We start from the raw sequence: 56418 nt of genomic DNA, 5'->3' as shown, positions 1-56418 counted from the left end.
TGGTCATTCGGTCATCCTTCAAATTCAAATGTCATTCGACGTGGCGACGGGGGACGCTCGAGTTCTTCCGGCTCTTCTACCTGAGCAACTGAAACCGGCTGTGGCACGGGATCAGGGTCAACCGGCACGACCTCTGGTTCAGAGAGCGTATCAGCCTCGATTTCGTTTTCTTCCGTTTCTTGGGGGTCGGCGGCCAGTGCTTCGACATGCGCCAGCATGCCTTTTCCAACCTGATAGGCGGTTTGGATGTTTTCGATCACGCAGGCCGCATCGGTGTAGTCCTCGCCGTAATCAACCAGCCCGTCGACATTGGCCAGAACAGGGTTCAACCGCCACAACCGCCGCAGGGCGCGGCGCCGCAGGCGATCAGGCACTGCCTTGGACATAAAGCCGGAAACATCATCGCCGGGTCCGAGGGTATCGGGATTGGGAAGGTTGAATTCGGCCAAAATCTCGGCGTCACTCTTTTCTTCAAGTTCGGCGTGATGGGCTGCGATCACCTGTTCTTCAAGGGCCAGCGCCTCGGCTTCAACTTCGGCCTGAACGGCTGCCTTTCGGCGCGACCAGAAATCACGCCGCTCTGTCATTGCAGCACCCGTCTTGGTGCGCGAAATACATCCGATGCCTGACGGATGCGCGCGTCGCCCTTACCATCCTCCACCAAATCGGTTTGCTTTCTGTCGCGGTGGCGTTTGATAAACACTTCGTGCTGATGATGTTTCAGGGTAAAATCCCGCACCCAGGCGATCAGCCCTTCCGTCATTGGGATTTTCTCGACAATTTCTTCGCCGGTATCTGCGTAATCCTGCCCCTGGAACGGAGAAGCGGTGATCAGAACTGCATTTAGCGGCGTGTCGCACTTCAGCTCATTCCGCAGTACAAGATAGATCGAAGGCTGCCCATCCGACAGGTTGACCATGTAGGCTTCGGTCTCGTCCGCCCAGAGAGTCAGGGGGAGGGTGGCAGCGTGGTATTCTACCGCCTCGCCTTCGCGGCGCAGTTCCTGCCAGTCCGCAGGTCCGGCACCGGGCAACACGGCGACCGCGCGCCAGTTCCAGCGGGCCCAACGTGTGACCCCGGGTGTTTTGCGCACAATGACGCCAACCGGCATGTCGATCTGGCTTGCGGCCTTGGCCACTGGATCCTCCCCGAAAGGCTCTCCCCTGCCTTTCCATGTTCACTATGGTACACAAAATAGCCGCGTGCCAAGCCTGCGCGTTAATACTTTGGTCGTATTCCCAGTAGCGTCTTCGTGATCAAAGTCTGAGAAGGCTTTTGTTTTAGGGGATTTTGCCGCGAAATTCTGACCGGCGAATTGCATGCTGTGCAGGGTTGAAGTTGCCTCATCGGGAATGCACCCTAAAGTGCAAAGGATCAGGATTGCTTCCCGAGGGAGGGGACATGGGCACGAAACTTTTGCTCTGCGATTGCGCGGGAACTCAGGCGCTGGATCCGGACAGAATCGAAAGCGCCTGCGGAATTACCTGTTCAAAGGTGCATACCGCGCTTTGTACAAAAGAACTGCAATCCGCTGCGGCCTTGATGCAAGAGGGCGATACCGTCATTGGCTGTCTGCAAGAACAAGAGGTGTTCCGGTCTCTTGCCGAAGATATGAATATCGAAATCCCCGGCTTTGTCGACCTGCGGGATCGTGCTGGGTGGTCCGATCAGGGCGCGGATGCGACAGCCAAAATGGCTGCCTTAGCCGCCGAAGCGTTCCTGCCGCAACCCGTGACGCCCAGCGTTGATGTCATCAGCGAAGGCACGTGTTTCATCATTGGTCCGGGCAACGTTGCCTTTGGACTGGCGGAAAGGTTGGCCCGAACACTGGCGGTAACCGTTCTGGTCACGGATCAGGCTGAGCCGGACTCTCGGGCCTTCGACGTCATTCGGGGGCAATTGCGGTCTGTTTCGGGTGCTCTGGGTGGGTTTTCCTTGCGTCTGGACAATGTGCAGCAAGTGGCTCCTGCAGGCAGGGGTGCTTTCAATTGGACGGAACCTAGAGATGGGGCGCAATCGGCCTGCGATCTCATTGTTGATCTGACGGGGGGCACGCCCTTTGTGCAGGCTCCGGCCAAGCGCGAGGGTTATTTGCGGGCTGATCCCAAGGATGCGGTTTCTGTAGAACGCATGGCTTTTGACGCCGCCCAATTGGTCGGAACATTCGAAAAACCCCTGTACGTGCGACTGGAGGAAACACTTTGCGCCCATTCGCGGGCGGAACAGGTCGGGTGCTCAAACTGTCTGGATATCTGCCCAACCGGTGCAATTACGCCCTCGGGCGAGCATGTGGCGATTGATCCGATGGTCTGCGCCGGGTGCGGCGAATGCGCGGCGGTCTGCCCGTCAACAGCGATAACCTATGAAGATCCACCTGTTTCAGCCTTGTTGTCACGGATGCATATTCTGGCGCGCACGTACCGAAGGGCAGGCGGTATCGCACCCCGGCTGCTTGTGCACGACGCCCACGGGGCCGAAATGATAAGGCTTGCAGCAAGGTTTGGCCGGGGATTACCTTCGGATGTTATCCCATTGGAATTGAAAGTGATGTCCGGGTTTGGTCATTCGGAAATGCTGGCCGCGCTGGCGCATGGATTTGCGCGTGTGGATGTGCTGCTGGCACCGACAACGGAGCGGGATGCGCTGGATCGCGAAATTGAACTGGCACGTGCCATAACCAGTTCGGATGGAATCGGGTTCATTGAAGAGGTGGATCCTGATGCGATGGCAGACTTGCTGTATGCGCAAAAGGTACCCCAACCATTGGCAGATCCGGCCTTGCCACTTGGCAACCGTCGACAAATCGCGCGGCTGGCAGCACAGGCCCTTAACCCGCAGGCTGGTGCCCCGTTGCCATTGCCTGAAGGTTCACCTTACGGTGCAGTTGCAGTGAATACAGACAGTTGCACACTCTGTCTTAGTTGTGTGTCGCTGTGCCCGTCCGGGGCTTTGATGGATAACCCTGACAAGCCCCAGCTTAACTTTCAGCAGGATGCGTGCCTGCAATGCGGATTGTGCAAGACGATCTGCCCCGAAGACGCGATCACCTTGGTGCCGCAACTGGACCTGAGCGATGCCGCTCTGTCTCAGCGGGTGTTGAACGAGGAAGAGCCGTTTGCCTGCATCGAATGCGGGGCTTTGTTTGGGGTTAAATCAACCGTTGAACGGATCATGGAAAAGCTTTCGGGCACGCACCCGATGTTTGCCACTACGGATCAGGCACGAATGATCCAGATGTGTGACAATTGTCGGGTGAATGCTCATTTCCAGCAGCAGGACAATCCGTTCCAGTCAAAACCCAAGCCTCGGGTCGTTACCACCGAGGATTACTATTCGGACAGAAAGGATCACTGAAGCTTTAGCGGCGCGCCCAGATCTGCGGCGTCAATGCGCGAAACAAATGCCAGGATGGCTTCAAGATCGTCCAATGTCATCTTGACCGGGTAAATTGGGGATGGACGTTCGGGATCAAAGGGGGGTGTCAACCCGTCGATCTGCGTGAATGCGGGGTGAGGGTTAAGGGCAAAGAACGCCTCGAACCGTTCCGACCAATCAGGCATCGCGCGCAGAACCGCGAAAGAGGGGGTTGATCCAAGCCCGCTCATCCGGTTGCGGGGGCCAATCACGTGACATCGACCACAATGGGTCATCGATAGTTCTTCACCCAACACGGTGTTGCCGTCCAGGGTATCGTCCGACTGGGTGATCTTGGGATCAAAACTGGCGCTGAACGGTTCACCCACCGCAGGAAGAAAACCTTCGACAGTGCGCTTGCCGATATCTGATTGCAGCCATTCAAGAAAACGGCCCTGGCGGTCGTTGTCTTCGATCCGCAGGTGATAGATCACGTCGTCGCGGGCAAAGACAGGATCGCCGGGCGGTGCGGTTTCCAGCACCATGACACCGGCATCATCTGCGACAACGCGTATCCCGGTCTTGAGAGAGAAGCGAGGAAGGATATGTTGCAACAGACCGGAGTCGTTAACCTCTGCCGGGGCCGCAAGGCCGATTGCCTCCTGCGACAAGGAGGGGGTGGCGGTGAGCGTCAGGCTCAGGCACAACAAGACAAGGCGCATGGTTTAGCCTAACTATGAAGGCCATTACGCGTCAAATGAACAGAAAGAGACGGAGACACATGCAATGAGCGGCGACCAATACATGTCGGCACGCACGCCCCTGTCGGCGGGACAGATAAAGGAGAGAACAGCATGAGTGTTCGTGACGCGGTTCTGGCGAACCTGAAAAAGATCACTGATCCGGTTTCAGGTCAGGACATTGTCAGTGCAGGCATCGTGCGTGCGCTGAACGTCGAGGGCGATACGGTTCGCTTTGTCCTTGAGATCGATCCCAAGCATGCCGAAAAGATGGAACCTGTGCGCGCAACAGCCGAAAAGGCTGCGCAGATGGTTGAGGGCGTTGCAAATGTATCGGCCCTGATGACTGCGCATTCCGATAAGGCGCCGCCGGATCTGAAGCCGAAACCCAAGCCCTCGCAAACTGGACCGCAGGCCGTTCCCGGAGTTGACCGGATCATCGCGGTTGCTTCTGGCAAGGGGGGTGTGGGCAAATCCACCGTGTCGGCCAATCTGGCCTGTGCACTGGCCGCAGAAGGGCGGCGCGTGGGTCTGCTGGACGCGGATGTTTATGGGCCGTCGCAGCCTCGGATGTTAGGCGTCTCGGGCCGTCCGGCCAGCCCCGATGGCAAGACGATCCTGCCGCTGCGCAACCACGGTGTCACCATGATGTCGATGGGTCTGATGACCAACGAAGGGCAGGCGGTTGTCTGGCGGGGTCCGATGCTGATGGGCGCGTTGCAACAGATGATGAGCCAGGTGCAATGGGGTGCCCTGGACGTGCTGATCGTCGACCTGCCGCCCGGCACCGGTGACGTCCAACTGACGCTGAGCCAGAAGTTCCAAGTGGACGGCGCTATTGTCGTCTCGACGCCGCAGGATGTGGCGCTGATTGATGCCCGCAAAGGGATCGACATGTTCAATCAGCTCAAGACACCTATCGTTGGGATGATCGAAAACATGTCCACGCATATCTGCTCGAACTGTGGGCATGAAGAACACGTCTTTGGTCACGGTGGTGTCAAGTCCGAGGCCGAGGCGATGGGCGTGCCGCTGCTGGGTGAAATCCCGTTGCATCTGGACATTCGTGTCGCCGCAGACGGGGGCGCGCCTATTGTGGTCAGCAAACCGGACAGCCCTCAGGCCGAGGCTTTCCGCAAGATCGCCCGCGACATGATCGCCAAAGGCACCGCATGAGCCAACCGGTCTTTCCCCCTTTGTTGACGGGCCATCCGGTTCAGGGTGGGGAAGACCCGTTTGAACGCGCCCAGGCTATGGCGGCTTTGGGCTGCGATGCGGGGGCGGTTGTTCATAATATTCATGCTGATTACCTGCGCGTTGCGATCGTATTTGCGCCCGAGGTGCCGCTTCGGGACGCGATGGCGATGCTGCCGCTTTGTGCTGTTGGGTTTCAGAATGCGCTGGGCGCTCTGGCCCCACCCGAAGTGGCGGTGCATTTGGGGTGGGACGGTCTGATCTGTGTGAATGGCGCGAAATGCGGTGTGTTCCGTGTTTCGGCCTCCGGTGAAAACGCGGAAGAAGAACCGGATTGGTTGATTGTCGGCTGGGAGCTCGCATTGATGCAAACCAGCACCGCGCCCGGCGAAACGCCGGATGTCACAGCCCTTTATGATGAAGGCTGTGCCGAGGTTTCGGCCACGCAACTGGTCGAAAGCTGGTCACGCCATATGCTGACCTGGCTCAACCGCTGGCAGGAGGATGGCAACGCGCCCCTGCATGCCGAATGGATGGGCCTGCTGCGTGGCGTAGGTGAGCCACTGGTCGATGGCGGTGTATTCCTTGGTACGGATGAGCGGTTTGGAATGCTGATCCGCGACGGGGTCAACACCCGTCTGCGCCCGCTGACGGAACTATTGGAGAACGGACGATGAAACTGGCCCGCGCGATCCATTTCGATGAAAGCGACATGAACGTGTTCCATTCTCCGGCACGTACCGGCGAATGGTGCGTTTCGGGCGGATTCGAGTTTTCGAACTGGAGCGGCGCAGATCTGGAAGGCAAGGCGCGTCAGGCTTTTGCGAATGGCTGGCTGGGGCTGGAAACCTTTGGCCGAGTGACGTTTGTGGCGGTAACCCAGATCGAAGTCGCTGAAAGGGATCAGATCATCCGCAATCTGGCAGATCATTTCGTGCAGTATTACGGAGCGCCCTCAATCGAAGCGGCATTGGGCGTGGCACAGAACGAAATCGATCACATGTCAGAGCTCTGTGAAGACCATGCCGCCAACACGCTGCTGACCGTCGCCAGAGAATTGTCTGAGACAGGCGTGCACGAAGCCTTTCGTTTGATCACTCCGCAAGACGCACAGTTAGAGGTGCTGGCGGTGCATGGGTCGCTGGACGACTAAAAAGGGTCTACGAACCCGCCGAACTGACCACGCTTGAAGATCAGACCCTTGCCGGTGCGGTACATGACCTGATCCACATGACCGACAATGATCAGATGATCTCCGGCTTCGTGCCGGGCATGCAACCGGCAGTCAAACCGTGCCAGACAATTGGCCAGCTGTGGGCGATCAGCCTCGTCCGCCGTCCACTCGGCATGGGTGAAATCCACACCGTCGCGGGCAAATCTAAGCGCCTGGTCCTGTTGATCCTGAGCCATCACGTGGATCGAGTAATGCGTGCAGGTGCTGAACGTATCGAAGCGGTTTGACTCTCTGGCCAGACACCACAGCACCAGCGGCGGGTCCAGGGACACCGACGCGAACGAGTTTACGGTGATTGCACGCGGTCCGTCTTCGGTTTGCGCAGTTATCACGGTGACTCCCGTTCCGAAACATCCCAGCGCCTCACGAAAGGCGTGGCTTTGATCCGGGGTCGGTGTGAAAATTTTTTCCGTCATATCGCGCGCGTGTTCCTTGGCCGCGCATCAGGTGCCATGCGTGGCCCGGATTGTCCACGAAAAGCTGAACGGCGTTTGCAAATTTCAGCGTTAATTCAGGTCTTCCAGAAGACGCCCGTGTTTGCGGGTCTGGACGATGACTTCGCCAAAGGTGTTCAGCCCGCGGGCCTGCAGGATGGGCAGCATCTTGACCAGTGCCTCGGCTGTTGCCACTGCGTCGCCCAATGCCGTATGGCGCAGCGCCTCGGGGATAGTGATGTCCAGCCGTTCACAAAGTGCGTCCAGTGTATGTGTATCGCTCGCGCCGAACAAAACAGCCGACAACAGAACAGTGTCGAGTATCGGGTGATCCCATTCGACTTCCATACGCATGGCATGGCGGCGCAGGAACGCCATGTCGAACGGGGCGTTATGGGCCACGATCACCGCATCGCGCGAGAATTGGTGAAACACACGCCCGGCTTTGACGATATCCGGCGCGCCCTGAACCATGCGATCACTGATCTTGTGCACGCGTGTCGAGGCGGCAGGGATCGGAATGCCCGGATCAACAAGCATGTCCAGATGCTCGCCCGCGACGATCTTGCCTTTCACAACGCGGACCGCGCCGATTTGAACGATCTCATCCTTGTGTGGCAACAAGCCGGTTGTTTCCGTGTCGAAGACCACAAAACACAGATCCAGCAAAGAGCGGTTTTCGAACGCGCCGTCACCCGGCGTGTCCAGCAACTCGAAATCATAGACCAGCGGGCGGGCCTCATCTGGCGACATACGGGCAACGCTGTCTTCGAACACCAGCATGTAACCGGGTGCGTCCCCCAGTGGCTTCATGCGGGCCGAATAGGTTTGTCGGCCGTCCACGCTGGTCAGGGTGCAGAAGACATCCTTACCAGATTTGCACAACTTCCCATACGCGTCCGTCAACCCGGTCGATTCGATGTATTCGAAGAGCGAGGCGTTCAGGCGGGGATGCGCGATCTGGGCCAGCACCTCGGCCGCCTGTCCGTCATACAAAACGATCTGGTGTTTCGGACTGGCCAGCAACATGGCGACCGGGATTTCGGTCAGAAGGGCGGTGAGGCGCTGTTTTTCTGCCGCCAGATGAGCGGTTTCGGCTGCCACCGCCTCGGCCGTGTGCATGGCATTTGTGGCAAGTTGCTCGGCAAGGCCGGCCGCTGCCGGGGCCAGATCGCCCAAGTATCGCGCGGCCTGCATATCCAGATCGGTGCTGACACCGGCATGAGCGCGGGCCCGCAATTGCGCTGAAAGCCGTTCGATCGGCTTGGCGACATTGTCGTCAAACAACAGCCAGACACCTGCGATCAAAGCCAGCAATCCAAACCCGATCAGAACTTCGGCAAAGATGAAGTCATCAAACAGGTCAGGTTGTGCGGCCCGGGCATAGGTGATCCACAGGGCGGCGGAACTGATTGATATCCCGCCGAGCGCAAGCAGACAGAAAAACAAAAATATCCGGAGCCTGAGGCTTAACCCTGTGAGCATGGTCAAACCCCGCAGGTGGCGTCGATGATGGGGTCGGCAGGCCCGGCAGATATCCAGTCTGCATTCAGAAGACGTCCGTCATCGGAAAACTCAGCACCGTCCGCAAGGTTGGCGCGACGATTCTCGGTACAGTTTACGGCCACGGGCAGTTTTGAAACCGGGGCCCAGCGGCCGAAGAAGTAAAGATCGACAAGCCGTTGATCTGGCACGTTTTCGTTTGTTCGCACCGACACGGTATCGATGGCGGCAAAGCGGTCGACGAAGGGCATGGCGTAGGTCCACGGGCGGTAGAGGGCGCGGCTTTCAACCTCTTGCACGATTGCCATCTCCTTGGGAAGCTGTTCGCGCGTACGCTCATACCAGGAATACTCGCTGGAGATGGTCACAGCGATCATCCCCAAACCCGCCGCGACCGGAGTAACCCATTTCGGCAACTGCCCTCCGGTCAACTTGTTCAGCACAAGAACGATACCCGCAAAAGCGAAGCCCGCAAAAACAGTGCCGATCAATTCCAGAAACATCGTGTCACTCCGTTCTTCAGATGCATGTCAGCCCAGTAGTCCCTTGCCGTGGCCGACCGCCGATTGCATCGTTTTTACCACAACGAAGGCATCACGAAGATGACTTCGCTCAAAGTCCGAAAGATCGGAAGGTGGCAAATAATTGTCTGGTTTCTTGCCCGATTTGACCAGTTGGACCTGATGTTCAAGCCGGGTTTCGGCGATCAGATCATAGGCGTCCAGTAAGTCGTGTGCGCCCGACGCGCTGAGAACGCCATTGGCCTCAGCCGCTTTAAGGCGGGCGCGGGTATTGGCCTCGGGCAGTTCGCCTTGCAAGGCGTAGATCCGCGCCAGATCCACGACCGGAACAACACCATTGTGTTTCAGATCCAGCGTATTGCGATGTTCGCCCGACCGGATGGTCGCAAAACCACGCAGCAGCCCTAGCGGTGGCGTGTGTTTCAACGAGTTCGAGATCATATGTGCGACGAAGATCGAATTGGCCCGAGCTGCGGCCAATGTGTCGGCCTGCAGGTCGGCGAACAGGTCGAACGCGCCGCCAATCGGGCGCAAGTCAAACATGACCGAGGCCAGCATCTGCGCTTCGGGGTTCGGTTTGGCGATCCATCCCTTGAAATAGTCGCGCCAGACACGCACCGGCTGACACCAGCGCGGATTGGTCGCCATCATGTCGCCGGGACAATAGAAATAGCCACAGGTATCCAGCCCGTCCGACACGAACCTGGCCAGCTTTGTAAAGTATTCCATATCCGCATCGGTCACGCTGTCGTCCAGCATCATGCAGTTGTCCTGATCCGACACGCCTGTCTGCTCTTGCCGCCCTTGCGAGCCGCAGGCCAGCCATAGATACGGCACCGGGGGCGGGCCCAGTTTCTGTTCAGCAAGGGCCAGAAGGCGCCGGGTAACCGTGTCGGCAATGTCGGTGATCAGGCGCGTGACGATTTCGTGACGGTTCCCGCCTGCAACCAGTTGCACCAGCAGCTGTGGGATTTCCGCCGTTACCCGCGCCATATCTTCGGCGGTATGTGCCTGTGCGATGCGTCGCACCAGTTCGGCCGAGTTCACGGCCTGATAATATGTCAGATCGGTTTGTGTGACGATACCGACCAGCCGACCGCCCTCGGAAATCGGGACGTGGCCGATGCCGCGTTCCATCATGATGTGCAGAACGTCGGAACCGATGTCGCCGGGTGACAGGGTGACGGGGTTCGCGGTCATGATCTCGGAAATTGGTGTGGACGGAGGTAGTCCGTCCGCAACGTATTTGCCCGAGATATCCCGCAGCGTTGCGATGCCCTGCAACGTGTCGCCGTCCGTGATGCACAGCGACGAGATGCGCTTGTCGCGCATGATCTGGGCCGCTTTCTGAACAGGCGTATCCGCGGGGCAGGTGGCCGGGTTAGGTGCCATAAGAATATCAATGGAGCTGGTCGCAAGGCTTTGCGGGCTGCTGCGGTCGCCGCGTGTCCGGTCGAAGAATTTGGCGACCACATCGTGACCATCGATCAACTCGCGCACCAGATCCGGTGGCAATACTATCAGAACCGACGGAGTATGCGCACGCGCCTTGGTGGCTGCCTTGCCGTCTTTCAGCAGCCCACGCTCTCCAAAAGAATTGCGCAAGCCCAGTTGAGAGACAACGGCACCATTTTCATCGGTGATTTCAACCTGTCCTTCATAGATCACGAATACACCGGGAAGCGCATGGCCCAGTTCATAGACCGAGGTGTCTTCCTCGACTTCCCAGACCTCGATCTGTTTTACGATCTGATCCAGTGCATCAGCCGGTAACGCGTCATAGGGATGAACGGATTTCAGAAACCGGGCGATTTCATCGTGGGACAGGGGCATCTGATGTCTCCGATGTTCTGGTGAAAAAATCCCGCCCAGTGGTATGCCGGGCGGGAGTAGTGGATCGAAAGACGCGGTCGAAGGCAAGAGCCAACGACCGCATCATGCTCACTTGTTCTGAGCTGCACCCGCACCACGGGGAATGCGAACGCTTTCGACCAGTTCCTTGATCTCCTGCGGAGTTTCCTTGGTCATGCCAGCCACAACATAGGCGACAGCGAAGTTGACCATGGCACCGACAGCGCCGAACGAGGTCGACTGGATCGGACCCAGCAACGGATCGGCATCGGTGAACGAGTTGGTGCCCGGAATGAACAGCCATCCCTTGTGCAGGAAGATGTAGACCAGGGTAACGACCAGACCTGCCATCATACCTGCAACAGCACCGGTGTTGTTGATGCGGGTCGAGAAGATCCCCATCATCAGTGCCGGGAAGATAGAGGCTGCCGCCAGACCAAAGGCCAGAGCAACAGTCTGTGCCGCAAAGCCCGGAGGATTCAGACCCAGCCAGGTCGCTACAGCAATCGCCACAGCCATCGCAATCCGTGCCGACAGAAGCTCGCCTTTTTCCGAGATCTGCGGGTTGATTGCGCCCTTGATCAGGTCGTGAGACACGGCTGACGAAATCGCCAGCAGCAGGCCGGCAGCAGTCGACAGAGCAGCCGCAAGACCACCAGCAGCGACCAGACCGATCACCCAACCGGGCAGGTTGGCAATCTCGGGGTTGGCCAGAACCAGGATGTCGCGGTTGAACTTGGTCAGCTCATTTCCGACCCAGCCTTTTTGTTCCGCAATCGCCTGCATCGATTCAGACTTGTCATTGTAGTACTGAATCTTGCCGTCGCCGTTCTTGTCTTCCCAATCCAGCAGACCGGTTTTCTGCCATGTGGCCATCCAGTCGTACCGAGCATCATTGTCGATCTGTTCGACTGTAACGGCACCACCTTCGATGCCACCATTGGGCCACATCATGTCGGTGATGTTCAGACGGGCCATTGCGCCAACAGCCGGAGCGGTCAGATACAGCAGCGCGATGAAGACCAACGCCCAGCCAGCCGACCAACGTGCGTCAGACACTTTGGGAACGGTGAAGAAGCGCATGATAACGTGCGGCAGACCGGCGGTACCGATCATCAGCGACAGGGTGAACAGCACCATGTTCAGCGTGTTCGAGTGATGGGCCGTGTATTCGTTGAAGCCCAGCTCTGTCACGATGCCGTCCAGCTTGGTCAGCAGCGGTACACCGCTTGCAGTGTCGCCAAACAGACCCAGCGCCGGAATCGGAGTGCCGGTCAGCTGTAGCGAGATAAAGATGGCAGGGATGGTGTAGGCGGTGATCAGCACGCAGTACTGAGCGACCTGTGTATAGGTCACGCCCTTCATCCCTCCGAACACCGCGTAGGCAAACACAACGCCTGCACCGATCAACAGCCCGGTGGTGTTCGACACTTCCAAGAAGCGGCCAAAGGCAACCCCAACACCGGTCATCTGACCGATAACGTAGGTCACCGATGCAACAATCAGACAGATCACCGCAACGATGCGTGCTGTCTGGCTGTAGAAGCGGTCGCCGATGAACTCCGACACGGTGAACTTGCCGAACTTCCGCAGGTAAGGCGCAAGCAGCAGGGCCAACAGCACGTAGCCACCCGTCCACCCCATCAGGAAGGTCGAGTTGTCATAGCCGGTAAAGGCAATCAGGCCCGCCATCGAGATGAACGAGGCCGCAGACATCCAGTCTGCCGCTGTCGCCATACCGTTGGTGACCGGGTGTACGCCGCGACCGGCGGCGTAGAACTCTGATGTGGAACCCGCGCGGGCCCAGATCGCGATGCCGATGTACAGCGCAAAGGATGCGCCGACAAACAGCAGGTTGATGGTAAACTGATCCATTATCCCCGCTCTCCCTTACTCTTCATCCACGCCGTGTTCGGCGTCCAGCTTGTTCATGCGCCAGGCGTAGTTGAAGATCAGCACCAGAAAGACCAGGATCGATCCTTGCTGAGCGAACCAAAAGCCCAGATCAGTACCACCGACGGCGATGCCCGACAGCAGCGGACGCAGCAGGATGCCGAATCCAAATGACACCAGCGCCCAGATCACGAGGCTGATGTAGATGAGGCGCAGGTTGGCCTGCCAATAGCCCTTGTCGGCTTCGGCTGCCTGCGCGGAGTTTGTAGATTGATCCGCCATTGCGGGTTCCTCCTTCGCTTCCTCGTTTGGCGGCCCGGTGCCCAACTCCTCCAGTGCGTCGGTCCGCTTCTCGACAATGCCCAACACCGTGTGGTGACAGGCAAAACTCCACCAGTCCGCCAAGGCGGTCTTTTGAAGTATTCTTTTTAGGATCAAAGCCTTGTGGCTTTTCTCCTCCCCTTAACTCATTACGTCGCCGACGATCCCTTCGAGATCGCCTGCGATATCTTCGATCCTGCCCATAGCATTGATGCGTTTCAGAACACCGTGACTGTCGTAGTAGGTGATCAACGGCGCGGTCTGTGCGTGATAAGCCGCCAGGCGCGAAGCCACGGTTTCAGCGTTGTCATCCGCGCGGCGCTTGAATTCGGTGCTGCCGCACTTGTCGCACTTACCGTCTTCGGCAGGCTTCTTAAACTGGTCGTGGTACCCTTCACCGCAGCCCGCGCAGGTATAGCGGCCCGAGATGCGGATCACCATTTCTGCATCTTCCACTTCCAGGCTGATTGCTGCGTTGATCTTTTGGTCATTGGACGCCAGCAGACCATCCAGCGCCTCGGCCTGAACCGTTGTGCGGGGGAACCCATCCAGAATGACACCCTTGGCGCAATCTGGTTGCGCCATACGATCGCGCAGGATCGCAATGACGATCTCGTCACTGACCAGATCACCGGCTTCCATCACGGCTTTGGCGGCTTTGCCTGCTTCGGTACCTGCGGCAACGGCTTCGCGCAACAGGTCACCCGTGCTGAGTTGAACAAGTCCGAATTTTTCTTCCAGCATCCGGGCCTGCGTGCCCTTCCCGGCGCCCGGAGGGCCGAGAAGGATAAGAACAGCGGGTGTGGTGATTGTGGCAGCTTCCATCACATCCTCACTTGTTCGCGCGGTTTTCGATCAGGTCTTCGACCACCGACGGGTCGGCCAGCGTCGAAGTGTCACCCAGCGAACCGAAATCGTTTTCGGCGATCTTGCGCAGGATGCGACGCATGATCTTGCCCGAACGTGTTTTGGGCAGGCCCGGGGCCCACTGGATCACATCGGGGCTGGCGATCGGTCCGATCTCGGTCCGGACCCAGGTGCGCAACTCCTTGCGGAGCTCTTCGCTTGGTTCACGGTCGTTCATCAAAGTGACATAGCAATAGATGCCTTGCCCCTTGATTTCATGAGGATATCCGACAACAGCGGCTTCTGCGACGGCGGCGTGTGCTACCAGTGCGCTTTCCACCTCGGCCGTTCCCATGCGGTGGCCGGACACGTTGATCACATCGTCCACGCGGCCGGTGATCCAGTAGTCGCCATCTTCATCGCGGCGGCAGCCATCACCAGTGAAGTAGTAGCCTTTGTAATCCGAGAAATAGGTCTTTTCGAACCGCTCATGATCGCCCCAGACGGTGCGCATCTGGCCCGGCCAGCTGTCTTTGATGCAGAGCACACCCTCGACACCATTGCCTTCGATCTCGACGCCGGACTGCGGGTCCAACACCACCGGTTCGATGCCAAAGAACGGCTTCATTGCCGATCCGGGCTTCATTGCATGGGCACCGGGCAGGGGGGTCATCAGGTGACCGCCGGTTTCCGTTTGCCACCATGTATCCACGATGGGACATTTGCCCTTTCCGACGACATCGTTGTACCAGTTCCAGGCTTCGGGGTTGATCGGCTCACCCACGGTTCCCAAAGTGCGCAGATCGCTGAGGTCGCATTTCTCGACAAACTCTTTGCCCTGACCCATCAGGGCGCGGATCGCTGTAGGCGCGGTGTAGAATTGGTTCACCTTGTGCTTTTCGCAGACCTGCCAGAAACGCGAGGCGTCCGGGAAGGTTGGTACACCTTCAAACATCAGCGTGGTCGCACCGTTGGCCAGCGGGCCATAGACGATATAGCTGTGGCCGGTGACCCAGCCCACATCCGCAGTACACCAATACACGTCGCCTTCATGATAATCGAAGGTGATCTCATGCGTCATTGCGGCGTAAACCAGATAGCCGCCGGTTGTGTGAACAACGCCTTTTGGCTGACCGGTCGAGCCAGAGGTGTATAGGATGAACAGCGGATCTTCAGCGCTCATTTCGGCTGGTGCGCAGTAGTCGTCCGCCTCAAGGGCCATTTCGTTGTAATCAAAGTCACGACCGTCGATCCAGGTGGTCTGACCACCGGTGCGTTTTACGACAAGGCACTTGACGGTATCCTTGCAGTGCAGCAGCGCCGCGTCGGCATTGGATTTCAGGGGCGTTTTACGACCACCGCGCGGAGCCTCGTCCGCAGTTATGACGACCTTGGCGTCACAGCCATTGATCCGGGCCGCCAACGCGTCCGGCGAGAAGCCTGCAAAAACGATAGAGTGAATTGCGCCGATCCGCGCACAGGCCAGCATGGCATATGCAGCCTCGGGGATCATCGGCAGATAAATGACAACGCGGTCGCCTTTGCGCACACCCAAAGATTCAAGGACATTCGCCATGCGGCAAGTGCGGCGGTGCAACTCCGCGTAAGAGATATGCTGAGCCGGATCATTTGGATCGTCCGGCTCCCAGATGATTGCCGTTTGATCACCGCGGGTTTTCAGGTGGCGATCCAGACAGTTGGCCGAAACATTCAAGGTGCCATCGGCATACCAGTTTATCTTAACCGAACCGAAATCGTAGTTAACGTCTTTGACCTGGGTGAAGGGTTTGATCCAGTCAACGCGCTTGCCTTGCTCGCCCCAGAATGCGTCGGGGTCACTGATCGAAGCGGCGTACATGTCGGAATATTTTTCGGCATCAACATGCGCACGTGCGACGGTTTCTGCGGATGGCGGATAGGTCTTGGCATCTGCCTGGGCAGCGGTGGTCATTTTTGAGGCTCCTCCCTCTGGACTGGATTTCGTTGGGATATTTTTTGCCACTTGGTCCGGCAATGTCGATCCCGTTCCTCCCCGAGGTCGAATATTACCGAGTTCTGAAAATAAATAAATAAATTGCCGGAATCCCTGAATTTATTTGTAAAGAAATTTCTAACTATGGTCGCACGTAGTAAAGAAAGTTCGAAAATTCCGTAAAAACGCATTTAAAATAAATGGATATGTGTAACACATTTCCTGCCTGCGATGCTTGGCATATGCGGGTGTCGGTCCGTGAACATCTGGTTTTTCTTCGTGCGCAATCCAAGCGGGAACTCCTTCTGAGACCGGCGGAATACCAGCGCAGGGTTGGCACATTAGAATGTTGGCGCTAGCTTGATCCTCAAGCGCCTCGGGAGGAGGCGCATCAATGGGAGATCAAATGATGAAAAACATGTTGAGCGGCGCCGCCGTCGCCGCCCTGAGCTTTGCCTTTGTCGGCGAAGCTTTTGCTACTGAATGGAACGCATCGGTCTGGGGCAAGCGTCGAGCCTTCACCGAACATGTTGAAAAACTGGCCGAACTCGTCAGTGAAAAAACCGGTGGCGAATTCACCATCAATGTCAGCTATGGCGGGTTGTCCAAGCCGCGTGAAAATCTGGACGGAATTGAAATCGGCGCATTCGAGATGGCTCAGTTCTGTGCGGGTTACCACCGCGACAAAAACCGCGCGATTACCGTTCTGGAGTTGCCTTTTCTCGGCGTGAACAACTTGCAGGAGGAGGTGGCGGTAAGCCATGCGGTATATGACCATCCCGCAGTCAAGGATGAGATGGCCCAATGGAACGCCCGCATCATCATGACCTCACCTATGCCACAGTATAATCTGGTCGGCACCGGCGAGCCGCGCGATGAACTGGCTGATTTTGAAGGAATGCGGGTCCGGGCCACTGGTGGTTTGGGGCAAGCCTTCGAGGCGGTCGGAGGTGTTCCGACATCAGTTCCCGCAACCGAAGCGTTCAATGCAATGGAATCCGGTGTGGTCGATACCGTGGCCTTTGCCCAGCACGCACATCTGTCTTTCGGGACGATCAACGAAGCCGACTGGTGGACGGCTAACCTGAACCCGGGAACGGTAAACTGCCCGGTCGTGGTCAACATTGACGCTTACGAGGCTCTGCCGGCCGCGCATCGCGAGGCACTGGACAGCTCGATTGATGAGGCCATTGCGCACTACCTCGCGAATTATGGCGGACTGCTCGAGCAATGGGACAGTGTTCTGCAAGAAAAGGGTGTCCAGAAAGTCATGATTGATGATGCCGTGATTGCAGAATTCCGCACCAAAGCAGCCGACCCGATCCGTGAAAAGTGGATCGCGGAAATGACGGAACAGGGGCTGCCAGCGCAGGATCTTTTTGATCTCGTGCAGATGACGCTGACGCAACAGCGCGGCGGCAACTGATCCTGAACCCGGGTGCCTGCTAGGCACCCGGTACACCAATATTGGGGAAAACTGGAATGGCAGGACAGGCCACAGTGCTGGTGGACGGAAGTCGTCTGAGCCAGCTGGATCAGCAGTTGTTGAAACTGGAGCGTTTTCTAGCGCTCATCAGCGGTTTGGCAGTATTTGGCCTGATGGTCCTGGCCGTTATCTCGGTCAGTGGGCGCAATGCCCTGAATGCCCCATTGCCAGGATATGTTGACTGGATCGAACAGGCGATGCCATTGATCGCATTTCTTGGCATTTCTTATGTTCAACGCGACGGTGGCCACATCCGCATGGACATCGTTCTGTCGCGCCTTCACGGCAGAGGGCTGTGGTTGTTCGAACTGATCTCGGTGGTTTTGATCCTACTTCTGATGCTTGCGTTGGTTTGGGGCAGCTGGTCTCACTTCGACCGCTCCTTTGATTTCGGCGCACCATTGTGGAGTCGGGACAGTTCCATTGATATCGGAATTCCGCTGTGGCCCGCCAAACTACTGGCCCCTATCGCGTTTTCTGTTCTGTGCCTGCGGCTTGCCTTGCAGATCTTGGGGTATGGTCGGGCTTTTTTGCTGGGACTGGAAACTCCGGTGGCCGTTCCGTTGATTCAGGACGCGGCAGCACAAGCAGCGGCTGAGGCCGAACAGTTCGAAGGGCAGGACTGATTTATGGACACGATTGAAATTGGCCTTTGGGTCACGGGCGGGCTTCTGGTCTTTGTCGTGGTCGGCATGCGCGTGGCTTTTGCTGCGGGTTTGGCCGGGTTAATTGGGCTGATTTGGATTTTTTGGGCCAAGTTTGGGTATGATCCGGCGCGGTTTGGAAAAGCGCTGACTGTTGCGGTCAAAACCGCCGGGCAAGTGCCGCATTCCAAAGTTGCCTCTCATACTCTTAGCCTGATCCCGACCTTTATCCTGATCGGGTATCTGGCTTACTACGCAGGTCTCACGCGGGCATTGTTCGAGGCTGCAAAACGCTGGGTCGCATGGGTTCCCGGAGGGTTGGCGGTTTCAACCGTATTCGCCACTGCTGGTTTCGCCGCGGTGTCGGGTGCCTCGGTTGCCACCTCTGCCGTCTTCGCCCGCATCGCGATCCCGGAAATGCTGAAGGTAGGCTACAACAAACGCTTTGCTGCTGGTGTGGTGGCCGCCGGAGGAACGCTGGCATCACTGATTCCACCATCGGCTATTCTGGTGATCTACGCGATCATCGTCGAGCAGGATGTTGGGAAGCTGCTGTTGGCGGGGTTCATTCCGGGCGCGTTTTCAGCGATCATCTATGCCGTGCTGATTGTCGGGATCGCTGTGATCTTTAAATCTGTCGGTCCTCCAGTCACAGGCTTTACATGGAAACAGCGCTTTTCGGCCCTTCCCGGAGCCATTCCTATTGTTGCCGTCATCCTGATTATCATCTGCTTTGTCTATAACCCGTTTGGTGAAAAAGCGTGGGGCACACCGACGGAAGGCGGCGCAATCGGCGCCTTCATTGTCTTCTGCTTCGCCTTGTTCCACGGGATGCGATGGAGTGAGTTCAAATCCGCGTTGCTAGAGACGGCCAAGCTTACTGCGATGATCTTTTCGATCATCTGGGGCGTTCTGATCTATGTGCGGTTTCTAGGGTTCGCAGACCTTCCCGGCGCCTTTTCTGACTGGATAACTGGGCTCGAGATGTCGCCCATGTTGATCCTGATCTGTATTCTTCTTGCCTACGCCGTGTTGGGCATGTTCATGGATGCGATTGGAATGCTGCTCTTGACCTTACCTGTTGTTTATCCGGCGGTCATGGCGCTGAATGGTGGTGAATCTGTCAGTGCCGCAGACAGTGCGTTTGGCATGTCCGGCCCTATGTGCGCGATCTGGTTCGGAATTCTGGTAGTCAAGATGGCCGAATTCTGCCTGATCACACCGCCCATCGGACTCAACTGCTTTGTCGTCGCCGGGGTGCGACCGGATTTGAGTGTTCAGGATGTTTTCAGGGGTGTGACACCCTTTTTCGTTGCCGACGCTCTGACCATAGCAATGCTCGTGGCTTTCCCTGGTATTGTACTCTACCTGCCATCGCTTGCGGGGTAGGTAGGATGTGAGGCTCTGCCTCGCGCTCCGGGATATTTAAAGCCAGATGAAGAAGGGATCCCCTGCTTCATCTGGCCAACAAATATCCCGGGGGAGGCGCCCGGCACGGGCGGCGGGGGCAGAGCCCCCTTAGGCGCGCCTAACCGGCCCGCATCAGCATTCCGAACAGGTCGCGCGGATCGTCCGGGTCGGCCAACATGTCCAGAGGCTCAAAGAACGCAGTGCCTTCGATCACCTGCTTGACATAGCGCAGGGCTGAGAAATCTTCGATCGCGAACCCAACGCTGTCGAACAGGGTGATTTGGCGGTCGTCGGTGCGCCCTTTGGCGGCACCGGTCATAACCTGCCACATCTCGGTCACGGGATGATCGGCATCCAGCGCCTGAATCTCGCCCTCGATCCGGGTTTGCTCGGGGTATTCGACAAAGATGTCTGAGCGCAGCAGGATATCGCGATGCAATTCAGTCTTGCCGGGACAATCGCCACCGATGGCGTTGATGTGGACGCCGGGGCCGACCATGTTGTCGGTGAGTATGGTGGCATATTTCTTGTCGGCCGTGCAGGTGGTGATGATCTGAGCGCCTTCAATAGCGTCTTCCGGCGTCTTGCATGGGATGACCGTCAGGCCTTTGCCTTGCAGGTTTGCGGTGCATTTCGCTGTTGCACCGGGATCGGTATCGTAAAGCCGGACAGTGTCGATCCCGCACATTGCCTTGAAAGCGAGGCATTGAAACTCGGACTGCGCCCCATTGCCGATCATGGCCATGGTGGTGGCATTCTTTGGGGCAAGATAGCGCCCGACCAGAGCAGACGTTGCCGCCGTGCGCAACGCCGTCAGCATCGTCATTTCGGTCAGCAGGGTGGGGTACCCAGTGTATACATCCGCCAGCAATCCGAATGCGGTCACTGTTTGCAGCCCCTCTGAGGTGTTTTTGGGATGGCCGTTCACGTATTTGAACCCATATGCCTCACCATCCGAGGTGGGCATCAGTTCAATCACGCCGTGGGGAGAATGCGCCGGGATACGGGGTGTCTTGTCAAAGCTCTCCCACCGTTTGAAATCGGATTCGATCTGATCGGCAATCTGAACGATCATCTGTTCCACACCGATGTGGTGAACCAGCCGCATCATGTTGTCGACGGACACAAAAGGCACGAGTGCCTTGTCAGAAGGTTGCATCGTACTCTCCTATCGGCGGGCAAGGTGGACGCCTGCAATCATGCAGCGCACTGACCCACCAGCAGTTTCAATTGTTGGGACGGACAGTGGCAAAGGCGTTGCACTGGCTTGGATTATTTCGATTTGATCAGGGGTCAGCGCGCCTAACGCTCGGCTCGACAAGGCCAGCACCAATCCATCGCGTCCCTTCAACTCGATTGCATTCCCCGCAAACTCGGCGATTTGGTCATGAGTCAGATCAATCACGGTTCGACCGGATTCCTCTAACCGATTGCGAATAGTCATGCGGCGGTCGGGGTCCGATATCATGTCGAGGCAGATTAAGGCATAATGAGTGCCGATCCCCATCAATACGTTGGTATGATAAACGTCCCTGCCTTTTGCGTCGCGGGCCTGAAAGGCAATTGGTTCATAGTTGAAATGCGTGCAGAACCGTTCCAGCAAGACCGGGTCGGCGCGATTGGACGTGACCGTATACGCGATGCGGGCAATGTGGTCCAACACCATCGCACCGGTTCCTTCCAGCGCAAGGTTGTCTTGTTCCAGCCCGGAATAGTCTATGACATCCTGCACGCGATACTCGTGTTTGAGCAGTTCGATTACATCGGTTCGCCGCTCGCGTCGGCGAGATGGCACGAACATCGGGTAAACTGCTATGTGACCACCTGGATGTGTGGAAAACCAATTGTTCGGGAAAACGCTGTCGGGTGTGTCGAGATCGCCAAAATCATCAAATACGTGAACAGTGATTCCTGTGTCGCGCAGGCGTTGAACTGCCTGGTCATGCTCATCTCTTGCAGCTTCCGACGTGGTTTCGTCAGACGTGATACTCAGCGTTTGAAACGCGTTGTCATCGCGTGTTTCCGGGTTGGAGGCAAAAGCATGTGGCCGGATCATTACCGCGGCAGATGGTGCTTGTAGCGATAGCATCAGAAACTCCGGGTGGGGCGGTCAAAGATGCGGCGGCCCATAAGTGAAGCGGCCAGATCGACCATCAGCTTTGCCGTGCGGCCACGTTCATCCAGAAACGGGTTCAGTTCGACAAGATCCAGAGAACTGACCAGTCCGCTTTCATGCAGCAGTTCCATGACCAGATGGGCTTCGCGCTCGGTCGCGCCGCCAGGAACAGTGGTGCCGACGGCAGGGGCAATGGCCGGGTCCAGGAAATCAACATCCAACGAGACGTGAAGAAGGGCGTTTTCAGCTTTGACGCGATTCAGAAACGCCAGCAGCGGCGCCTTGATCCCATGTTCGTCAATGCTGCGCATGTCGGCCAGCATCGCACGGTTCTGTTCCAGCGCAGAACGTTCCGCCGGATCGACAGAGCGCAGGCCGATCATACCGACGCGGTCCGTGGGCACGATAGCGGGTAAGGGTGGAAGCGCCTCGAATCCTGGCCTTCCTGTAAAATAAGCGACGGGTGTCCCATGCAGGTTGCCGCTGTCTGTGCTGTTGGGGGTGTGAAAGTCACTATGCGCATCCAACCATAGAACGAACAGCGGGCGGTCGACCTTAGCAGCATAGGCGGCCATCCCGGTCACGGTTCCCATGGATAATGCATGATCGCCGCCCATGAAGATTGGAATGCCCTGTTCAGCCGCTGTTAATGCGGCCTTGCTCAGCGCTTGTGTCCAACCGATGCATTCGGGCAGCGCGAACAGGTGCGGATGCTCAGGCAAGGCGGTTTCTTCAGGTTGTACGTTGCCCCAATCGCAAACCGAGTGACCAAGATCGGTCAAGGCCTGATCCAGCCCAGCCACGCGATATGCATCAGGACCCATTCGGCAACCCTGACGCCGTTTTCCGGCGTCCATCGGCGCGCCGACTAAAATGATTTTTTTGCGTTTCATGTGGTTCATTTAGGCCGTCACTGTGTCTTGCGTGAAGAGCACAAAATGCTCAAAATGGTTCAGGAAGTTCCTTAATGGGAAAGAGGTATGGACGAATTGGATAGTCGTCTGCTGGGCGCGTTGCAGCGCGACGCGCGCGCCAGCCTGTCAGAGCTGTCGGAAACGCTTGGTGTGACCCGCACGACGGTGCGCAGCCGTTTGCAACGGCTCAAGCAATCCGGTGAGATCGTCGGTTTTACCGTGTTGACGCGTCGGGATCTGGCGCAAAGCCCGGTACGTGGGCTGATGATGCTAGAAATCGAGGGGCGCGGCACCGAGCGCGTGATGTCCCGGATTGGAGCCATGCGGCAGGTCACAGCGGTCCATTCGACCAACGGCAGTTGGGATTTGATTGCGGAAATCAGTACAGAAACTCTGGCTGAACTGGACGAGGTTTTGTTTCAAATTCGCAAGATTGACGGTGTTACACGTTCGGAAACGAACCTGCTGCTGTCAACGCGCAAGGGGCGGCTCTAGTGCTTTGAGATGAATGCGAATTGTGCCAGAGTTTGTGAGCAGACAGGGTGCGGCTTACCCTAAGGTAGGTCGCTTGCCGTCTAAGGGGTCAGTATATCCGGAAGGCTTACGGCATGACGACATCTGAAAAGGGCGACGAGCCTTTAGCCGGACAATGGGTCGAACGACTTGTTGCCCTGCTGGAAAAACCTTGGCTGCGCATCGCGTTACCGGTCGTTATTACCGGGATTGCCCTTTCGGTTTTGCACGATCTGTCGGCCCATGTGAAATGGTCGGATGTCCAGACCGATATTTCGGCGACATCATGGAAACTGATGTTTTTAGCGGTGTGCTGGACAGCGTTTAGCTTTTTGTCGCTGTCGCTTTATGATGTGTTCGCGGTACAAAGCGTGGCGGACGGGAAGGTGCCGTTACCTGTCGCGGGGATGGCCGGAGCCAGCGGATACGCGGTTTCGAACTGCCTTGGGTTTTCCTACATTACAGGAACTGCGATCCGGTATCGAATATATGCGTCGCTTGGCTTGGACCTTGGCCGGGTGGCTGGCGTAATCGCGACCTCGTGGGTGGCGTTCTGGATGGGTCTGATCCTGATTTTGGGTTTGTTGCTGACCCTGCACCCGGATGGAATATCCAAGGTGATGCCCGTCAGCGAAACGGCCGAAACCATCATAGGATTGTGCTTGCTGGCTGCATTTGTCGCGATGTTCATATGGTTGTCCAGCGGTGGCCGGCGGTTGGCTGTTGCAGGCGTCGGTTTCGATCTGCCCGGCGGGAAACTGGCAGGCCTGCTGACGTTGGCTGCCATTGGCGACCTATTTGGCGCATCCATGGTGCTTTACGTTTTGATGCCGGATGATCTGGGTGTCGGGTACCCGTACTTCTTCACGATCTATATCTCTGCCATTGCCGTTGGGATCCTAAGCCATGCGCCGGGTGGGATCGGCGTGTTTGAGGCGACATTGATTGCCGGTCTGGGGGCGTCGGGCCGTTCGGATGTGATTGCTGCGTTGCTGCTGTACCGGGTGGTTTACACTTTTCTGCCATTTGCAGTCGCCAGCCTTTCCATTGCCGTTGCATCTGCCTTGACGCAAAGACACATGATTGGTGGTGCCGCCATCTGGGTCTATCGCGTGATCCGTCCCATGGTTCCGATGGTCGCGGCCGGGGTTGCCGCGGCGGCCGGAGTGATCTTGCTGGTGTCGGGCGCTTTGCCAGCTGGGGCGCAAAAGCTCGGCACGCTGAAAGATATTCTGCCGCTTTCGTTTGTCGAGGCTTCGCATCTAGCAGGCAGCGTCGTAGGCGTGTTGCTGTTGCTGGTCTCGCGCGGGTTGTTCCGCAAGCTCTACCGGGCATGGATCGTTGCGATGGTGCTGATGGGGGCAGGGTTCTTTGCTTCGCTTGCAAAGGGGCTCGACATCCACGAAGCGCTTTCGATGCTGGGAACGATTGGTCTGCTGGCCATGTTTCGTGGCGCGTTCTACCGAGTCAGCGGCGCGTCGATATTTAGGCTGAACATCCCATGGCTGATCAGTGTCGTGGTTCTGCTGGCGGTGATTTTCTGGATCGGGCTGTTTGCATATTCGCATGTCGAATACCAAAACGATCTGTGGTGGCAGTTTGCCTGGAACGGTGACGCTTCGCGCTTTCTGCGGTCCAGCCTTGTTGTGGCCGTGATCGTGGGCATTGTTGCCGTGAACTCTCTGTTCGGGCGTGAGATACCGACACCGCAGCGGGTTGAAATCCCAGAGGTTGTGGAGCAGCTGGTGATGGAGAGTGAGGATACGGAATCCCAGATCTCGCTTACCGGCGACAAGCAATTCCTGATCTCACCGGATGAGACCGCGTTTATCGCCTACGCCGACACGGGCAATGCGCTGATTTCAAAAGGAGAACCTGTTGGTGACGAGAGGGCCGGGCAGCAACTGATCTGGCAACTTCGGGAAATGGCGGATCGCGAAGGTAAACTCTGCGCGTTCTACAGTGTCTCGACCAAATATCTGCCGACTTTTCTGGATCTTGGACTGTCGATCCTGAAGATTGGTGAGGTTGCGCGGGTGTCATTGCACGACTTCTCACTGGACGGAAAGTCGCGCAAGCGGTTCCGGCAGGCCAAGAACCGTGCTCAACGCGAAGGATATGTGTTCGAGATCATTCCGAAAGAAGAACTGGCGCCTCTGTTGCCAGACTTGCGTGGGATTTCAGACCGCTGGCTTGCGCAAAAGGCCGGTGCAGAAAAGGGCTTTGCGCTGGGTGGATTTGATGATCAATACCTGTCCTATTTCGATCATGCGATCCTGCGTGATGGCAACACCGGCAAGATCATGGCCTTTGCCAACCTGTTCCAAGGGGGAAATAAATCCGAGTTATCACTGGACCTTATGCGCTATGAACCCGATAGCCCAAGTTTCGTCATGGACGCTCTTTTCGCCGACATGATGGATTGGGGTGCGCAGCAGGGTTTTCACTGGTTTTCACTGGGTGCCGCACCGTTCTCAGGGATTGAGAACCGTCAGCTTGCCTCGCTTTGGAACCGGATTGGAGGGTTCGTTTACGAACATGGCGAACAGTTCTACCATTTTGAGGGTCTTCGTGCGTTCAAGCAGAAGTTCGATCCGGAATGGAGCCCGAATTATCTGGCCAGCCCCGGCGGGCTGGCGGCGCCCCGCATCCTCTATGAGGTCAATATCCTGATCTCGGGCGGGTTGCGCGGGTTAACCAAGTAGCACCTAATTCAGGCTCGCGCGGGTTGGGGTTTTCTGCAGCAGATCGCCCCAATCCGTGCGATAGGCCATCTCGGCCAGAACGGTTTCAGGCAGGAATTCCTGATTTTGACGGATTTGCCATCCGCCGCCCAGGCCCTTGTAAACCGCCACTAGGTTGCTGGATACTTGCTGCCGCGCCTCGATCAGGTTGGCCTGTGATCGCAATAGCGCGGTCTGGGTGTTCAGAACACGCGAATAATCGGCAATGCCGTCTGTATACTGGTTGACGGCGATTTCGGCAGCTTTGCGTGAGGCCTCGACACTTTGCTGATAGAACCCGACCTGCTTACGTGCCTGCGCATAAGCGACCATGGCACTTTCAACTTCGGAATAAGCTGTCAGCACAGTGTTCTGATAATTCGCAATCAGCGCCTGGTAAGCGGCGTCTTGCGCGCGAACATTGTTCTTGATGCGGCCATAGTTCAGCACATTCCAGACCACACCAGCACTGGCCAGTCCCGTTGTGCTGCCACCGCTGAACAGATCGCGCCCGCCGGATGCCTGCAGACCGATCGCGCCCGACAGGATAAATTGGGGATACAGGTCCGCCATCGCGATGCCCACCTGTGCTGATTGCGTGGCTGCCGCCAGTTCAGCCGCGCGCACATCCGGGCGGCGGCGCAGCAATTCAGCGGGAACGCCCACAGCCACATTTGCTCGGGCCGATGGAATGCGTCCGGTATTGCCCAACAGACCGGTCATGCGTGAAGGTGTTGTGCCCAACAACACCGCAAGCGCGTTCTTGGTCTGTTGCAGGTCGCTTTCCAGTTCCGGTACCAGCGCCTTAGTGTTGTTCAGTAGGGCGGTGGATTCTTGCACGTCCAGTTCCGTGGTGACGCCATTGTTGAACCGCAGCTGAGTCAGGTCTGCCGAGTCCTGCTGCAATTTGATGTTCTCGCGCGCAATTGCCAGCGTCTCCTGCAACGCCCGGATATTGACGTAAAGCGCGGCGACGTCCCCGGTCAGCGTAACCAACGCGTCGTCGTAATTCGCCACTTGCAGGGCCAGGTTGGATCGCGCCGCCTGAACACCGCGCCGCTGGGCACCCCAGACGTCCAGCTCCCACTGGGCATCGAAGCCGACTTGCGAGGTCGAGAATTCGGTATCCAGCGGGATGACGCGATTAACATCCGAAATCGGCCCCAGATTGTCACTGATCTGGCGCCGTTCAAGCGATCCGCCTATGGCCTGCGACTGTGGATAAAGCTCGCCAAAGGTGATACCCAGTTGTGCGCGAGCCTGCAAAACCCGCGCGCCAGCGACCTGAAGTGTCAGGTTCTGGGCGTAGGCCTCGGCAATCAGTTTGTTGAGGGTCGGATCATTGAATGTCTGCCACCATTTCACGACAGGCGCACTGCGCGACGTCAGCCCGCTTTGACCAGTGCTGGGGTTGTTGACCTCGATCCACTGTTTCACGACCGGTGAGTTGGGGCGCACGAAATCCGGCCCAACGGGTGTGCAGGCCGCAAGAGTGGCGGCACAAATGGCGGTTCCCAGCAACCTGCGGAGTGTCATGGCGCGCATCCTCAGATATCCAGAGGTCGGATGAAGTTGGCGAAAGAATAGAGGCGGATGTTGATACGCCTCAGAAACTCAAAACTTTTGCCTTGGCCTGTATAGATCGCCACTGCGGCATGGCCGCCCGCTGGGAAAATGTGGTCTTCCGGAACATCGACGGTGATCTGAACAGCAATCCGACCGGGCAGTTTGGGCAGCTCGAAACCGGGCAGGCGGCCCGACGGGATGAGTTGCCCTTGCCGGGTCGCCCACCAGATCGCTTCGACCTTGCCTGTCAGGATTTCACCGGGATAAAGATCAAGTGCGACTTCGACCTCTTGCCCCGGCTCGACAAATTTCAGGTTCTGCTGGCGGAATGTGGCAAGGATATAAGGGCTTTCATCAGTCACAAAGCTGGCAATCGCACCCAACCGGACGTCACCGACTACCAATCCGGGGCGAGCCTGCTGCGAGACGATCATGCCATTTTCAGGCGCATAGATTGTTGTGTTTTCCAGAAAATACTCGGCTTCGGCCAATTGCGTCTGCGCCTGAAGGACGCCGGTGTTCACGCCGTCAATCTGCGATTCCAGCGCCAGCTGAGCCTTGGCCAGGTTCGCCTCGGCCTGTTTGACGGCAGCCTGATCTTCCGTCACCTGTTCGTTCCAACGGTCGAGGTCGTCCTGACGGGCGCCTCCGGCAGGAACAAGGTTTTCATACCTTGCCTGTTGAGTTTGCGCATAAGCCAGTTGTGCATTGGCTCGTTCGACAGCTTCGGTCGAGGCAATGACATCCTGTTCAAGGATCTTGGCGTTCTGCTGTGCCGCCACCAACTGGGCCTGCGCATTATCGACCGCCAGAGAAAACACCGTATCGTCGAACCGATAAAGCGGATCGCCCTTTGTGACCGGTGTGTTCGGTTCAACAAGCACCTCGGACAGGATCGTCGGCTGTGTCAGCTTAGGGATGATCTGTATTGTCGAACGCACCACGTGGCTGTCTGCCGAAAACGGCTGAAAGAAGCGCAATGCCACAAGGAAGATCAGCAGCAGATGTGCGCCCACCCAGAACGAAACAATGCCCCAGGCTATGTTGAACTTCAGCCATTCCAGCTTGAAGAAAATGAGCCAGACGAAAATGATGTAGAACAGCGTGATGCCGAGGGCGACGAACATAGGTATTAGGGTCCTTCGGCTTTAACCGGGTTGTGTGTCGTCTGTGTCCAGACGATCCTGGTATTCGGGCTTGACCTTGCCGCCCAGACGTTTGATTTCATCGCGAATGGCATCTTTTTCCTCGTCCGGGCCGCGGCGAATATCGACCGTGACGCCATCGTGGAAAGCCCACATGAAAGCGTGAACCCAAGGCACGACAGCCAAGAACCCCATCCAGCCCATGATCTTTACAGCTTCGGCATGGGGATGATTGCGTTTGATCGCGATCCGCCCCGGAAGGCCCATAATGAACAGGAACAGCGCCATAACCGCTGCAAGCAGCAGGATCAGCGCGGCAAATGTCAGATAGTCATAATAGCCAAGCGGCTGGCCCAATAGTCCCATGCGTTTGCCTCCATCAGGGGAAGGTTAGGGTATCTCAATCATTCGCTTTCAGTTCGTCAATCAACTTGTAGTCCGTAGGTGGGTCATCACAAATGCCCGGTCCGCATTCCAGCAGAGTTGAACCGGCATTCAGCACGGCCAGTGCCAGCATGACAAAGAAGGCGGTTTTGGCCAGCTTGTTTCCCCCAAATCGCCCCTCGCTGGTCGCGCCCGAGTCGTATTGGCGATCAAAAAGCAGCATGAACGACGTACCCAGCAGGACAAGGAAAAAGGCGATGCCCGCCCAAGTGTAGTAATGCAGCCCCAGAACGGGCGAACCGTAGTGGCCGGTTCCCGGCACAATGTGCAACAGGATTTGCCGGATCGAAACGCTGCCGCCATACAAAGCGGCAATCAGCATGATGGCATAGTGCTGCGGTCGCGCGCCATACAGCAGGTTCAAGCCCAGCCCGACGCCGACAGCAACAAAGCCGACACGCTGCAACAGGCAAAGCGGGCAAGGTAGTTCGTAAAGGACAAGTTGATAGAAGAACGCCAGCGCCAGAACAAGACAGACAGCCAGCATTCCGATCGCGTTCAGTGTACGTGACAGTTCAGGTGTCATGACGAGGCCCTCATAGCTGAATTTTCAGCTGACTGGTGGCGTGGAATTTCAACCAGTAGATACTCAGAGCAATTGTGAGGAAGAACAACGCATTGCCTGCCTTCTTCATGTTGAAATAGTTGAGCCCCATCGTGGCGGTAAGTAGTACAAATAAAAGCGCAATCATGGCCCGGTGCTCCCCTCCCGTGCTCATATCTTTATGCAGACGATAGTGTCAGGCCGGGTGGCATCTGGCAAGCGACGCGGTAATTTTGAGACTATTCTTAATGTCCGCTAGTTACACAGGATGATGTTCGTTTGCCATTCCTGACTGCGCAGGTGCAGATTGCCAGGTAACGGCGCATCCGTGTAGATCGCGTCGATTTCAGCCAAAGAAGCGATGCACGCCGGGGCAGAGCGGTGAAACTTTGAATGGTCGGCAACCAGAAATGTACGGCGTGCCTGCGCAATGATGGTCTGGCTGACTTGTACCTCCTGAAAATCGAAGTCCAGAAGATCTCCGTCAATGTCCAAAGCTGAACAGCCGATCACGGCAAGATCAAATTTGAATTGCCGAATGGTCGAAACGGTCAGGTTCCCGATCAACCCGCCGTCTGTGCGCCGCAGGACGCCACCGGCCATGACGACCTCACAATCCGGGTTCTCAATCAGAATGTTTGCGACGTTCATGTTGTTGGTCACAACCATCAGATTCTTGTGGTTCAGCAATTGCCGCGCCACTGCCTCGGTCGAGGTTCCGATGTTCATGAAGATCGACGCACCGTCGGGTATATCGGTGGCGCAAGCCTGTGCAATACGGGTCTTGGCGTCGGCGTTCAGGGCACGGCGGTCTTCATATCCTATGTTGGAAACGCCCGAGCGCAGAACCGCGCCGCCATGCACCCGATCCAGTTTACCTGCCTCGGCCAGCTCGGTCAGGTCGCGCCGGATCGTCTGGACCGTGACACCAAATCTTTCGGCCAACCCGTCAACGGTGACGCGACCTTCGGCCCCGGCAATGTCCAGAATGTCAGATTGGCGGAAAGACAGCGACATGGGTGTTTCCAGACTTGAAGTATTTCTTTCGTTTTTGTTCTTTCTGGCCGGTTTTGCAAGAACGGCATGCGAAAATATAAGGCCAGTGTTGCAAAACGAAGAAATACGAACATAAACATTGACCATACGAAGAATGTTCTGGCAAATGCCTATCATCCATCCTGACAAGGAATCATTGGCATGCAGTCAGCGGACGTTCAGACAACGGACCTTTTTATCATCGGTGGCGGGATCAATGGTTGCGGCATCGCACGGGATGCTGCTGGCCGCGGGCTGTCAGTTGCTTTGGCAGAGATGAATGATCTGGCCTCGGCCACATCATCAGCCTCGACCAAACTGTTTCATGGCGGGTTACGGTATCTGGAGTATTTCGAAATCCGTCTGGTGCGCGAGGCCCTGATCGAGCGTGAAACCCTGTTGCGCGCGATGCCGCATATCAGCTGGCCGATGCGCTTTGTGCTGCCCTACCACAAGGACATGCGGTTTGACTCGGAAACGCCGACCTCACGGCTACTCAGCACGGTCATGCCGTGGATGCGGGGGCGGCGTCCGGCCTGGCTGATCCGGTTGGGTTTGTTCATGTATGACAATCTGGGTGGCCGCAAAATTCTGCCGGGCACCACGTCGCTGAACCTGCGATCGGCTCCGGAAGGCGCCCCGCTACAGGACAAGTTCGAAACGGCTTATGAATACTCCGATTGCTGGATCGAAGATTCACGGTTGGTGGTCCTGAATGCCCGCGACGCCGAGGCGCGCGGTGCGCAGATCATGGTGCGAACCGAGGTGATTTCGGCCGAGCGGGTGGACGACCTTTGGCAGGTATCCATTCGTGATCGCAACAGCGGCGAAATCCGTCTTGTCCTGGCCAGAATGCTGATCAATGCGGGTGGCCCTTGGGTCGGGGACATCATCCAGACCAAGATCCGTGTGAACTCACGCGAGGGTGTTCGGCTAGTTCGGGGCAGCCATATTGTGACTCCCCGGCTGTATGACCACGACAAGTGCTATTTTTTTCAGGGCGAAGACGGCCGCATCATTTTCGCCATACCATACGAGCAGGATTTTACCCTGATCGGCACAACGGATCAGGATCACCCAGACCCTGACACGAAACCCGTCTGTACCGAGGCCGAGCAGAAGTACTTGTGCGCCTTCGCATCGAAGTATTTCAAGCGCGCTGTGACCCGCGAAGATGTTGTGTGGACCTATTCCGGTGTGCGGCCGCTTTATGACGACGGCGCCAGCAGTGCCACCGCTGCAACGCGGGATTACACACTGAAGGTCGATGCGCAGGGTGGGGCGCCTGTATTGAACGTGTTTGGCGGCAAGATCACCACCTATCGCCGGCTTGCGGAAAGTGCTCTGGAAAAGGTTGGTGAATTCTTTCCGAATATGCCGGGCCCCTGGACCGCCGGTGTGACGCTGCCGGGCGGTGACTTTCCGGTTGACGCTGTTGAAGCCCTGACTGATCAGCTTTTGGTCAGGTATCCGTTTCTGGGTGCCGCCTGGGCTGCACGCCTGATCAGGGCCTATGGAACCGAAGCAACAGATGTCCTTGGGGATGCGCAGCAGCTGTCTGATCTGGGTGAGGATTTTGGCGCAACCCTGACCGAGCGGGAGGTCGTGTGGCTGATCGACAAGGAATATGCACGGACCGCCGAAGATGTCGTCTGGAGGCGCAACAAGCTGGGCCTGCGACTGAGTGCGGAGCAGATCGCGCGGATCGACGGTTGGATGGCTGAACGGCTGGCCCCCGGCAAGGCCTGATCCATCTTTCTATCCTCTTGGCGGGTGATGCGTGTTGTGCTAGCCGTTGGTCACGGTCGGCAGACACCGAGGCGTCGCTGCTCTTAACCAGAGTGCTAAACCTGCCAGTGTAAGTGAAACTATCGCAACCATCAGGGCGTTGTTTCGTCAAGTCAGCGACCAACGATCGCGCAAACGCCCGATATGGATTTGTGATGAGCAAAACTCCTGTACCCTTGCACGCCGATGATTTGACCGGATTCGTGCGCACCCTGTCCCAACAGCTTGGCGGCTCCAGCCCGTCGCACCTGACACTGATGAATATGGTCGCTCGTGCCGCCGGGTTTCAGAACGTGCAACATATGCGCGCCACCAGTGCTGCTGCCAGGCGGATCAAGGCCCGTCCGAAACAACCGGCTGCTGACATGCGCACGGTTGAGCGTATATTGCACCTGTTCGACGCACAAGGCAGGCTTCGACAATGGCCGTCAAAACGATCGGTGCAGACGTTGTCTTTGTGGGGGCTCTGGTCTGCGATACCGGCAGCCGCGGTGCTGCAAGAGGGTGAGGTCAACGTGTGCCTCAATGCCGAACATTGTTTTGATGACCCTGCAACCCTGCGCCGGACCATGATTTCCTGTGGGCTGCTGACACGGAACCGGGATGGATCGGATTATCGCCGGGTCGAGCAGGCACCGACACCAGAAGCAAAGGTGGTGATCCGGGAACTCTCTGAACGTCGGCGGGGAAGACCAGACTGACGTTAAGAAAAAAGCCCCGCTGATGGGCGGGGCTTTGATCGGATCAGGCCGCTTCTTCTGAAGGGCCGGGATCGTTTTTGCTGCCTTTCAGCCACTCACGCATGCTTTGCATCAGGGCGTAGAGGACAGGCACCACGATCACGCCAACCAGCGTCGCGGCCAACATGCCACCGAACACGGCGACACCGATGGCTTTCTGGCTGGCCGCACCCGCACCATTGGCAGCCAGCAGCGGTACGACCCCCAACAGGAAAGACAGGGCAGTCATCATGACAGCGCGGAAACGCTGATGAGCGGCCTCGACGGCAGCTTCCTTGATCGAAAGACCCTTGGCGCGCTGTTCCATTGCAAACTCGACGATCAGAATGCCGTTCTTCGAGGCCAGACCCACCAGCATGATCATACCGATCTGCGTATAGAGGTTGATGTCACTGCCGACGATGGCAACCGCGGCCACCGCCCCGAACAGGGCCACGACCACTGACAGCAGGATCGAGACCGGCATAGTCCAGCTTTCATACTGTCCCACAAGAAACAGGTAACCGAATAGGATGGCCAGCCCCAGAATAATGATCACCAGGCTGCCTGACGCCAACTGTTGTTGTGCCGTCCCCGTCCATTCGAACGAGTATCCCGGCGGCAGGGCTGAAGCAGAGACCTCTGTCATCGCGGTGATCGCATCGCCGCTGGAAAGGCCCGGTGCAGGCACCGCCGTAACCGTTGCCGACCGGAACAGGTTATGCCGTTTCAGCAGAACCGGCCCCAACACGTTTTCTACGTCGATCAGGGTGCCCAGTGGCACCATGTCGCCCTTCTGAGAGCGCACATAGAGGCTGGCAATGTCATCGACATTGTCGCGATAGCTGCCTTCCGCCTGGATCATTACGCGATAGACGCGACCAAACAGGTTGAAGTCGTTGACATAATACGACCCCAGCTGGGCCTGCATGGTCTGGAAAATCTCAGCCACCGAGACGTCCAGTGTTTTGGCTTTCTCGCGGTCCAGATCCACGAACAGCTGCGGAACGTTGGCGCGGAATGTCGTATAGGCCTGCCCGATCTCGGGGCGCTGGTTGGCCGAATAGACAAACGATCCCACAGCCGAAGCCAGATCCTGCGGCGAGCCGCCTCCGGTTTGCTGCACCTCCATCTCAACCCCGGCAGACATGCCAAGACCCTGAATTGGTGGCGGGTTGAAGGCAACGGTCGAGGCTGCGGTTTCGTTATTCGCGATGGCCAGCACCTTGCCCAGAATGGCCTTGGCGCTCAGGTCTTCCTCCTGCCGTTCGGCCCAGTTGTTGAGGTTCACGAAGATCGCAGCGCCGTTGGTAATTGTGCCGTTCAGCAATGAAAAGCCATTGATCAGAACGGTGCTGGACACACCCGGGATCTCGCGTATCTGGTCATCGAGGCGCTTTGTCACAGCTTCGGTCCGTTCCAACGTCGCGGCGTCAGGCAGTTGCACGTCAACAAAGAGATAACCATTGTCTTCCAGCGGGATAAACCCGGCTGAGGTGTTCGACATGATCGCCCCTGTTCCCATGCCAAGACCAACCACGATGGCCAGCGCGATAGCCGGAAAGACAAGTAGTTTGCGAACAATAGAGACATAGCCGTTGCGAACGCCACCAATGAAGTTTTCGAACAGTGCAAGCAGCCCTTTGGGCGGCCCTGAGCGGGCCTTAAGGACCAGGCCGCACAGGGCAGGTGACAGTGTCAGCGCGTTGATGGACGAGATCACAACAGCAGTCGAGATCGTGACAGCGAACTGAGAGTACAACCGCCCTGAGATGCCCGGCATGAAGGTCACCGGCACGAATACTGCCAACAGAACCAATGTGGTTGCGATGACCGGGCCTGTGATCTGCCCCATCGCCTTACGGGTCGCTTCGGCTGGGGGCAGCCCCTCATCAGCGATGATGCGCTCGACGTTTTCAACAACGACGATGGCGTCATCGACCACAATACCGATAGCCAGCACCAGTGCGAACAGCGAGATCGTGTTCAACGACATGCCAAAGGCCAGCAAGAAAGCAAACGTGCCAATCAGTGAGACCGGGATGGCAACCGCCGGAATGATCGTGGCACGCCAACTGCCGAGGAACACAAAAACGACCGAGATCACAAGTGTGAAGGTCAGGATCAGTGTGGAAACAACGTCATTCAAAGAAGCTTCGACAAAGTCGGTCGTGTTGAAGGGGACATCATATTCGACATCCGTCGGGAATGCGCGGGACAGCCGCTCCAGTTCCGCCTGCACGCGCTCTGAAACGGCGAGGGCGTTTGCGCCGGGCGCTTGATAGATACCGATCACGGTTGCGGGCACGGACTGAAAATAGCCGGACGCCGAGTAGAACTGTGCGCCAAGCTCAACCCGGGCGATGTCCCTTACGCGGACAATTGCGCCGGCATCTCCGGTACGGATCACGATGTCGCCAAATTCTTCGGCTGACGTCAATCGCCCCTTGGATTTGATCGTGTATTGAAAGGTCTGTCCTTCGGGCACAGGCGGCGCACCAATCGACCCGGCGGACACTTCGATATTCTGTTCGCGGATCGCGGTGATTACATCGCCTGGTGTGATGGACAGGGCTGCCATCTTGTCAGGGTCCATCCAAACCCGCATGGCGTATTCAAGGTTGGTCAGAACATCAGCCTTACCCACGCCTTGCACACGCGCCAGCGCATCGCGCAGGTTGATCGAAGCATAGTTGGAAAGAAACACGCTGTCATAGGTGCCGTTGGGCGAGGTCAGCGTGACCAGCATCAGCATATTGGTCGACGATTTTTGTGTGACAACGCCCGAAGATGTCACTTCGGCGGGCAACGACGACATTGCCTGCGCCACCCGGTTCTGCACGTTGACCGAGGCGATATCGGGGTCGGTGCCAACTTCGAAGGTTACGTCCAGCGAATACGAGCCGTTGTCAGACGATCTGGATGTCATGTAGATCATGTCGTCCACACCATTGACCTGCGCCTCGATCGGTGCGGCCACAGTGTTCTCCACTGTTTCCGCATTTGCGCCGGTGTATTTGGTGGAAACATTGACCACGGGCGGGGTAATGTCCGGGAACTGCGCGACCGGCAGCACCAGATAGCCGATGCCACCCATGATGGTCAGCACCAGCGAGATGACAAACGCCAGCTTTGGCCGGCTGATGAACAGGGCTGAGAACATCGATTACTCTCCCGGCTGTTCAGAGGCGACGACCGCGTCAACAGCCACGCCGGGGCGGACCCGTTGCAGGCCCTCGACAATCACGCTTTCGCCCTCACGCAAACCTTCGGTAACGATGATGGCGGTACCTTCCGTGTTGCCTGTGGTGATGTATCGCTGCTCCACCATCTGTTTGTCGTTTACTACAAGCACAAAGTCACCGCGCTGGTCGCGTTGCAGCGCAGCTTGCGGCACCAGAACTTGCAAGGTCGGTTGCAACGCTTCGATCTGCACATTCACGAATGCACCGTCCAGGATCAAACGGTCGGCATTTTCGAACTGGGCGCGCATTGTGATCGCGCCGGTCAACGGGTCGATACGATTGTCAACAAATACGATCCTGCCCGTTTCATCCAGCTTTGTTCCATTTGGCAGCGTGATATGCACATTGGGGCTTTGCGGGCTGTCCGCAAGAGAAGCGGAATTTGCGCCAACGGTCTGAAGAACCGAAGTGAAGAGTTTTTCGTTGAGCGAGAAATTCACATAGATTGGCGTCTCGCTAACAATGTTCACCAGCGGCGGGTTGGTCGGGCCGACCACATCACCGACACTGGTGGTGATGCTGCCTATACGTCCATCAAAAGGCGCGTGGATCTGTGTATAGCTGAGGTCCAGTTCGGCTTGCTGGATCGCTGCATTTGCGGCCTTGACCTGAGCCTCGGCGACCAGTTCGTTGGCCCGCGCGATGTCGCGTTCGGATTCAGGTGTCGCGTCGCGCTTGTAAAGCTCTTCCTTACGCGCCAGGTCCACCTTGGCCAACTCAAGATTTGCCTCGGCCCGGTTCAGATCGGCTTTTCGGGCCTCCAATGTCGCCTCGTAAAGGTCCGGTTCGATAGTGAACAACAGGTCGCCTTCCTTGACCGTAGTCCCATCCTCGACATTCCGGCTGTTGAGAAAACCGTTCACGCGGGCGACGATGTCGACCTTATTGATCGCCTGAGCGCGCCCTATGAAGGAAGCCTCGTCGGTGATTTCTTCGGTGTAGGCGGCCGCAATCGTGACTTTCGGTGCCGCTCCTTCGTCCTGTGCAGTTGCAGGTTGGGCCAGTCCCAGGGATATCAGCAATAATGCGGTGGCAATTGGATTGCGGGCCTGAGTTGGAAAAGGGAAAACTTGGGACATGGCGAAAGCCTCGTGCATTTCAGAAACAATTGGTGTCCATCCCGGCGGTCACAATCGCGCGAGTCGACAAAACTTGTTTGCAGGATGGCTTGTTTACCACGAATTCTCAAGCGCGATGAATCCCGAGGTGGTTTGCGATGACGCCAAAATTTACAGCAACTAAGCTGGTTTAGGTGTCGGCCCGTTCCGAGGTGCCGAACGAGAACAGGGACCAACGGCCCCCGTTTGAGCTTTCGAATATCAGGGCGGTCAGCCGCGTTTACCGGCGAATTTTGCCTGCCATTCTTCGCGCTGTTCGTCTGTGATCTTGGCGAACAGAACGTCTGGCACGGTAAAGTCGTGACCCGTGGGTAGCGCGTTCAACGCTGCGGCCACGTCATCCGGCCAGCTGGTGTCGAGCGTGTTCATGGCGCTTAGCATCTTGGCCGAGGTATAAGGGATGAACGGCGCGCTGAGCACGGCATAGAACCGGATCAGGTTCAGGCCCAGGCGTACTTGTGCAGCGGCCTGTTTGGGGTCTTCCTTGAAGGTTGACCACGGTGCCGCTGCTTGCAGGTATTCGTTGCCAGCCACCCAGATGGCACGCAGTTCCTGAGCCGACTTGCGGACATCCATTGCTTCCATATGCGCCTCGTAAGCGCGGACGCGTTTGGTGAGTTCGTCGATCAGAGCGTTCTCACGCTCGCCAAAGTCACCGCCTTCGGGCACCACCTCACCGAATTTCGAGCGGCAGAACTTGGTGATGCGGCTGACGAAGTTGCCCAGAACATCGGCCAGATCCTTGTTCACGGATTGTTGGAAGTTCTCCCACGTGAACTCGCTGTCGCTGCTTTCTGGCGCATGGCTCAGCAGCCACCACCGCCAGTAGTCAGTTGGCAGAATCTCGAGAGCCTGATCCATAAAAACGCCACGCCCCTGCGAGGTCGAGAACTGGCCGCCGTCGTAATTCAGGTAGTTGAAGGATTTCAGGTGGTCGACCATTTTCCACGGCTCGCCCGATCCCAGAATAGTGGCGGGGAAAGAAAGCGTGTGAAACGGCACGTTGTCCTTGCCCATGAACTGGACATAGCGCACATCGTCCGCGCCCTTATCGGTGCGCCACCAGCGTTCCCACTCGGAATCGGGTTTCCCCGTGGAATCCGCCCATTCCTTGGCACAGGCGATGTATTCAATCGGCGCGTCGAACCAGACATAGAAGACCTTGCCTTCCATACCGGGCCAGTCCTGATCGCCTTTCTTGACCGGAACACCCCAGTCCAGATCGCGGGTGATCCCCCGGTCTTGCAACCCGTCGCCATCATGCAGCCATTTCTTGGCAATGGATGTGGTTAGGATCGGCCAGTCGGTTTTGCTGTCAATCCAGGCATCCAGCTGATCCTTCATTGCCGATTGGCGCAGATAGAGGTGCTTGGTCTCGCGCACTTCCAGATCCGTCGAGCCCGAAATGGCCGAGCGCGGTTCAATCAGGTCGGTTGGATCCAACTGCTTGGTGCAGTTTTCACACTGGTCGCCACGTGCGTTCTCGTATCCGCAATTGGGGCAGGTGCCCTCGATATAGCGGTCCGGAAGAAAGCGACCATCTGCGTTGGAATAGATTTGCTTTTCCGTGACCTCGCGGATCAACCCGGCCTCATCCAGCTTTCCGGCAAAATGTTGGGTCAGCTTTTTATTCTGCTCGCTGGATGAGCGGCCAAAGTGATCAAAGCTCATCCCAAAACGTTTGGCGATGTCGGCCTGAATTTCGTACATGTCCGCGCAATACTCGGCCACCGGCTTTCCCGCCTTGGCCGCGGCCAGTTCGGCCGGGGTGCCATGTTCGTCGGTGGCACACAGGAACATGACCTCGTTCCCCCGGCCACGCTGGTAGCGTGCATACAAGTCGGCAGGCAGTTGCGAGCCGACCAGGTTGCCGAGATGCTTGATCCCATTGATGTATGGGATCGCCGAGGTGATGAGAATCCGAGCCATATTCCGTTTCCGCGTATCTAACTGCGCGTTCGTCTAACCTAAGTCACCGCTCAGCAAAAGCCCGGTTTCGTAGATGACTGGAATAACTCTGATTTGTGACGCGCGCCTGATGGGACGACCAAGTCACCGATGGCCGTTGTAAACCGATCAGAATGTGGTCAGCCAATACGTAGACTCTCCGAAATGCAGGGCTGCGGGTCCGCTATTCATTCCTCTCGGGCGCGTTTCAGCAGCCTTCCGACAGTAAATGATGTACGCGGCGCGTAAACATAATTGGTTCTCTCCTCTGGTGTTGGACGGGAACGCATCCGGGCCAGTCCGAACCCGATCAGGAACACATGTCCAATCGCGACAAATGCAAACAAAGCGCTGGGACCGAAATCCTGGATCAGTGTTGATGTGATATAGGGAGATGCAATTGCCCCCAGCGCGTACCAGAACATCAGGGCGGCAGACAATTCGACCCTTTGTTCGGTCGTCGCAAAATCGTTGGCATGCGCGGAGGACACCGAAAAGATCGGGAATGTCGTGAAGCCAAAAAGCCCTGCGGCCAGCATGACACCGACGGTTCCCGTGTCGCTTGCCGCCATTGTAACCCCGCAGCTTAGTACCGCCGCGACCGAAAGCCAGATCAAGACCCAGCGCCGGTCATACTTGTCAGCGAGCCATCCCATCGGATACTGCGCCAGTGCTCCGCCCAGAACGAAAGAAGCTAGGAAGAAGGCGATTTGATCCACTCCCAGCCCGACTTCCTGACCGTAGACTGGCCCGACCATTCGGAAAGATGCTGAGCTGAGTGCAGAAACAATGACGCCTGCTACGGCTAATGGCGAACTGTGCCACGCCAGTTTCGGGCGCAGCCGAGGTGCGTCAGGCGTCCTCGGTTGACTTGCGCGTGTCAGGGTCAGAGGCAGCAACGAGGCGCAGCACAGGATAGCCAGGAGGTTATAGGAAACATACGAGGCGGGTGGCAGGATGGCGATGATCAACTGTGCACTCAGCGAGGCACCCATATCGACTATGCGATAGGTGCCCATTGCTCGACCGCGTGTCTCATTGGTCACTTTTGCATTCAGCCAGGCTTCGATGACGGTGTAGCAGCCTGCCACACATGTGCCTGAGGCAATGCGCAGCGCCGCCCAGACGTAGGGATTGTCTGTCAGGGTGTGCCCGATCAACCCCATCGCGCCCAGCGCCGTGCATACGGCAAATGCGCGGGAATGCCCGACGCTGCCCATCAGTCGCGGCGCCCACCAGCAACCTATGAAAAAGCCGAGGAAATGTGCCGAACCCAGCATACCGATCTGTTCGGTCGAGAAGTTCAGTGTGATCCCGGAAATGGCATCAAGTGGCCCGACGCCGCCCGTTGAAAGCTGAAGCAGAATGACCGAAAGAAACAGAGCGGCAAATGAAATGATCGTGCGCATGGTTTTCTCAGATAGGCGGCGTCACCGGACAATGCGCGCATCTATTCGACTTTATCCAGTCGTTTTTTGCTTTTTGTGGTTTAGGTTGCGCGAATGATCTCGGCATGGATGTTCAGTCCGACGTTTTTTCCGACCAGATCATGATAGCCCGAAGCGCCGAAGTCGTGCCGGTTCAAAGTCCCCGTCAAACCTATGGACAGGCGGTTCAGGTCGTTCGCGGCTGTTCCGGGCTGGCGGTAGAGGTTGGCCTCCAAGGTGACCGGGCGCGTGATACCGCGAACTGTCAGTTCCCCCGTGATACGAGCACCATTCGATATGCGCCCATCCGCGCCCAGTTGAATGTCAGTCGATACGAACTAAATTGTCGGAAAGGTTTTGGTGTCCAATACACTGGGACCGAGCATTGGCATGCGGGCAAAGGGCAAGCGAGTCTTGGCCATGTTAACATCCAGAACCACTGTGACCTGGCTGTTTTGCAGGCGGTGCATGTCAATCTGTACGTCAGCCTGCCGGATCGGCATTGAACCGGTCTGGGGAATGCCAGACAGATCAAAGGTAAAACCGACCACGGTGGCTTTCGTTGATAAGATGTATGGCTGCAACGCGGCCTGCGCTGTACTGGCCAAAGGCAGAGCCGCCATCCCTGCAAGCACCTTTCGGCGGGTCAGGAGTCTCATGCCATGACCGCGCCTCGTCTGGGACGGGATCTTTTGAGCAACATCAGTATGATGGCAATGTTCAAACCGTTCCAAAGAATGCCGTTGACGAAAGCGAGTTGGTAACTTCCGGTGACATCGTAAATCCAGCCTGACATCCAGCCACCAAGCGCCATGCCAAGAATTGTCATCATCATGACGAATCCGACTCGCGCACCGGCTTCTTGCGGCGGCATGTATTCGCGGACAACCAAAGCGTAGCTGGGCACGATGCCACCCTGCGCCAGACCGAATAGCAAGCTGATCACGTAAAGTGAGACCATCCCGTCATATGGCAGGAACAGGAACAGCGCGATGCACTGCAATACAGAGCCGATCAGAAGTGTCATGACGCCGCCGAGACGGTCGGCCAACAGGCCCGAGACAATACGGCTGGCGACGCCACCCAGTAGCATCAGCGATAGCATTTCAGCCCCCACTGCGGGGCCATATCCCAGCCCGACGCAATACGACACGATATGGACCTGTGGCATGGACATCGCTACGCAACATCCAATGCCGGCCAGACCAAGAATGTACTGCAACACGCGCGGTGAAACACCGACACTGCGTGCGTTGATCCGGGCTGTGGCCGCGGCGGTGCTGTGCGCCTCGATTGGGACCTTGCGGCGCAACAACAAGGAAAGGGGGATGACAACCAGCAGCGTCAGAGCCGCCAATGTCAGATAGACCTGCTGCCAGCCGTCGCGTGCCAGAATACCGGCGAGCAGGGTGGGCCAGATTGCCCCAGACAGGTAATTCCCGCTGGCCACCAGTGCGACGGCGATTCCGCGCCGTTTCATGAACCAGTGCGATATATCGGCGATCAAGGGCCCAAATCCGATCGATGTTCCCAGCCCGACCAGCAGATGCGCCACAGATAGAAGTATGATATTTGGAGCCAGCGTTGCCAGCGCATAACTGATTGCGCTTAAAACAGCTGCGCCGATCAGCGCGCGTGTTACCCCCAACCGGTCAACCAATTGCCCCAGCCACATATTCCCCAGCGCGAATCCTATCATCGTAAGCGTATATGGCATTGAGGCTTCAGCGCGACCGACGCTGAACTCAGCTTCTACGGCGGGCATGACCACGATGACCGCCCACATTCCCACATTCGCCACAGTTGCGATGGCGAGCGTGATCAGGAGGCGTATCCAGGAATAGCGGCTGTCATGGATCGGGTGGCTCATGCGGCGACGCTAGGGTGCGATCCGGAGTTTGGCCAGTCACATCTTGCGTGATCGTTGCGGCTTCACGCCAGAATGTCCTCTGTTTCGGTGCGTTTCAGGTGCAGACCGGTACGGGCAGCAGTCTGAGTGGCCTGCCAGCTGACCGGGGGCAGGGCGCGGGCGCGGCGGCGGGTCAGGGTCCAGTGCCTGGCATCCCCCTGATGGGCGGCGGCCATGTGCCAGCGTGTCTCAACCCCTTGTGCGCCGCCCTCACCGGGCGTCAGCAGCAAGCCAAGCGGGGCATGGCCCATCGTGCCGCCTTGTTCTGCGGCCAGATGCATCCGCCGCACCGGCGTCAGCCCCGGTGCGCCGGGCAGGTCGCCTATGATCAACGGGATGGCCCCGCTGCGCAGCGCCTCTTCAATACACCATAGCAGATCTTCGGCGCGGGTGGGATGGACGAACAGAAAACGCGCCGGATCAGCAAAGGCCATAATTCCGTCGGGGTTCAGTTGGGCGGGCTCCCACGCGGGGGAAATCCACAGCACGGGGCCCTGTGTCTGACCGGCCAGCCAGATGGCAAAGCTGCGCCGGGCGGGGCCGCAAGCCTCGTGCACGCGACCCGGTTGCAGGGTGATCTGGGAATGGAGATTTACCCCCGGTACCTGACGCGCAGGTTTGTGGCCAAGAAGCTGAGCAGACATGCCCACAAGTTATCATGTTCCACTTTTGTTCTCAAGAGGTGAGAGGCATTAACGGGACAGGATCAGCTTGCCATCCGCAAACTGGATGCTTGAAAAACGGTGCAGGTACTCCATCCCCAAAAGAGACTTATCCAGTTCGCCCTCGTTGACCCAGGCCGAAACATTCTGATCCGTAATGGGTCCTACCGTCAGGGTCTCAAGCCGCACCGGCGCAGTACGCACCTCACCGTTTGCAGTCAAGGCGCGCCCGAAATAGTTCAGCTGATCGGGATCAATGCCTGCCCTTTTGGCGTCCTGAGCGTTCAGCACGATCTGGCTGGCGCCGGTGTCGACAAGAAAGGTGATCAGCTCACCATTCACCAGAACCGGAAGGTAATAATGGCCATCATAGGCACGGGGAACCTCAACCGAGTTTCCGGTGACACTCATCTGCGGTGCGGGACCGACCGAGGAGCGAATATCCTCCCACAGACCGACCAGTGCGATGACCCCGACGAAAATGAACACCCATGCCATCACCTGCTGCAACGTCTTGCCGAGCGACTGCCGATTGTGGGTGACAAACCACATCAGCAGCGCCGCCCCAAGCAGGGCCAGATAGATCAGGCGTCCAATATCGAAACTGTCCATGCGGTTCCCGGAAATCCCCTTAACCTTGTGAATATGGGGGTTTAAGATGCGAATCCAAAGGCCTTGAGGCCATCAAGAATAAACTGAACAGACAATGCAGCCAGCAGCATCCCAAGAAGCCGGGTCAACACGTTCAGCCCGGTTTTCCCCAAAAGCCGTGCCACGGCCCCAGATGAAAGATACATCACAAAAACCATTGCCAGTACGACCAGCATAACGCCGATGACCACGGCCAGACCCTGAATGCCGGGATGTTGACCGGCCAGTAGAATCATGGTGGCAATCGCACCAGGCCCTGCAATCAGTGGGATACCCAGTGGAAACACCGACGGGTCCGGATGTTCTTCCTCTTCGGCGCTGTTTTCACGACGTTTGGTCCGGCGTTCAAACAGCATGTCGAGCGCGGTCAGAAACAGCAAAACTCCCCCCGCAACGCGAAACGCCTCCATCGAAATGCCGACAAATCCCAGCAATGCTTCACCGAAGGCCGCGAACATCGCCAGAATGCCGCCAGCAGTCAGGCACGCGCGTATCGCGACAGAGCGGCGCGTGTGCCAATCCATGTTCTGAGTGAGGGCCACAAAAATCGGCGTTTGCGCCGGTGGATCAAGAACCACGAAAAGCGTTGTGAACGCGGTGATCAGAAATGCGGTGTCAATCACTCTTTGCTACTCTGTTGCAGATTTTTCAAAATTCTCAGGGCGTCTTCGGCCAATCCTGACGGAACATAGACATGATCGTGGTGATAGCCCGCAACCATGTTCGCCGGAATTCCGGCCTGTGCCAACGCCCCCGAGACCGCAGCGGTCAGACCCACGCCTTCCAGCGAGGAGTGTACCTGAAGCGTGATACAGCGCATAGCGACCGCCTCTTTTGGTGCACAATTAATCGGAACGATTAAAGACAGCCCTTCGGCCTCGACATAACTGGCGCGTGTCCCGTCGGGCCAGTCCATATCTTCGGGCCAGACAACAAATGCGAATTCGCAGGGTTGAATTTCGGGGCGCATTCCCGCGATCATCGCTTTGGTTTCAACAACGGGATCGCTCATACCGTTTCCGCCTGTTCCAGTCGCTCAGCAGCGGCGATCCAAAGCGCTTCTGCTTTTTGCATGGCCTCGACCACTTCGGCGAATTTGCGGTTCCAGGTTTCCAGATCGTTGATCTTGCCGTCCTCGTATAGCTCCGGGTCGGCCAGTTTTGCCGCGAGCTTGTCGTGCATCTTTGTCAGTTTCTCGACCCGATCCTCGCATTTGCGCAGGTCCGCCCGCAATGCCAGCATGGTATCGCGCGAGGCGCGTTTGGGTTTCTCTGTTTGCGGCTTTTCCTTCACCGGTTTGTCACGCGCCAGCAAAAGGGCACGATAGGATTCAAGGTCACCGTCATAAGATTTGACCGTACCCTCCGAGACCAGCCACAACCGATCGGCAACAAGCGACAGAAGGTGCATGTCGTGGCTGACCAGCACGACAGCGCCGGAATAGGCCGTCAGCGCCTCGACCAGCGCCTCGCGGCTTTCGATATCCAGATGGTTCGTAGGCTCGTCGAGGATCAGCATATGTGGCGCGTCGATGGTGGCCAGCAGCAGCGACAGGCGCGCTTTTTGCCCACCCGACAGGCGGCCAACCTCGGTTTCCGCCTGAGCCGCGTTCAGGCCGAACCCCGCCAAACGCGAGCGCCACTTGCCTGGTGCCTCGTCCGGGCGCAGGCGGCGCAGGTGGTCCAGTGGCGTTTCGGTTACATAAAGCTCGTCCACCTGGTGCTGTGCGAAATACCCGATGCGCAGCTTGTTGCTGCGGGTCATCTTGCCCGCCATCAGGGGCAGGCGGTCTGACAGCAGTTTGGACAGGGTGGATTTGCCCTGACCGTTCTTACCCAACAGCGCGATACGGTCATCCTGATCGATGCGCAGGTTCAGACGGCGCAGTACTTCGATCTCGCCATAGCCGGTCACGCCGCCTTCAATCTGGATGATCGGCGGCGACAGCTCCTCGGGTTCGGGGAAGGAAAACGCACGCAGCGCGGCCTCTTGCGGGGTTGAGACCAACTGGATGCGTTCGATCATCTTCAGGCGCGATTGGGCCTGTACGGCTTTCGACGCCTTGTAGCGGAAGCGATCCACAAAGCTTTGCAGGTGTGCGATGCGGGCCTTGGCCTTGGCGTTTTCCGATTCCGCCTGTGCCAGCCGTTCCGCACGGCGTTCCGCGAACTTGTCGTAAGGCACCGCGTAATAGGTGAGTTTACGATCCTCCAGGTGCAGGATCGACCCTACGGCACGGTTCAACAGGCCCCGGTCATGGCTGATGATAATGACCGTGTGCGGATATTTCGCCAAATAGCTTTCCAGCCATAGCGCGCCTTCAAGGTCCAAATAGTTGGTCGGTTCGTCCAACAGCAACAAATCCGGTTGCGAGAATAAAACCGCCGCCAATGCCACGCGCATCCGCCAGCCACCGGAAAAATCCGAGCAGGGGCGCGATTGGTCGGCGTCGTCAAACCCCAATCCCTTGAGGATCGAGGCTGCGCGGGCCTCGGCCGACCAGGCGTCGATATCGGCTAGCCGGGTCTGAATTTCGGCAATTCGCGTGGGATCCGTTGCGTTGCCAGCCTCGGCCATCAAGGCGCTGCGTTCGGTATCAGCGGCCAGAACAGTGTCGATCAGCGAAACGTCAGACGAGGGGACCTCCTGCGCGACCCCACCAATGCGGGTGCGTTTGGGAACCGCGATATCGCCCGATTCCAGCGCCAGTTCCCCGCGGATCAGGCGAAAAAGCGTGGTCTTTCCCGTGCCATTCCGTCCAACAAGGCCAACCTTGTGACCGTCTGGCACGGTTGCGCTGGCGCCATCAAACAATGGGCGGCCTTCAACGGCATAGGTGATGTCTTCGATCCGTAACATGGGGCGCTCTTAGCAGAGGTGTGATGCCGCCGCCAGCGGCTTGGCGTTTTCAAGCGTCAAGCAATGTGTTAGCGCTGTCTCGTTTGTTTATTGAAGCGGTTTTCGACATGCGCGCGGCCCGGACGCCTCCATCCCTGATCACGTTGATCTTTGCCACGGCGCTGTCGGTGCTGACGCTCAACATGTTCCTGCCGTCGCTGGCGCATATGAGTGAAGATTTCGCCGTGGATTACGGCCTGATGAACCTGTCCGTTGCGGGGTATCTGGCGATTTCGGCAGTGTTGCAACTGATCATGGGTCCGTTATCGGATCGCTTTGGGCGCAGGCCTATCCTTTTGATTTGTATGTCAATATTTTCCCTCGCGTCGATCGGATGCACACTGGCCGGTTCGATCTGGGTTTTTCTTGGCTTCCGCCTGCTTCAGGCTGCTGTCGTCGCGGGCTCGGTCCTGTCCAGCGCGTCGATCAGAGACCGTTACGCACCGAATGAGGCGGCAAGCAAACTCGGTTACGTCGCAATGGCCATGGCTTTGGCCCCGATGCTTGGGCCGATGTTGGGTGGGGTGCTGGATATGCTTTTCGGCTGGCGTTCGGGGTTTGTCCTGTACTCGTTGCTCGGGGCAGGGTTGCTGGTGCTGCTTTGGTTCGACATGGGCGAGACCAACACGAACCGCTCGTCCACATTTGGTGCCCAACTGCGCGAGTATCCACATCTGTTCCGTGCCCGCAGGTTCTGGGGCTATGCCTTATGCGCAGCGTTTTCGATTGGGGGGTTCTACAGCTTTATCACCGGTGCGCCGCTGGTTGCTGCAGCGTGGTTCGACCTGAGCCCAGCAACGCTGGGGCTGGGGATTGGCATCATCACCGGCGGGTTCATGGTTGGCAATTTTGTTACCGGTCGGATTGCGGCCCGGACGCGTCTGACGACGATGATCTTGTCAGGGAGGATCGTGGCCTCGACCGGGCCGTTTTGCGGATTGATGCTGTTTCTCGCCAATCAAGGATCGGTCTGGGTCTTCTTCGGCTCGGCAATCTGTGTCGGCTTTGGCAACGGTTTGACCAATGCCAATGCCGCGGCTGGTGTCATGTCGGTACGCCCCGGGCTGGCAGGTAGCGCAGCAGGGCTGTCGGGGGCGATGATCGTGGCTTTGGGCGCTGTCCTGACCTCAATGACCGGCGCATTCGTCAGCCCCGAAAACGGGCCGTATCTGGTACTGGGCATGATGTGGGCCTGTAGCTTTGCTGGCTTGCTGGCGGTGCTTTACATCCGTCGACTGGACCGCTTCGACCCTTTGCCAGAGACAATCTGAACTACAAAGCCACCGGCAAAGCATCATTACACTTTTCATGGACCAAAGACCGTGATACCCGGCGCGCGATGGATTTCGGCGCGGGTCCCGCGTCATATTATAAGGAGAGGCCGACATGGCACTGGAACGCACATTCTCGATCATCAAACCCGATGCAACCCGCCGCAACCTGACCGGCAAGATCAACGCCAAGTTCGAAGAAGCTGGCCTGCGCATTGTGGCGCAAAAGCGCATTCACATGACCAAAGCTCAGGCTGGCAAATTCTATGACGTTCATGCCGAGCGTCCGTTCTATGACGAACTGTGCGAATTCATGTCGTCGGCTCCGGTTGTTGTTCAGGTTCTGGAAGGCGAAGGCGCCATTGCAAAGAACCGTGAAGTCATGGGCGCAACCAACCCTGCAGACGCAGCACCCGGCACCATCCGCGCCGAGTTTGCGGAATCGGTTGGTGAAAACTCGGTCCACGGTTCGGACGCTCCGGAAACCGCAGCAGTTGAAATCGCATATTTCTTCTCGGGTATTGAGCTGGTCGGCTAAGTTACAGCCATTGCTGACAAATAGGAGCCGCATCCTTGGTTGGGTGCGGCTTTATTCGTTCAGACCTGCTTTAGGTCCTTTGGTGCAACACGAACCCCGATGGCGTCCAGATCTGCAATCATCTGGTTTTCCGGAGCCGCCCCGTTACCGGCTTTGATTGCGTCGAACCTTTCGCGCAGGGCTTTTTTTTCGTCACCCTTGCAGTCGTTCCACGGGCGGCCCTGCAATCCCATCACCAGAACATAATATCCGATGAAATGCGCCCTGGTGCCTGCCCGCAACAGGCGGGCATAGGCTTCGTCCGGCCCCAGTTCTCGCAGCGCCTCAGCCGAATGAATACCAGCACGTGCGCAAGCCTGTTCAAAGGCCGGGCCAAGGTTTCGGATCGAAGATACTGGTTCGCTCATAGTGGTTTCTTACTTCGGTGCCCGGGGCCTGTCATCCCGTGAATATACTCGCTCGCAGTCATAATGGCTTGATGTCCTTTCGGGTTCCGCCGAGATTGAACAAGAAAACCCAGAATGGCGTTGGGGCAGCCCGCCAAACAAAGGGGCGGGCGCGCAAATGACCGTTGAGAAACCCGTAAACGGGTTTCTGAAATTGAACTGGAAAGGCGTATCATGACCAGATCGTCAGGCGATCAGTTCATTTTCCCAGCGAGGATTGACGAAACGGCTCTGGCAAATGCCATTGCCGGGTTTTCCCAAGAAGTTTCACCCGGTAGCCCCGTCAAAGCTTTCGCATTGCTCGATTGTCACGATCAGTCATTGCGCGCCTCGGGTCGTGCTTTGATCGATACCGGCGGGGTGTTGCACCTGCTGCGGAAGGATCACGGACCTTTGTCTCAGCAATACTCGGGGCATCTGCGATTTGTGCGGGACTTGTCAGAAGGGCCGGTTCAAAAGGCGCTGAGCGACTTTCCTGAACTGCGGGCGCTGACGCGGATCGGTGTTGGAGAGATCAGGGTTCAGACCTTTGCCGTACTAGATGACCTGCAAAAGACAAAAGTCAGGGGAACTTTAACGTACATGTCGACGCCATCAGGGCAGGCGACCATTGTACGAATTCAGAAGTTGCGTGGGTACAAGAAGGCTTATCAGTTGGTCTGTTCCTCTATCGCCAGCATTACGGGCAGTGTTCATGATATTGAAACGCTCTATTCCAGCCTGATTCCAGACATGGTTCCCTATCAGGCCAAGCCTGAAATAAAGTTTGGTCAAGCGGATCCTTCCATCGAAGTCGCTGCGAAAATCATTCAAACATATCTGCGGGTTGCGCGGCAAAACGAAGAGGGTGTGATCGCTGACATCGACACCGAGTTTTTGCACGATTACCGAGTATCGTTGCGCAAGATAAGGTCGGTGATCAGCCTGTTCAAGGGCGTGTTGTCCGAGTCTCAGACGACCGAGCTGAAGCGGGTCTTTTCCGACCTCATGACCCGTACCGGACCTCTGCGCGATTTGGACGTCTATCTTCTGGAAAAAGACAAGTATTTCAATCTTATCCCGCCGAACCTTCACGTGGGATTGTCCGAGATGTTTGATCAGTTGCAAACGGAACGTGCACAAGAGCAACTGCGCCTGTCACGCTGGTTGCACAGCGCCGACTACACGACGACCATGACCGACCTGACCGCACTGTTTGCAAGTCCGGACCACTTGGACCTTGGACCAAACGCGCATCGCGGCACGTATGACTATGCCTGCGCGCTGATCTGGAAGCGCTATCGCAAGGTGTGCAAACTGGCGCGCGGTATTACTGTCAGTACGCCAGACAAGACGGTGCATGACCTTCGCATTGAATGCAAAAAGCTTAGATACCTGATGGAGTTGTTTGACCCTCTATTCGATTGGAATGGTTTGAGAATGATCCTTAAGCCGTTGAAAAAACTCCAGGATAGTCTTGGCTTGTTCAACGACTATTCTGTTCAGCAAGATGCGTTGCTGACCTTTGTAGCGTCGCGCGCCGATACGCAAGGCCGCGTGGATGCGCAGATCGGTTTGTCCGTGGGCGGGCTAATCGCTGTTCTTGATCAACGCAAGAAGACCGAACGAATGCGTGTTGTCGCAAGTTTTCATCAGTTCGACGGGCAAGACGTACGACACATGTTCCGCAGCCAGTTTCACCACAAAGTGGAATAAGGAATGAGGATCATTGCCTGTTACAGCAACAAGGGCGGTGTCGGAAAAACCGCGACTTCGGTGAACCGGGATTATGCCTATGCACAGGCTGGTCAAAGGATATTGTTATGCGATCTCGATCATCAGGGTGCGTCTGGGTTCTGTTTTCGAGCCGCCGATGAGATCGTTGTTCCCGTCAGTCGCACAACCTTGACCGAGCGGTCATTTGGTCAACTGGATGGCTTCTTCAACAAACGTGAGCTGCGCCAGAAAAGTTGCGAACGTTCTTTTCGATGGTGCAGCATCGGGTCTCTGTCGGCACTTACGCAGATCGCGGCGCGGTTGGTACGGCATATCGGGTGCTGTTTGATAAGCTGGAAGATTGAGCGGGGGTACCCTTATGAGCAGGGAAATTGAGCGCAAGTTTCTGGTGGCAAGGATGCCGGACCTGAGCCGCGCGGAAAAAGCAGAGGTGCGTCAGGGGTACCTCACCGCGCCGGAGGACTCGACCGAATTGCGCTTAAGGCAAAAGAACGATGTGTTTTTCCTGACCTTAAAAGGAGGCGGTGATCTTGTACGTGTTGAGCGTGAGACAGAGATAACCCGGGACCAGTTTGAAACCTTCTGGCCGGAAACTCGAGGACGCCGGATCGAGAAGGTACGTTACACGGATCAAATGCCGGACGGCCACCAGTTCGAGCTGGATGTTTTCTCAGGCGGCCTGGAACCCCTGTGTTTGGTTGAAGTTGAATTCCATACCAGTGAAGCCGCAAATGCCTATGTCCCACCGGATTGGTTCGGTGCGGATGTCACCGAGGATAAACGTTATAAAAACATGATATTGGCGGTAAACGGACTGCCGGGTTAACTCTGAATTGCCAGATTGATCGTGGTTTCCAAACCTGGGTTGCAGTTTCGGGCTGCGAATGTCCCGCCATGCATATGAGAAATCGCGGCAACCAGCGCGAGCCCCAATCCCGCATTGCGTTCTGTGCGCGCCGGATCAAGCGTGACGAACGGAAGCTGAAGGCGATCCAACTCTCCGGGCGGAACACCCGGACCACGGTCCCGAACCCGCAATTGGGCAAATCCGTCCTCGGTACCGATTGAGATCGTGATTGTGGTATCTGCCGGTGCGTAGCGCATAGCGTTTTCCAGCAGATTGGAAAAAGCCTGCGAGAGAAGGGGCCGGTGCCCCTGAATTGCGGGGGCAGAGCCGATAACCTCAAGACGGATGTCCTGATCCGCGGCCACCGGATCATAAAGCTCCACGACATCGCCAACCAGTTGCTGCAAGTTAATGTCTTCGAATTGCTCGCGTCCCAGACCGGCCTCGGCCCGCGATATCTCGGTAAGCTGCCCCAAGACCCGCAAAACATGGTCGATTTCTCCCGTTGCCCGCGCGATGTCGATTTCGCGGTCCAGATCGCTTTTGCCGGGCTCGGAAAGGGATTCGACCCTTTGGCGAAGGCGGGACAAAGGAGAGCGCAAATCATGTGCGATAGAGTTCGAGGTGGTGCGCAGATTACTGACCAGCTCTTCGATCCTGTCGAGCATGTTGTTCAACGTGCCAGAGACCTGATCGAACTCGTCCCCGGTTCCCCGTAGGGGCATCCTTTTGGAAAGATCGCCAGAAACGATGTTTTCGGCTGTGCTTGCGATGTCTGACAGGCGTGAAAACACCAGACGTGTGAACAGCCAGCCGGTGATCACGCTCAGGACAAATGCAATTGCCAGTGCCAGTGCCAGCGAACGGAACAGCACGCGGTCGAATTGTTGACGGACAGCTGCATCCCGGCCGACCAAAAGGCGTTCACCGCCAGGCAGGCGGATTGATGCCGCCGAGATAGGCACCAGTTGGTCATTGTCCGCCCTGCGCAACTCAAGGTCGACCCAGCCGCTTCCGGCGGTCACAGTGACCGGCCAGGTTTTCAGGTTACCCACAAGCTTCACGCCTTGCCGATCCGCCAGAAGATACAGCGCGTCTCGGTCGGGCGCGCTTGGAAGACGACGCTCGATCGCTGTGATCAGCCCGATCAGCCCGCGCCGTTCATATTCATCTGCAAGCCCGGTCAGTTCGGCGGACACGACTGATCGGGTCTCGGATTCGATGCTTCTGTTGGCTGTCACATAGACCAATGCCAACACGGACGCAGTCAGGATCGTGCTTAGCACCATGCTGGTGGCGACAAGTCTTGTTCGTGAATTATTAAGGGAAAGCCGAAGGTTATCCATCGGACATCATGTAACCCGCACCGCGAACAGTTTCAATCAAAGGTATGTCTCCGCCTTCATCCAACTGGCGGCGCAACTTTGAGATGTGAACATCCACAACGTTGGTGTTCGGGTCGAAATGATAATCCCAGACGCCTTCAAGCAGCATGGTGCGCGACACGACACGGTTCTTACGGCGCAGAAAGAATTCAAGGATCTGGAATTCACGAGGCGTCAGCGTAATCTCATGGCCGTCCCGCGTAACCTTGCGGGTCAGAAGATCCATTTCAAGATCCTTGCAGGTCAGCGTCGGCGTTTCCTCGGATTCCTGCGGACGTCGCAACAGGGCTTCGATCCGTGCATGAAGTTCCTGAAATGAGAAGGGCTTGACCAGATAATCGTCGGCGCCTGACCGCAATCCTTTGACGCGCTCGTCTACTGCGCTCATGGCCGTCAACATCAAGACAGGTGTTTTCAGCCCTGCTGCACGCAGGGATTTGATCAGCGACAGCCCGTCCAGACCGGGAAGCATCCTGTCCAGAACAATGGCGTCAAACCCGCCATCCGTGGCGTGGTACAATCCTTCGCGGCCATCAGCAGCCGTTTCGACCACATAGCCTTCTTCGCCAAACCCTTTGGCAATGAAATCCCTGGTGTCAGCGTCATCTTCGACGATCAACAGACGGCGGCTCATGATGTGGTTCCTTTCCCTAAAGATTTAAACACAAAATTCAAACAAAGCATATGGTTTGCTGACGATCTTGCCGGGTGCTGGGCACGCACCCGGCAAGCCCGACGGACAGCGGACAACTCAGTTCCGTCGGGTGAGGCGCGCGCCGGTTCTCCCCATCAAGCAGCGCGCGCAAGGTATTGATCAGACCAGTTCGACGGCAACGAAGATCTGGCTGCCAGCCCGGTTGATCAGCACCAGTGCCGGGTCTGTTTTTTCGGTGTCCAGTGCCGCCTTCAGCGCTTCGGGTGTGAACGTGTCCTGATTGCCCAGTTTGACGATCACGTCACCGCGTTGCAGACCCGCCCGAGCCGCAGGGCTGTCCGGTTGCAGGTCTGTGACGACGACACCTTCAACGGCTTTGGCGATACCTGTCTCGGCTCGCACCGTTTCGGTCAGCGGGGCCACGGTGACACCAAGCGACGTGCCTGCCGCTTCGGATTCGACAGGGGTATCGGACTGAGCCGACGCTGCCTGATGCTGGCCAACGGTCAAAGTGACCGTTTCCTGTTTGCCATCGCGAAGAATGGTCAGATTACTTGCGGTGCCGACCTTGGTTGTGCCCACCAGAATGGGCAGGTCACCACTGGAGTCTACGGCTTCGCCGTTGAAGGACAGGATAACATCGCCTTGCTCCAGAACGCCATCTGCAGGGCTGTCGGCGACAACATCTGCCACCAGTGCACCCGAGGAGGCATCAATTCCCAGTGCCGCCGCAAGCTGCGGGCTGATATTCTGGATAGATACACCCAGCCACCCACGGCTGACCTGCCCGTCATCCTGCAGATCGGCCGCAATATGCTCAACGATGTTCGAGGTTACGGCAAATCCCAGTCCGACAGATCCGCCACTAGGGGAATAAATGGCCGAGTTCACGCCAACCACTTCGCCGTCCATGTTGAAAAGCGGGCCACCAGAGTTGCCCTTGTTGATGGCGGCGTCCGTTTGAATGAACTCGGCATAAGGCCCGTCCGAGATATTGCGCCCTTTGGCCGATACAATGCCGGTAGTAACTGTCGAGCTCAAACCAAACGGGTTGCCGATCGCAACGACATCTTCGCCAACGCGGATTGCATCGCTGTCACCCAGTTTGACAGCTTGCAGGCCCTTGCCTGCATCAATCTTCAACACCGCGATGTCGGTCAGCGGGTCGGTGCCAACCACCTCGGCCTCAAATGTTCGGTCATCACTTAAGCGAACGGTTACAGTCTCGGCATTGTCCACCACATGGTGATTGGTGACGACATAACCGGCTTCATCCAGTACAAACCCTGACCCGAGCCCTTGTGCCGGACCGCGTTGAGGCATGTTGAACCCTTCAGGCCCACCAAAACGTTTGAAGAATTCCCCAAACGGATGACCGTCAAAATCAAAACTCTGCCCCTGTGCGGGGCTTGGGGCGGCCTTTTGCTCGGCAATGATGGTCACAACCGACGGGGAAACGGATTCGACAAGATCGGCTAGCGCCTCATCCGCCATCGAAGGTAAAGCGGTTGTGGCCAGCATGGCTGCGCCCAAAGCGCTAACACCCATCCAGTTGGATGTGCGGGGAAGTAAAAGCGAAGATTTTCGGATGCTCATTTCTGTCTCCTGGTTTGATCACGCAATTTCCGTTGCGCGTTGAGACATGAGATGCACTGTCAGGATTGGGGTTTCCTGACTGATCAATTAATAAATCTTAATTTTGCCACAAAGCGGGTGTTTTGTGGCGAAAGACGTTGATCAGGATTCGCTGATTTAACCGAGGAGGTCGAAGGCGAATCGGAGGATTGTTGCCAAAACAGACGTCAAACTTTCAAAAAAGTTGTATTTTCATTGTTTTGTTGACAATGCTTTCACTGAACAGTGGGGAAAAATGCTGCTCTTCCAATGGTTGTGGGCGAGTCCGGGGGTCTTCGGACTTGACGCTATAACTTTGCTGAGAGGCAGCTGAATGGGCGCATAAGTTTGCGCTTAATTCCGAATCGTTGATTTGTGCATCGAATGAGGATCTCCTATAGGTTGAACGAGCCCCAGGGCTATGTTGCCTAAAAGCCAAATCGAGATGCGCTAAATTAACCTATTCATCCAATTTTACGTTGTTTCTAAGGATCGGATAAGTGAGGATGAAATTGCCCAAGTGAGGGGAAGCCAAAAGCGCTAGGGGGCGCTGGCGGCTAACTCAGTTACCGGAAGTTTTAGCGGCGTGTTAACGAGGGGGTCTTGTTTAGGTTTAGCGGCTAGGGAACCAGAGTGTCTTAAAGACCTATTGGTCAAACTTTTGGAATTGTAGAAAGTGGTAGTCCTGTATTGGGCACCGGCCCGGTCGATATCGACCGGGCCGTGTTTATTCAAGAAGTACACTTTTTGCGCCAGGCGTCCCAATCTTCCGGTGTATCCAGATCTAAAACCGCGTTTTGACCGGGCAGGGGTTGCAGGAATACGCCGCGCTGTTGTGAGCGAACCACCGCCTGCGCGCCGTGATCGCCGTGTAATGCCGAAAGCTGAGTGAAAAGCGTCCGATCGAAGATCACCGGGTGCCCGGGCTTTCCATCTGCGGTTGTTCCGCGCCAGATTACATTGTCGGGATGCAATTGGCGTGCTTTCAAGATCGTTCTCAGATCGGTTTGGGTCAGGTCAGGTAAATCAGCGAGCAAAACCATGACTGCGGTTGCATCTGCAGGAAGGTATTCGATGGCGGTGCGCAAACTGGCGTTCATTCCCTCGGCCGCGTCCGGAACCGGAACCGTCTGAACATCCATTCCCGCAAGAGCATCATATCTTGGGTGCGGGCGCGGT

53 protein-coding genes and 1 pseudogene (2 of these 54 only partly in view) are annotated in these 56418 nt (G+C 57.1%); 16 read left to right on the top strand and 38 right to left on the bottom strand.

Annotation, left to right across the window (positions count from 1 at the left end; genetic code table 11):
• The 3 genes in view from I9188_RS04225 to I9188_RS04215 are tightly spaced (at most 4 nt apart) and all read right to left on the bottom strand, a layout consistent with a single transcriptional unit that may run on beyond the window.
• Positions 1–7: the start of a molecular chaperone TorD family protein gene (locus I9188_RS04225; RefSeq protein WP_209504174.1), read on the bottom strand. It extends 605 nt beyond the left edge of the window; only the first 7 of its 612 coding nucleotides appear in the window; it begins with the start codon at positions 5–7; its stop codon lies off the left edge, out of view.
• A 4-nt stretch (positions 8–11) separates the two neighbouring features.
• The gene (locus tag I9188_RS04220) at positions 12–587 is read right to left on the bottom strand and encodes a DUF3306 domain-containing protein (protein WP_209504173.1); all 576 of its coding nucleotides are present in this window, start codon (positions 585–587) and stop codon (positions 12–14) included.
• Positions 584–1138, bottom strand: coding sequence for a DUF3305 domain-containing protein (locus tag I9188_RS04215; protein ID WP_209504172.1), 555 nt, complete (start codon positions 1136–1138; stop codon positions 584–586). The genes I9188_RS04220 and I9188_RS04215 overlap by 4 nt, the downstream gene beginning before the upstream one ends.
• A 263-nt stretch (positions 1139–1401) precedes the next feature.
• Here I9188_RS04215 and I9188_RS04210 point away from each other — a divergent pair, with 263 nt between their 5' ends.
• Positions 1402–3354: a 4Fe-4S binding protein gene (locus I9188_RS04210; RefSeq protein ID WP_209504171.1), complete on the top strand. Its 1953-nt coding sequence runs from the start codon at positions 1402–1404 to the stop codon at positions 3352–3354.
• On the opposite strand, the gene I9188_RS04205 is transcribed toward I9188_RS04210, so the two are convergent.
• Positions 3348–4076 carry a hypothetical protein gene (locus I9188_RS04205; protein ID WP_209504170.1) on the bottom strand — a complete coding sequence of 243 codons (729 nt, stop codon included), beginning with the start codon at positions 4074–4076 and terminating at the stop codon, positions 3348–3350. The genes I9188_RS04210 and I9188_RS04205 overlap by 7 nt on opposite strands.
• A 132-nt stretch (positions 4077–4208) precedes the next feature.
• Between I9188_RS04205 and I9188_RS04200 the strand changes: the two genes are divergently transcribed.
• The 3 genes from I9188_RS04200 to I9188_RS04190 are packed head-to-tail and all read left to right on the top strand — an operon-like array spanning position 4209 to position 6441.
• A complete protein-coding gene (locus tag I9188_RS04200) occupies positions 4209–5270 on the top strand; it encodes an Mrp/NBP35 family ATP-binding protein (RefSeq protein ID WP_209504169.1) in 1062 nt (353 codons plus the stop codon).
• Positions 5267–5965 carry a biotin/lipoate--protein ligase family protein gene (locus I9188_RS04195; protein ID WP_209504168.1) on the top strand — a complete coding sequence of 233 codons (699 nt, stop codon included), beginning with the start codon at positions 5267–5269 and terminating at the stop codon, positions 5963–5965. The genes I9188_RS04200 and I9188_RS04195 overlap by 4 nt, the downstream gene beginning before the upstream one ends.
• Positions 5962–6441, top strand: coding sequence for a DUF6505 family protein (locus I9188_RS04190; protein WP_209504167.1), 480 nt, complete (start codon positions 5962–5964; stop codon positions 6439–6441). Before I9188_RS04195 ends, I9188_RS04190 begins: the two co-directional genes overlap by 4 nt.
• Here I9188_RS04190 and I9188_RS04185 read toward each other — a convergent pair.
• From I9188_RS04185 to acs, 8 genes are all read right to left on the bottom strand, one after another.
• Entirely contained in the window at positions 6438–6938 is a 501-nt protein-coding gene (locus tag I9188_RS04185; RefSeq protein WP_209504166.1) for a flavin reductase family protein, read from the bottom strand. The genes I9188_RS04190 and I9188_RS04185 overlap by 4 nt on opposite strands.
• A gap of 90 nt (positions 6939–7028) precedes the next feature.
• Positions 7029–8441, bottom strand: coding sequence for a 3'-5' exonuclease (locus tag I9188_RS04180; protein ID WP_209504165.1), 1413 nt, complete (start codon positions 8439–8441; stop codon positions 7029–7031).
• Between the two features lie 2 nt (positions 8442–8443).
• Positions 8444–8962 (bottom strand): hypothetical protein, encoded by a 519-nt coding sequence (locus tag I9188_RS04175; protein ID WP_209504164.1) that lies wholly within the window; start codon positions 8960–8962, stop codon positions 8444–8446.
• Positions 8963–8989: 27 nt separating this feature from the next.
• Complete coding sequence (locus tag I9188_RS04170; protein ID WP_209504163.1) at positions 8990–10813, bottom strand: putative nucleotidyltransferase substrate binding domain-containing protein; 1824 nt, start codon at positions 10811–10813, stop codon at positions 8990–8992.
• A 108-nt stretch (positions 10814–10921) separates the two neighbouring features.
• Positions 10922–12706, bottom strand: coding sequence for a sodium:solute symporter family protein (locus I9188_RS04165; RefSeq protein WP_209504162.1), 1785 nt, complete (start codon positions 12704–12706; stop codon positions 10922–10924).
• Between the two features lie 15 nt (positions 12707–12721).
• The gene (locus tag I9188_RS04160) at positions 12722–13006 is read right to left on the bottom strand and encodes a DUF4212 domain-containing protein (RefSeq protein WP_209504901.1); all 285 of its coding nucleotides are present in this window, start codon (positions 13004–13006) and stop codon (positions 12722–12724) included.
• A 180-nt stretch (positions 13007–13186) separates the two neighbouring features.
• The gene (locus I9188_RS04155) at positions 13187–13870 is read right to left on the bottom strand and encodes an adenylate kinase (protein WP_209504161.1); all 684 of its coding nucleotides are present in this window, start codon (positions 13868–13870) and stop codon (positions 13187–13189) included.
• Positions 13871–13877: 7 nt separating this feature from the next.
• Entirely contained in the window at positions 13878–15842 is a 1965-nt protein-coding gene (gene acs / locus I9188_RS04150; RefSeq protein ID WP_209504160.1) for an acetate--CoA ligase, read from the bottom strand.
• 430 nt (positions 15843–16272) lie between these two features.
• On the opposite strand from acs, the gene I9188_RS04145 reads away from it, so the two are divergent.
• Genes I9188_RS04145 through I9188_RS04135 form a run of 3 tightly spaced genes read left to right on the top strand, consistent with a single transcriptional unit; the run spans position 16273 to position 19382 of the window.
• Positions 16273–17289: a C4-dicarboxylate TRAP transporter substrate-binding protein gene (locus I9188_RS04145; protein WP_209504900.1), complete on the top strand. Its 1017-nt coding sequence runs from the start codon at positions 16273–16275 to the stop codon at positions 17287–17289.
• Between the two features lie 56 nt (positions 17290–17345).
• Positions 17346–17975, top strand: a complete 630-nt coding sequence (locus I9188_RS04140; RefSeq protein WP_209504159.1) for a TRAP transporter small permease — start codon at positions 17346–17348, stop codon at positions 17973–17975.
• A gap of 3 nt (positions 17976–17978) precedes the next feature.
• Positions 17979–19382 (top strand): TRAP transporter large permease, encoded by a 1404-nt coding sequence (locus I9188_RS04135; RefSeq protein ID WP_209504158.1) that lies wholly within the window; start codon positions 17979–17981, stop codon positions 19380–19382.
• Between the two features lie 139 nt (positions 19383–19521).
• Here the strand turns inward: I9188_RS04135 and I9188_RS04130 are convergent, their stop codons facing one another.
• Genes I9188_RS04130 through rocF form a run of 3 tightly spaced genes read right to left on the bottom strand, consistent with a single transcriptional unit; the run spans position 19522 to position 22412 of the window.
• Entirely contained in the window at positions 19522–20562 is a 1041-nt protein-coding gene (locus tag I9188_RS04130) for an ornithine cyclodeaminase (RefSeq protein ID WP_209504157.1), read from the bottom strand.
• A gap of 9 nt (positions 20563–20571) precedes the next feature.
• On the bottom strand, positions 20572–21492 hold the full coding sequence (locus I9188_RS04125; RefSeq protein ID WP_209504156.1) for an arginine deiminase-related protein: 921 nt from the start codon (positions 21490–21492) through the stop codon (positions 20572–20574).
• Complete coding sequence (gene rocF, locus I9188_RS04120; protein ID WP_209504155.1) at positions 21492–22412, bottom strand: arginase; 921 nt, start codon at positions 22410–22412, stop codon at positions 21492–21494. The genes I9188_RS04125 and rocF overlap by 1 nt, the downstream gene beginning before the upstream one ends.
• 87 nt (positions 22413–22499) lie before the next feature.
• Between rocF and I9188_RS04115 the strand changes: the two genes are divergently transcribed.
• Together I9188_RS04115 and mprF are read left to right on the top strand one after the other, a co-directional pair.
• On the top strand, positions 22500–22928 hold the full coding sequence (locus tag I9188_RS04115) for an Lrp/AsnC family transcriptional regulator (protein ID WP_209504154.1): 429 nt from the start codon (positions 22500–22502) through the stop codon (positions 22926–22928).
• Between the two features lie 113 nt (positions 22929–23041).
• The gene (gene mprF, locus I9188_RS04110) at positions 23042–25651 is read left to right on the top strand and encodes a bifunctional lysylphosphatidylglycerol flippase/synthetase MprF (protein ID WP_209504153.1); all 2610 of its coding nucleotides are present in this window, start codon (positions 23042–23044) and stop codon (positions 25649–25651) included.
• A gap of 3 nt (positions 25652–25654) precedes the next feature.
• Here the strand turns inward: mprF and I9188_RS04105 are convergent, their stop codons facing one another.
• From I9188_RS04105 to I9188_RS04080, 6 genes are all read right to left on the bottom strand, one after another.
• The gene (locus I9188_RS04105) at positions 25655–27205 is read right to left on the bottom strand and encodes an efflux transporter outer membrane subunit (protein WP_245220411.1); all 1551 of its coding nucleotides are present in this window, start codon (positions 27203–27205) and stop codon (positions 25655–25657) included.
• 11 nt (positions 27206–27216) lie between these two features.
• A complete protein-coding gene (locus I9188_RS04100; protein ID WP_209504151.1) occupies positions 27217–28362 on the bottom strand; it encodes an efflux RND transporter periplasmic adaptor subunit in 1146 nt (381 codons plus the stop codon).
• A gap of 21 nt (positions 28363–28383) precedes the next feature.
• Positions 28384–28746, bottom strand: a complete 363-nt coding sequence (locus I9188_RS04095) for a DUF3302 domain-containing protein (protein ID WP_209504150.1) — start codon at positions 28744–28746, stop codon at positions 28384–28386.
• Positions 28747–28780: 34 nt separating this feature from the next.
• Positions 28781–29350 carry a disulfide bond formation protein B gene (locus tag I9188_RS04090; protein WP_209504149.1) on the bottom strand — a complete coding sequence of 190 codons (570 nt, stop codon included), beginning with the start codon at positions 29348–29350 and terminating at the stop codon, positions 28781–28783.
• 10 nt (positions 29351–29360) lie between these two features.
• On the bottom strand, positions 29361–29543 hold the full coding sequence (locus tag I9188_RS04085) for a DUF5993 family protein (protein WP_209599590.1): 183 nt from the start codon (positions 29541–29543) through the stop codon (positions 29361–29363).
• 80 nt (positions 29544–29623) lie between these two features.
• Positions 29624–30385, bottom strand: a complete 762-nt coding sequence (locus I9188_RS04080; protein WP_209504148.1) for a DeoR/GlpR family DNA-binding transcription regulator — start codon at positions 30383–30385, stop codon at positions 29624–29626.
• 180 nt (positions 30386–30565) lie between these two features.
• On the opposite strand from I9188_RS04080, the gene glpD reads away from it, so the two are divergent.
• Positions 30566–32152, top strand: coding sequence for a glycerol-3-phosphate dehydrogenase (gene glpD / locus I9188_RS04075; protein WP_209504147.1), 1587 nt, complete (start codon positions 30566–30568; stop codon positions 32150–32152).
• 194 nt (positions 32153–32346) lie between these two features.
• Positions 32347–32892, top strand: coding sequence for a DUF2087 domain-containing protein (locus I9188_RS04070; protein ID WP_209504146.1), 546 nt, complete (start codon positions 32347–32349; stop codon positions 32890–32892).
• A 43-nt stretch (positions 32893–32935) separates the two neighbouring features.
• Here I9188_RS04070 and I9188_RS04065 read toward each other — a convergent pair whose 3' ends face one another.
• The 12 genes and pseudogenes from I9188_RS04065 to I9188_RS04015 form a co-directional block, all read right to left on the bottom strand.
• Entirely contained in the window at positions 32936–36073 is a 3138-nt protein-coding gene (locus I9188_RS04065) for a multidrug efflux RND transporter permease subunit (RefSeq protein ID WP_209504145.1), read from the bottom strand.
• A gap of 3 nt (positions 36074–36076) precedes the next feature.
• A complete protein-coding gene (locus I9188_RS04060) occupies positions 36077–37234 on the bottom strand; it encodes an efflux RND transporter periplasmic adaptor subunit (protein WP_209504144.1) in 1158 nt (385 codons plus the stop codon).
• Positions 37235–37483: 249 nt separating this feature from the next.
• Entirely contained in the window at positions 37484–39202 is a 1719-nt protein-coding gene (gene metG / locus I9188_RS04055; RefSeq protein WP_209504143.1) for a methionine--tRNA ligase, read from the bottom strand.
• 206 nt (positions 39203–39408) lie between these two features.
• Positions 39409–40629, bottom strand: coding sequence for an MFS transporter (locus I9188_RS04050; protein WP_209504142.1), 1221 nt, complete (start codon positions 40627–40629; stop codon positions 39409–39411).
• Between the two features lie 80 nt (positions 40630–40709).
• Positions 40710–40973, bottom strand: a pseudogene (locus I9188_RS20175) (YceI family protein); the annotation flags it as partial.
• A 12-nt stretch (positions 40974–40985) separates the two neighbouring features.
• The gene (locus I9188_RS20170) at positions 40986–41306 is read right to left on the bottom strand and encodes a hypothetical protein (protein WP_245220410.1); all 321 of its coding nucleotides are present in this window, start codon (positions 41304–41306) and stop codon (positions 40986–40988) included.
• A complete protein-coding gene (locus I9188_RS04040) occupies positions 41303–42517 on the bottom strand; it encodes an MFS transporter (protein ID WP_209504141.1) in 1215 nt (404 codons plus the stop codon). Before I9188_RS04040 ends, I9188_RS20170 begins: the two co-directional genes overlap by 4 nt.
• Before the next feature lie 62 nt (positions 42518–42579).
• Complete coding sequence (locus I9188_RS04035) at positions 42580–43200, bottom strand: hypothetical protein (protein WP_209504140.1); 621 nt, start codon at positions 43198–43200, stop codon at positions 42580–42582.
• 48 nt (positions 43201–43248) lie between these two features.
• Positions 43249–43830: a TIGR02281 family clan AA aspartic protease gene (locus tag I9188_RS04030; RefSeq protein ID WP_209504139.1), complete on the bottom strand. Its 582-nt coding sequence runs from the start codon at positions 43828–43830 to the stop codon at positions 43249–43251.
• Between the two features lie 41 nt (positions 43831–43871).
• Entirely contained in the window at positions 43872–44492 is a 621-nt protein-coding gene (locus I9188_RS04025) for a MarC family protein (RefSeq protein WP_209504138.1), read from the bottom strand.
• The gene (locus I9188_RS04020) at positions 44489–44881 is read right to left on the bottom strand and encodes an ACT domain-containing protein (protein WP_209504137.1); all 393 of its coding nucleotides are present in this window, start codon (positions 44879–44881) and stop codon (positions 44489–44491) included. The genes I9188_RS04025 and I9188_RS04020 overlap by 4 nt, the downstream gene beginning before the upstream one ends.
• Positions 44878–46728, bottom strand: a complete 1851-nt coding sequence (locus I9188_RS04015; RefSeq protein ID WP_209504136.1) for an ABC-F family ATP-binding cassette domain-containing protein — start codon at positions 46726–46728, stop codon at positions 44878–44880. The genes I9188_RS04020 and I9188_RS04015 overlap by 4 nt, the downstream gene beginning before the upstream one ends.
• A 107-nt stretch (positions 46729–46835) precedes the next feature.
• Here I9188_RS04015 and I9188_RS04010 point away from each other — a divergent pair, with 107 nt between their 5' ends.
• Together I9188_RS04010 and ndk are read left to right on the top strand one after the other, a co-directional pair.
• Positions 46836–48038, top strand: coding sequence for a multidrug effflux MFS transporter (locus I9188_RS04010; RefSeq protein WP_209504135.1), 1203 nt, complete (start codon positions 46836–46838; stop codon positions 48036–48038).
• A gap of 115 nt (positions 48039–48153) precedes the next feature.
• Positions 48154–48576 (top strand): nucleoside-diphosphate kinase, encoded by a 423-nt coding sequence (gene ndk, locus I9188_RS04005; RefSeq protein WP_008757405.1) that lies wholly within the window; start codon positions 48154–48156, stop codon positions 48574–48576.
• A gap of 59 nt (positions 48577–48635) precedes the next feature.
• Here ndk and I9188_RS04000 read toward each other — a convergent pair whose 3' ends face one another.
• The gene (locus tag I9188_RS04000; RefSeq protein WP_209504134.1) at positions 48636–48983 is read right to left on the bottom strand and encodes a TfoX/Sxy family protein; all 348 of its coding nucleotides are present in this window, start codon (positions 48981–48983) and stop codon (positions 48636–48638) included.
• 213 nt (positions 48984–49196) lie between these two features.
• Here I9188_RS04000 and I9188_RS03995 point away from each other — a divergent pair, with 213 nt between their 5' ends.
• From I9188_RS03995 to I9188_RS03985, 3 genes are read left to right on the top strand one after another with little or no spacing between them, the layout of a single operon-like run.
• Entirely contained in the window at positions 49197–50717 is a 1521-nt protein-coding gene (locus tag I9188_RS03995; protein WP_209504133.1) for a CHAD domain-containing protein, read from the top strand.
• A gap of 3 nt (positions 50718–50720) precedes the next feature.
• On the top strand, positions 50721–51113 hold the full coding sequence (locus I9188_RS20165; protein ID WP_245220409.1) for an AAA family ATPase: 393 nt from the start codon (positions 50721–50723) through the stop codon (positions 51111–51113).
• Positions 51097–51564, top strand: coding sequence for a CYTH domain-containing protein (locus I9188_RS03985; protein WP_209504132.1), 468 nt, complete (start codon positions 51097–51099; stop codon positions 51562–51564). Before I9188_RS20165 ends, I9188_RS03985 begins: the two co-directional genes overlap by 17 nt.
• Here the strand turns inward: I9188_RS03985 and I9188_RS03980 are convergent.
• The 4 genes from I9188_RS03980 to I9188_RS03965 all read right to left on the bottom strand — a co-directional run.
• Entirely contained in the window at positions 51561–52874 is a 1314-nt protein-coding gene (locus tag I9188_RS03980) for an ATP-binding protein (protein WP_245223697.1), read from the bottom strand. The two genes, I9188_RS03985 and I9188_RS03980, sit on opposite strands and share 4 nt — an antisense overlap.
• Positions 52875–52923: 49 nt before the next feature.
• Positions 52924–53604 carry a response regulator transcription factor gene (locus I9188_RS03975; RefSeq protein ID WP_209504130.1) on the bottom strand — a complete coding sequence of 227 codons (681 nt, stop codon included), beginning with the start codon at positions 53602–53604 and terminating at the stop codon, positions 52924–52926.
• Between the two features lie 180 nt (positions 53605–53784).
• On the bottom strand, positions 53785–55221 hold the full coding sequence (locus tag I9188_RS03970; RefSeq protein WP_209504129.1) for a DegQ family serine endoprotease: 1437 nt from the start codon (positions 55219–55221) through the stop codon (positions 53785–53787).
• Positions 55222–55970: 749 nt separating this feature from the next.
• Positions 55971–56418: the 3' portion of a nucleotidyltransferase family protein gene (locus I9188_RS03965; RefSeq protein WP_209504128.1), read on the bottom strand. The gene runs 152 nt beyond the window's last position; only the last 448 of its 600 coding nucleotides appear in the window; the start codon falls outside the window, past its right edge; it ends in the stop codon at positions 55971–55973.

Source organism: Ruegeria sp. HKCCSA071 (assembly GCF_017872555.1).
Classification (GTDB): Bacteria; Pseudomonadota; Alphaproteobacteria; order Rhodobacterales; family Rhodobacteraceae; genus Ruegeria.
The sequence above is the reverse complement of the archived record's forward strand: the minus strand, read 5'-3'. Positions and strand labels throughout refer to the sequence as shown.

What these genes read in the sequence shown, in the direction of transcription:
- I9188_RS03970 (WP_209504129.1), bottom strand. Translation starts at nt 55,221, where the DNA reads ATGAGCATCCGAAAATCTTCGCTTTTACTTCCCCGCACATCCAACTGG.
- I9188_RS04115 (WP_209504154.1), top strand. Translation starts at nt 22,500, where the DNA reads ATGGACGAATTGGATAGTCGTCTGCTGGGCGCGTTGCAGCGCGACGCG.
- I9188_RS04035 (WP_209504140.1), bottom strand. Translation starts at nt 43,200, where the DNA reads ATGTCTGCTCAGCTTCTTGGCCACAAACCTGCGCGTCAGGTACCGGGG.
- I9188_RS04175 (WP_209504164.1), bottom strand. Translation starts at nt 8,962, where the DNA reads ATGTTTCTGGAATTGATCGGCACTGTTTTTGCGGGCTTCGCTTTTGCG.
- I9188_RS04010 (WP_209504135.1), top strand. Translation starts at nt 46,836, where the DNA reads ATGCGCGCGGCCCGGACGCCTCCATCCCTGATCACGTTGATCTTTGCC.
- I9188_RS03985 (WP_209504132.1), top strand. Translation starts at nt 51,097, where the DNA reads ATGAGCAGGGAAATTGAGCGCAAGTTTCTGGTGGCAAGGATGCCGGAC.
- I9188_RS20165 (WP_245220409.1), top strand. Translation starts at nt 50,721, where the DNA reads ATGAGGATCATTGCCTGTTACAGCAACAAGGGCGGTGTCGGAAAAACC.
- I9188_RS04050 (WP_209504142.1), bottom strand. Translation starts at nt 40,629, where the DNA reads ATGCGCACGATCATTTCATTTGCCGCTCTGTTTCTTTCGGTCATTCTG.
- I9188_RS04160 (WP_209504901.1), bottom strand. Translation starts at nt 13,006, where the DNA reads ATGGCGGATCAATCTACAAACTCCGCGCAGGCAGCCGAAGCCGACAAG.
- I9188_RS04060 (WP_209504144.1), bottom strand. Translation starts at nt 37,234, where the DNA reads ATGTCCCAAGTTTTCCCTTTTCCAACTCAGGCCCGCAATCCAATTGCC.
- I9188_RS04030 (WP_209504139.1), bottom strand. Translation starts at nt 43,830, where the DNA reads ATGGACAGTTTCGATATTGGACGCCTGATCTATCTGGCCCTGCTTGGG.
- I9188_RS04065 (WP_209504145.1), bottom strand. Translation starts at nt 36,073, where the DNA reads ATGTTCTCAGCCCTGTTCATCAGCCGGCCAAAGCTGGCGTTTGTCATC.
- I9188_RS04105 (WP_245220411.1), bottom strand. Translation starts at nt 27,205, where the DNA reads ATGACACTCCGCAGGTTGCTGGGAACCGCCATTTGTGCCGCCACTCTT.
- I9188_RS04095 (WP_209504150.1), bottom strand. Translation starts at nt 28,746, where the DNA reads ATGGGACTATTGGGCCAGCCGCTTGGCTATTATGACTATCTGACATTT.
- I9188_RS04195 (WP_209504168.1), top strand. Translation starts at nt 5,267, where the DNA reads ATGAGCCAACCGGTCTTTCCCCCTTTGTTGACGGGCCATCCGGTTCAG.
- I9188_RS04200 (WP_209504169.1), top strand. Translation starts at nt 4,209, where the DNA reads ATGAGTGTTCGTGACGCGGTTCTGGCGAACCTGAAAAAGATCACTGAT.
- I9188_RS20170 (WP_245220410.1), bottom strand. Translation starts at nt 41,306, where the DNA reads ATGAGACTCCTGACCCGCCGAAAGGTGCTTGCAGGGATGGCGGCTCTG.
- I9188_RS04080 (WP_209504148.1), bottom strand. Translation starts at nt 30,385, where the DNA reads ATGTCGCTGTCTTTCCGCCAATCTGACATTCTGGACATTGCCGGGGCC.
- I9188_RS04155 (WP_209504161.1), bottom strand. Translation starts at nt 13,870, where the DNA reads ATGGAAGCTGCCACAATCACCACACCCGCTGTTCTTATCCTTCTCGGC.
- I9188_RS04125 (WP_209504156.1), bottom strand. Translation starts at nt 21,492, where the DNA reads ATGCTATCGCTACAAGCACCATCTGCCGCGGTAATGATCCGGCCACAT.
- I9188_RS04170 (WP_209504163.1), bottom strand. Translation starts at nt 10,813, where the DNA reads ATGCCCCTGTCCCACGATGAAATCGCCCGGTTTCTGAAATCCGTTCAT.
- acs (WP_209504160.1), bottom strand. Translation starts at nt 15,842, where the DNA reads ATGACCACCGCTGCCCAGGCAGATGCCAAGACCTATCCGCCATCCGCA.
- metG (WP_209504143.1), bottom strand. Translation starts at nt 39,202, where the DNA reads ATGGCTCGGATTCTCATCACCTCGGCGATCCCATACATCAATGGGATC.
- I9188_RS04145 (WP_209504900.1), top strand. Translation starts at nt 16,273, where the DNA reads ATGAAAAACATGTTGAGCGGCGCCGCCGTCGCCGCCCTGAGCTTTGCC.
- mprF (WP_209504153.1), top strand. Translation starts at nt 23,042, where the DNA reads ATGACGACATCTGAAAAGGGCGACGAGCCTTTAGCCGGACAATGGGTC.
- I9188_RS03975 (WP_209504130.1), bottom strand. Translation starts at nt 53,604, where the DNA reads ATGAGCCGCCGTCTGTTGATCGTCGAAGATGACGCTGACACCAGGGAT.
- I9188_RS04085 (WP_209599590.1), bottom strand. Translation starts at nt 29,543, where the DNA reads ATGAGCACGGGAGGGGAGCACCGGGCCATGATTGCGCTTTTATTTGTA.
- I9188_RS04040 (WP_209504141.1), bottom strand. Translation starts at nt 42,517, where the DNA reads ATGAGCCACCCGATCCATGACAGCCGCTATTCCTGGATACGCCTCCTG.
- I9188_RS03980 (WP_245223697.1), bottom strand. Translation starts at nt 52,874, where the DNA reads ATGGTGCTAAGCACGATCCTGACTGCGTCCGTGTTGGCATTGGTCTAT.
- I9188_RS04165 (WP_209504162.1), bottom strand. Translation starts at nt 12,706, where the DNA reads ATGGATCAGTTTACCATCAACCTGCTGTTTGTCGGCGCATCCTTTGCG.
- I9188_RS04020 (WP_209504137.1), bottom strand. Translation starts at nt 44,881, where the DNA reads ATGAGCGATCCCGTTGTTGAAACCAAAGCGATGATCGCGGGAATGCGC.
- rocF (WP_209504155.1), bottom strand. Translation starts at nt 22,412, where the DNA reads ATGAAACGCAAAAAAATCATTTTAGTCGGCGCGCCGATGGACGCCGGA.
- I9188_RS04185 (WP_209504166.1), bottom strand. Translation starts at nt 6,938, where the DNA reads ATGACGGAAAAAATTTTCACACCGACCCCGGATCAAAGCCACGCCTTT.
- I9188_RS04205 (WP_209504170.1), bottom strand. Translation starts at nt 4,076, where the DNA reads ATGCGCCTTGTCTTGTTGTGCCTGAGCCTGACGCTCACCGCCACCCCC.
- I9188_RS04100 (WP_209504151.1), bottom strand. Translation starts at nt 28,362, where the DNA reads ATGTTCGTCGCCCTCGGCATCACGCTGTTCTACATCATTTTCGTCTGG.
- I9188_RS04015 (WP_209504136.1), bottom strand. Translation starts at nt 46,728, where the DNA reads ATGTTACGGATCGAAGACATCACCTATGCCGTTGAAGGCCGCCCATTG.
- I9188_RS04130 (WP_209504157.1), bottom strand. Translation starts at nt 20,562, where the DNA reads ATGCAACCTTCTGACAAGGCACTCGTGCCTTTTGTGTCCGTCGACAAC.
- I9188_RS03995 (WP_209504133.1), top strand. Translation starts at nt 49,197, where the DNA reads ATGACCAGATCGTCAGGCGATCAGTTCATTTTCCCAGCGAGGATTGAC.
- I9188_RS04210 (WP_209504171.1), top strand. Translation starts at nt 1,402, where the DNA reads ATGGGCACGAAACTTTTGCTCTGCGATTGCGCGGGAACTCAGGCGCTG.
- I9188_RS04090 (WP_209504149.1), bottom strand. Translation starts at nt 29,350, where the DNA reads ATGACACCTGAACTGTCACGTACACTGAACGCGATCGGAATGCTGGCT.
- I9188_RS04070 (WP_209504146.1), top strand. Translation starts at nt 32,347, where the DNA reads ATGAGCAAAACTCCTGTACCCTTGCACGCCGATGATTTGACCGGATTC.
- I9188_RS04190 (WP_209504167.1), top strand. Translation starts at nt 5,962, where the DNA reads ATGAAACTGGCCCGCGCGATCCATTTCGATGAAAGCGACATGAACGTG.
- I9188_RS04220 (WP_209504173.1), bottom strand. Translation starts at nt 587, where the DNA reads ATGACAGAGCGGCGTGATTTCTGGTCGCGCCGAAAGGCAGCCGTTCAG.
- I9188_RS04135 (WP_209504158.1), top strand. Translation starts at nt 17,979, where the DNA reads ATGGACACGATTGAAATTGGCCTTTGGGTCACGGGCGGGCTTCTGGTC.
- I9188_RS04140 (WP_209504159.1), top strand. Translation starts at nt 17,346, where the DNA reads ATGGCAGGACAGGCCACAGTGCTGGTGGACGGAAGTCGTCTGAGCCAG.
- I9188_RS04000 (WP_209504134.1), bottom strand. Translation starts at nt 48,983, where the DNA reads ATGAGCGAACCAGTATCTTCGATCCGAAACCTTGGCCCGGCCTTTGAA.
- glpD (WP_209504147.1), top strand. Translation starts at nt 30,566, where the DNA reads ATGCAGTCAGCGGACGTTCAGACAACGGACCTTTTTATCATCGGTGGC.
- ndk (WP_008757405.1), top strand. Translation starts at nt 48,154, where the DNA reads ATGGCACTGGAACGCACATTCTCGATCATCAAACCCGATGCAACCCGC.
- I9188_RS04180 (WP_209504165.1), bottom strand. Translation starts at nt 8,441, where the DNA reads ATGCTCACAGGGTTAAGCCTCAGGCTCCGGATATTTTTGTTTTTCTGT.